The organism is Serratia sp. CoH_122_TC_1, from assembly GCF_058191755.1.
The window spans coordinates 113,724-171,394 of the sequence record NZ_JBXWLA010000011.1 but is presented as its reverse complement, the minus strand read 5'-3'; the positions used below and the strand labels follow the sequence as shown (position 1 = coordinate 171,394).

The window sequence follows — 57,671 nt, the reverse complement described above, 5'->3', positions numbered from 1 at the left end:
TCTTACACCCATATTATCCGTAATATCGTCAACGATCCGGCGATCGTGTTTGATGATATCGTCACCAACGAAGAGATCCTCAAGCGCGCGAAAGACATTTCCGGCTACTACGACGATCTGATCGAGATGACGGGTTACTACCACCTCTTGGGGGAAGGCACACACCAGGTCAACGGTAAAACCGTCACCGTCAGCCTGCGTGCGCTGAAAAAACAGCTTTATCTGTGCCTGATGAGCGTCAACGCCCTGGAAGCTATCCGCTTCTATGTCAGCTTCGCCTGTTCATTCGCCTTTGCGGAACGCGAACTGATGGAAGGCAACGCTAAAATCATCAAACTGATCGCCCGTGATGAAGCGTTACACCTGACTGGCACACAGCACATGCTGAACCTGATGCGTTCCGGTGCAGATGACCCGGAAATGGCAGAAATCGCCGTTGAGTGTCAACAGCAGTGCTACGACCTGTTCGTGCTGGCGGCAGAGCAGGAAAAAGAGTGGGCAGAGTACCTGTTCCGTGACGGTTCTATGATCGGCCTGAACAAGGACATCCTGTGTCAGTATGTGGAATACATCACCAATATCCGCATGCAGGCAGTGGGCCTCGGCCTGCCGTTCGCAACCCGCTCTAACCCGATCCCGTGGATCAACGCCTGGTTAGTCTCCGACAACGTCCAGGTTGCGCCGCAGGAAGTGGAAGTCAGTTCCTATTTGGTAGGCCAGATCGACTCGGAAGTGCATGCCGACGACCTGAGCGACTTCGAACTCTAAGCGATGTCATCATCCAATGTGACGCTGCGTACCACAGGTACGCAGCTATCCTGCCCCAAGAATGAACGCAGTCTGCTAGATGTCCTGGAATTGCACAACGTCGAAGTGGAATACCAGTGCCGCTCAGGCTATTGCGGCGCCTGCCGCCTGAAATTGGTAAAAGGCGAAGTGACCTATCACCAACAGCCACTGGCGTTTATCAATGACGGCGAGATCCTGCCCTGCTGCTGCATGCCGCTGACGGACATCGAGCTGGAAATTTGATTTTCAAAAATAACCTTCAATCACCTAAATTATCCGCCTTGCCACACCATGCCCAAGACGAACAGTCTCAAACATGCCTCAATCCCTATATCCTTGTAAAACCCCAGCCCTTACTCGCATTGAGGCCTTTTAGGGGCGTCCCGTAAAATAGCGTGCGGGCGGCTCGCCAAAAGCACGGCGAAACATGGCAATAAAATTACTCGGCGACGCGTAGCCCAGCGCCTCCGCGATCTGCGTGACGGCCTCACCGTTAGCCAACCGGGCCAAGGCATAGGATAATCGGGCCTGTTGCCGCCACTGTGCAAAACTTAACCCGGTTTCTGCCATCATTAACCGCCGTAGGCTGCGCGACGAGATCGCCCCCCATTTTGCCCACTCCTCTAATGAACGGTCACTGCCAGGTTCTTCCAGTAATGCATGCAGAATGCGAGTAAGGCGAGGATGCCGCGGCATCGGTAAATGGAGGGGTTCATCCGGTGCACGGCGTATTTCGTCAAACATCACGGATACCATCCGTTCTTGTTCGGGTTGCAACACGTCGTGTTTTTCCCACGTCACCGCCCGTTTGACCAAGGCCCTGAGAAGTTCGCTGGTGCCAATGACACAGGGCTCTGATGGCAAATCAGTACAAACGTCTGGCGTGATCAGCAGGCTCCAACCGGTCAGAGCACCGCAAACTTGCACTTTATGCACTGTCCCTGGCGGGATCCATCCTGCCCGCTGCGGCGGCAGTACCCAGGAACCTTGTACAGTCTGAACGTGAATCAGCCCCGTCTCGACACAAAACACCTGCCCGCGAGCATGCTGATGCCAGTCGTACTCACGCGTGCCGAGCCGGAACTCCGTGTCTGGCACATCATCGCCGCCAAGAGCAATCAACGATGGCCCCGCCAACCACTCGCTGAAGTCATGTTGATACTGCACGTTTTCATCCCTCACATTGGCCATTAATCACTATTTATAGTCCATATGCCGTTATATCGGCTTTTGCCATGACTCGCATAATGAAATCTTTCCAGAGCGTCACGGCAGTACGCTCACGACCTCAATAGAAAAGAACACATATGGAGAGATGTCATGACAACATTCAGCATTGGAATTGTAGGGGCCGGGCTAGGCGGTTTGTGTCTTGCGCAAGGGTTGCGCAAAACCGGTATCGACGTCGTGATTATTGAGCGCGATGCCACACCGCAGATCCGCAATCAAGGTTATCGGCTACGCGTCGATCCCACAGGCCAACAGGCACTTGCCCGATGCCTGTCGGCTGAACAATACCGACTTTTCTGCGCGACTTGCGCACAAAATCTGGGTGAAAGCCGCTTGCTGGATCCTTTCCTCAACCAACTGCATCATCGCCGCCCTGAACATTGGCTCCCCTCGAGTAAAGTGAAAATGGCAGTGCCCAACGGCGATCTGGCGGTTAATCGGCAAACGCTAAGGGAGATTCTTCTTGATGGCCTGCAAGATCATGTGCGTTTCGGCCAAGCGTTAAGCGCGTTTGAGGAAACGTCTCAGGGCATTGAACTCCAATTGGCAGAAGGGCAAAAGATGCGAGTTGATCTGCTGATTGCGGCCGATGGCATAAATTCAGTGGTGCGCAAACAGTGTTTGCCTCAGGCAGAGCCAGTGGATAGCGATACCATCACGCTCTATGGCAAAACGCCAATAACCGTAGAAACGCAAGCCCAACTCGCGTCGGCCTGGCTGCAAAAGGTTTCCGTGGTTTTCGCCGAGGGTTTTACCCTGGTGATTGAGCCGATGATATTTCAGGCTTCAATGCCACAATTAGCGGCAGAATACGCGCCTCGTTGCCGACTCAGCCCGATAGATAATTATCTTTATTGGGCCTTCATTGGCACGTCATCACGCCTTGGTGGCGCGTTAGCCGATAACGGCATCGAGCTAAAAGAACGGATACTCGCGCTCACCCATGGCTGGGACACGCAGTTACGGGCATTACTGGCACTAAGCGACCCTCTTTCGCTAAGCGCCCGCCCCGTTTATATCGCACAGGATATCCCGCAATGGCCCAATGAACGGGTCAGTTTTTTGGGTGACGCCATACATACCATGAGCCCTGCGGGTGGATTGGGGGCAAATACCGCTCTGGCTGATGCCGCCAACCTGGCTGATTGCCTGAGCAGCACCAGGACCGTACAGCAAGGCATCGCGGCATTGAGGGGCTATGAGCAGGAAATGAGGGACCGTGCGCAACGCGCTATGCAGTTATCGCGTCAGGCATCGGCGCGGCTATCATTGGGCACTGTACCCGCAGCCTAAAAAACGAATGGGGGAAAATCCCCCATTCGGCGCATCACTCAATACTCTCGACGATTTCCAGCCAAGCGTTCTTGCCACACACGGGCCCACCGTTCAGCCAACGTCGTAACATGTCCAACGCCAGCATTGCGACCGACTCCTGCCGCAGCCGTAAATGGTGACGTGCAGCCCGATAACGCACCGTCTGCCCCATACCGCCTTTCGGCGTATGTAGCACCACGCTGACCTGATCACCGCGCATGGCACTGACGGCCAACGCCAGTTGCGCCCCGGTCAGCTCAGCCAGCGAACGCGCACGCGCCAGCGTGGTTTCCAGCGTTTCTACACAGTGCGACGGCAATAACTCGCCACCGGCCAGGGGTGCGCCTTCACTCTGCAACTGCAGGTTGATCAACCCGGCGCTAAACTGCTCGCTCAACGCCAGCTTCAACCCCTGCTGGGTCAGCTTCTGCGTCAGCACCGCAGGCAAACCCAGTGTGCCTTCAAACAAGGTGTTGTCAGCGGCGACCTGGCGAACCTTTTCCCACGCCTGTTCCATCGCCGCACGTTGGGTCACCGGGCCAGTGAGCTTCAGTTCAATAATCGGGCTGGAAGAACGGTAACCGAGTACCACATCAGGTGGCAACGGCATGCCGTCCAGCTCCGCAGCCAGATCGCTTTCAGACGTGCCAAAGGTGGTTAAGCGCAGGCACAGCGGCGGTTCAGGCAGCGTAAATCGCTCACGTAAACGCGGCACAATCTGCTGCTCGACCATGACTTTAAATTCAGATGGCACCCCCGGCGTGAAAAACATCATGCATCGGTTCAGTTTCAAGGCAAAACCGCAGGCCGTCCCCACCGGATTGTCGAGCATCTCTGCGTTAGCCGGGATCTGCGCCTGTTTACGATTGGAGGCGGCCATTGGCCGACCACGCTCGGCAAAATAGGCCTCAATGCGGGCCATCCATTCCGCTTGCTCAACCAGCTCAACGCCACAGGCCATCGCCGCCGCCAGGGCGCTGAGATCGTCACTGGTCGGCCCCAATCCCCCGTTAACGATCAGAACATCGGCGATATGGCTGCGCTCCTGCAATGTCTCGATCAAAGAGGAGAGGTTGTCCCCCACGGTTTCACGGCCGCTCATCGGCATGCCCTGCTGGAACAAATAGTCAGCCAACCAGGCAGCGTTGGTATCTACAATTTGCCCGTGTAACACCTCATCACCGGTGCTGAGCATCTCCACCCTTAACATTGATCTCTCCCACATTTTCTGATCTTTCCACTATAGAAGCCCGTAAATAAGTTTTCACTAAGCATCGCCGGATAATTTCTGTCGGAGGCATTTTTTTACGGCATCACGCGGCCCTTAACGGTGTAAATATATCTGAACACCATCCGTAACGCCTGTTTGACACAAAATAATGCATCAACTATCCTGCCGCACTTAGAATAGGTTACCTATAATTTTCCAAAATCTTTTGCTGATAGAGAAAAACGTGAAAAATCGCACGCTTGGCAGTGTTTTTATCGTGGCAGGAACCACCATTGGCGCCGGGATGTTGGCAATGCCGTTGGCGGCAGCAGGTGTAGGCTTCGGCGTCACGCTGGGTCTGCTGGTCGGACTGTGGCTCTTGATGTGCTATACCGCCCTGCTGCTGGTCGAAGTCTATCAGCACGAGCAAGCAGATACCGGCCTGGGGACCCTGGCAAAGCGCTACCTTGGTGGTGGGGGCCAATGGCTAACCAGTTTCAGCATGATGTTTCTGATGTACGCGCTGACCGCCGCCTACATTAGCGGGGCCGGCGAATTGCTGGCGGCCAGTATCAGCCAATGGACCTCACAAGATTTCCCCACCACGTTAGGGGTGTTGCTGTTTACTCTGGTTGCTGGTGGCGTCGTTTGCATCGGCACCCACTCGGTCGATCTGTTTAACCGCATCCTGTTCAGTGCCAAAGTGGTGTTCTTGATCGTCATGCTGGGTTTGATGCTGCCAAATATTCACCAAACCAACCTGATGACGTTACCCCTGGAACAAGGGCTGGCACTGTCTGCCATCCCGGTGATCTTCACTTCATTTGGTTTCCACGGCAGCGTACCTAGCATCGTAAACTACATGGGCGGCAACATCCGCAAACTGCGCTGGGTGTTCATTATCGGCAGCGCCATTCCGTTGATAGCCTATATCTTCTGGCAATTGGCTACCCTCGGTAGCATCAGCTCAACCACCTTCGTCGGTATTTTGGCGCAACAGGCGGGTCTGAACGGTTTATTGCAGGCAGTGCGTGACGTCGTCGCATCGCCACACGTAGAGCTGGCCGTGCATCTGTTTGCCGATCTTGCGTTGGCGACCTCGTTCCTTGGCGTCGCTCTCGGGTTGTTTGATTTCCTCGCCGATTTGTTCAAACGCCAGGATAACGTCCGCGGTCGTCTGCAAACCGGTGCCATCACTTTCCTGCCGCCGTTGGCTTTCGCCCTGTTCTACCCACGTGGCTTTGTACTGGCTCTGGGTTTTGCCGCCATTGCGCTGGCGATATTGGCGTTGCTGCTGCCGTCGCTGTTGGTATGGAAAACACGCCAGCAGCATCAAGCAAAATACCGTGTTTGGGGTGGGACGCCTGCATTGGCGTTGGTGTTTGTCTGCGGGATTACGGTGATTGCCATTCAGTTGGGCATCGCCAGCGGCATATTGCCTGCGGTGGGGTGATCGATTGTCAGTAAAACAAGGGGCCCACTGGGCCCCTTGTCGTTTGGATCAGAAGCTCAGACCAACACCGACATACGGGCCATCGGCCAAGGTGTTGTCACGACGCCCATCCTTTCCTTCCATCTTCATGTAGCGGTAACCCACATCCACACTCAGCGGACGGAAGATATTCCAGCGCAGGCCGCCGCTGGCTTCGTTGTAGGCCTTCACGCCGCTGGTCAGCGAGTCTGGTGCAAAATAGCCTTCGCCATGCAGGCTGAAGTAACGGTTGATGGCCCAATCCAGACCACCACCCAATGCTACTGCACCACCGCTTTTACCGTCTTTCGGGCTCAGATACAGTGCCTTACCGCCTACCGTCGCGGTCAACGGCCCCAGTGGCAGGCCGAAATTCAACCCCAGGCTACCAACGTTGCCGTCATGGTCACTGCGCGCCCAGTTGCCTGTTAATCCCAACCCGGAAGTGCCGGTATCCTGGCCAAAGCCAAGATTGGTGTAATGCTGCCCGGCCTCGCCCGACAGGCTAAGCGCACTCGCTGCACCCGTCACAAACAGCATGCTTGCTGCGCAGGCGACCAACGTCTTTTTCATCATCTATCCCTCTTGCTACTTCATCCATTACGGACGATATGAGTTAACCCGTAATAATACCGTCACGAGTCTATACCAAAGCACAACCAGTCTTTAAGGGATAAAGGCGAAAAAATCCTTAATTAATCAAATGAATGTAAAGTTGTGCAAACAAAGGCATCACCCTTGATGGCAATGACAACGATAACTCAGACCTATTTGCCGCGAGCGTTCAATAGGTCTACAACTAGTAGTGGCATTAACCGAGGTCAGGGTAAGCCCCCTTGCAGGATTATATGATGAATGCTTAAGCCACCCGAGTTTTACTCGATTGCAATACGATAAGGAGCAAGTAATGAGCAAGAAAGGACTGACTACTGCAGCCGGCGCACCGGTTGTCGATAATAATAACGTGATTACCGCAGGTAAACGCGGTCCGATGCTGCTACAGGACGTGTGGTTCCTGGAAAAGCTGGCCCATTTCGACCGTGAAGTTATCCCTGAACGCCGCATGCACGCCAAGGGATCCGGTGCCTACGGCACGTTCACCGTCACTCACGATATTACCCAGTACACCCGCGCAAAAATCTTCTCTGAAATCGGCAAGCAAACCGACATGTTTATCCGCTTCTCTACCGTTGCCGGTGAGCGCGGTGCCGCGGATGCCGAACGCGACATTCGTGGTTTCGCCATGAAGTTTTATACCGAGGAAGGCAATTGGGATCTGGTGGGTAACGACACGCCGGTCTTCTATCTGCGCGACCCACTGAAATTCCCCGATCTCAACCACGTGGTCAAACGCGATCCCCGCACTAATCTGCGCAATCCAACCTACAAGTGGGATTTCTTCTCGCTGTCACCGGAAAGTTTGCACCAGTTGACCATAGATTTCAGCGACCGCGGCATCCCGAAATCCTATCGTCATATGCACGGCTTCGGCAGCCATACTTTCAGTTTTATCAATGCCAACAACGAGCGTTTTTGGGTGAAATTCCATTTCCGCTGCGAACAAGGCATTGAAAACCTGATGGATGATGAAGCGGAAGCCATCATCGCCAAAGACCGTGAAAGTTCGCAACGGGATCTCTATGAGGCCATCGAACGGGGTGATTACCCACGCTGGAAACTGCAAATCCAGATTATGCCGGAACACGAAGCCTCACAGACCCCGTATAACCCGTTCGATCTGACCAAAGTCTGGCCGCACGGCGACTACCCGTTAATCGACGTCGGTTTCTTCGAACTGCACCGCAACCCGGAAAACTACTTCTCAGAAGTGGAACAGGTGGCTGTAAATCCGGCCAACGTGGTGCCAGGCATCAGCTTCTCGCCGGACAAAATGCTACAGGGGCGTCTGTTCTCTTACGGGGATGCGCACCGTTATCGTCTGGGCGTGAACCATCACCAGATCCCGGTCAACAGCCCGAAATGCCCGTTCCACAATTATCATCGTGACGGTGCCATGCGGGTGGATGGCAATAGCGGCAACGGCGCAACCTATGAGCCAAACAGCTTCGGTTTGTTCCAGGAGCAACCGGACTTTAGCGAACCGCCATTGAGCATTGAAGGGGCAGCCGACCACTGGAACCATCGTGAAGACGATGATTACTACAGCCAACCGCGCGCACTCTTCAACCTGCTGAGCGCCGAAGAGCATGAGCGCATGTTTACCCGCATCGCCGGGGAGCTGTCGCAAGTGCCGGAACAGATCCAACGTCGTCAGGTTGACTTGTTTACTAAAGTGCATCCGAACTACGGTGCAGGTGTAGCCAAAGCACTTGGCCTGAAATAGCCCCCTCCGTGATCATTTAGGCCGCCTTTCGGCGGCCTTTCTTAGCGACCTGCTATCTGTTGCGCCACCCATTGTTGCAACTGCCGGCGCGATACTTTAATACTACTGCTTTTCAATTCGGTTGGCATCGCCAACAGCGCCATCGGCCGCTGGAAATTCACTAATCGCTCCTGCGACCAGGCCAGCAGCGCTTCCAACGACAGGGGCTCTTCGCTGTCGATCACCGCCACCGGTCGTTGACCAAACTCAGCGTCATTCACAGGCACCACCACCACCATGGAAATCTGCGGGTGAGCCGACAACACGCGCTCAATATCCTCTGGCTGAACGCCTTCTCCACCACTGAAAAACAGATTGTCCAATCGCCCGAGGATCCGTAACTCACCCTGTTCCATCACGCCGCGATCGCGCGTATGGAACCAGCCTTGATCATCGGCAAGGGGCTGTAAGGTGCCGTTCTGCCAATATCCCCGCGCCAGGCTCTGCGCACGGATCCAGACCTCTTCATTGACCAGCTTAATTTCCCGTCCTGCCAGCGGCACCCCAACGCCAGGCCGTGCATCAGCGCGTTTGGCACAGACGGTGGATGCAAGCTCGGTCAGACCATAGCCACACCAGCAGCGAATGCCCAGCGCTTCCGCCTGTTCGGTCAGTTCTACCGGGATCATCGCGCCACCAAGCAGCACTTTTTTCAACGTCAGTGACGCTAAGGGTTGCGTCAGCAGGCGCCAAAGCTGAGTCGGCACCAGGGATGCATGTGTACATCCCGCTAACGCGTCAGCCAGCAGATGCATGTCGCGGACGACCAATCCACCACCGGCCGTCAACCAACGCCAGACAATGCCCTGACCGGAGACGTGAAACAACGGCAATGACAACAGCCAACGATCCTGAGCTTGGAAATCCATCAGCTGCAACACACCTTCGGCACTGGCAATATGCGCGGCATAGCTGTGCGCAGCCGCTTTTGGCGTGCCGCTGGAGCCGGAAGTCAACGTCAATGTCGCCAACCGCTGGGCATCCCAGCGCGGCGAATTCAGCCAACGGTGCTCAGTCGAGGGTGGGTTTAAACGGATGACCTTTGCCGGTAATGTCGGCAAAAGATCTGGGCTGAAGGCAAAATCCATATCCAGCTCGAGCAGCAGCGTTGTCAGCAGAGCATCTGGTAACGCCGGGTTGAGCGGCAACAGCCGTGCACCACACTGTAACAGCGCCAGATAGGCTAACAGCAGTGGATAGCTGTTCTTGCCACATAGCGCAACGCCACAGCCAGGCTCAACGCCCTGATGTTGAAAGTCTGCCGCCAGTTTGTCCACCTGACGCCGCAATGCCAACCAACTAAGCGGCTGATGACCGACTATCACCGCCGTGGCCTGCGGGCGTCGCTGCGCCCAATGCCGCCACGGCCAGTCGTTTAACTGTGCCATACACACTCCAACGCCTGCCGGTCCAGCAGTGGCAGCGTGCTGTCTGGCCAGCGCCGCAACAGTTGAGCCTGCATCAAATCAAGCGTGTCGAGACCGGGGACCGTGGCCGGTGTCAGCCAGTGCGCAATGCGTGCCAACTGCGTTAGCCCCAGACTCGATTCAATACTGGAGCTGATCACTGCCGTTAACCCTGCCGCATGCGCCTGGTCCACCAGCGCACGACAGCGTGCCAGACTGCCGACCAACGTCGGTTTAATCACGATCGCCGCTACGCCCGGCTCGGCCTCCACCACGAAGTCAGGCTCACGCACACTTTCATCCCAGGCGATGGCAATGCCGGTTGCCCGAGCGAAATCCCGTGATTCATCACGGGTTTTGCAAGGTTCCTCAAGGAAGGCAATGCGTTCGCGCAGAGCCGGAGCCACATATTTAGCGAACCCATCCGCCTTGACCCGCGTCCAACTGCGGTTGGCGTCCAGCCGCAGTCTGAGATCCGGCAGCGCCTCCAACAGCACGTTAACGATCATACCGTCACGTACTGCCTCATACAGCCCGACCTTCACCTTCGCCACCTTCTCGCCCGGTAAAGCCGTCAGCACCGCAAACAATTCATCGGGATCGCCCGAACACAACGGCGCTTTGCGGTAGTCAGCCTGCAGCGGCAGCCGCTGTTCCAGCTCCGCCAGCGCACAGCTTGTGCCAAATGCCACCGAGGGTAACAGGCTGTCTGGCGGCAATACTCCGGCCTGCCAACACTGTACCCAGTTCAGCGTGTCTTGCTCGGCTTGCGCCAGCGTTTCCTGGCTAAATTCCGGTAAGGGCGCGATCTCCCCCCAGCCTTCCTGCTCACCTTGTTGCAGATGGATCAGTAAACCGTCACGGGTTTTCAACCGCTGGTTGCGCAGCACCACGCCAGCGTCCATCGGCAGGCTGTAACGGTAAACAGCGGCGTTACGGATAGGGGAAATCATTACGGATTGCGCTTGAATTTGCTGAAGTCCGGCTGACGCTTTTCGTTAAATGCGTTGCGCCCTTCCTGGCCTTCATCAGTCATGTAGAACAGCATGGTGGCATTCCCCGCCAGCTCTTGCAGACCAGCCTGTCCATCACAGTCGGCATTCAAGGCCGCTTTCAGACAACGCAGCGCCATCGGGCTGTTTTGCAGCATTTCACGACACCAGCGTACGGTTTCTTTTTCCAGGTCTGCCAACGGCACTACGGTATTGACCAGGCCCATATCCAGGGCGGCTGCGGCATCATACTGGCGGCACAAGAACCAAATCTCACGCGCCTTCTTCTGGCCAACAATGCGCGCCATATAAGACGCACCCCATCCGCCGTCGAACGAGCCCACTTTCGGGCCGGTCTGGCCGAAAATAGCATTGTCTGCGGCAATGGTCAGATCGCACATCATATGCAGTACATGACCGCCCCCGATCGAATAACCGGCCACCATTGCCACAACCGGTTTCGGGCAAGTGCGGATCTGGCGCTGGAAATCGAGCACGTTCAGGTGATGCACACCACTTTCATCTTGGTAGCCGCCGTAGTCACCGCGCACTTTCTGGTCACCACCGGAGCAGAAGGCTTTGTCGCCCGCACCGGTCAGGATAATGGTACCGATGCCGTCGTCATAACGCGCGTTGGATAGCGCCTCAATCATCTCTTTTACCGTGTGCGGTCGGAACGCATTACGCACCTGTGGACGGTTGATGGTGATTTTAGCAATGCCGTCGCTGGACTTGTGATACAGGATGTCTTCGAAATCACCGGAGCAATCCTGCCAGTCGATGGCGGCATACAGTTGTTCTTCATTCGGATAGAGCATGTTCTGTTCCTTTAACCAGGGTTAACGAGAAAGTCGTGCAGCTCAGCGGCGAAATCCTGCGGATTGGCCAGATGCGAGTTATGCCCGGCCTGTGGCACGATGCGTAACGGCAACTCAGCGTCGCGCGCCAGCTGTTGAAATTTGTGATCATCCGCGCCACACAGCACCACCAGCGGGACCGTCAGTTGCTGCAATTGCGGTACCAGGTAAGGCTGCTTGCCCAGCGATGTGGCCTCCAGCATGTCCGCGACCGCTGGGCCGGAATTATCAGACCGGGCGTCTATCAGCGCAGTACGGTGCACCGCACTGAGATTGGCGAAAACGGGCTGTTGATACCAGTCAGCCAGAACCTGTGCGATAGGTTCGCGACGAAAACGCTCGGCCCAGGCAGCATCATGTGCCAAGCGTTGAGCTCGCAGCGCAGTGTCAGCCAGCCCTGGGTTGCCGCCTTCAATAACCACGCCCTGAAGGCCGGTAGTTTCCCCGTAGCACGCGTGATACATGGCAATGCGCCCGCCGAGTGAATAGCCCACCAGCCAATAGCGCTCGATACCATGCATCTGCAAGGTAGCGCTGATCTGCGCACTGATATCGTCAAAGCTGTTACAGGCCACCGCGACGGAGTCTCCGTGGCCGGGTAAGTCGATCGCCAGTGATGGCCACTCAGGGCAGCGAGAGGCAATCACCCGCCATTCATTATTGTTGCCCAACATGCCGTGCAGCCAGATCAACCATGGGCGATCGGCCTCGCCCTGTTGCAATACCTTTGTTGCCAGCATTATTGCTCCGCCATCAATTGCACCAGATGCTGAAGTGTTTGCGCACCATCGCTCGGTGGCACCTGCAGTTCAATCAGCGTAGCGCCGCTGTGGCGCCAGCCCTGCTCCACCGCTTGCAGCAACTGCCCCCAGTTTTCCGGACAGGCGTAAGCGAGGTGGAACATTGCCGCCGCATGGCTGAACTCGACATCCTGCGGCATACAGTAAAACCGCTCTCGATCTTCTTGCGGCGTGGGCAGCAGTGAGAAAATTTGGCCGCCATTGTTGTTGACCACAATCAACACCGTCGGCGCAGAACATTGACGCAGCAGCGCCAACGCATTCAGGTCGTACAGCGCGGACAGATCACCGACCACGGCCAGCGTTGGTTTGGCGGTCGCCCGTTGTACCCCTGCGGCGGTAGAAATCAGCCCGTCAATGCCACTGGCACCGCGATTGCTAAATACCGAGTAACCGGCCGGCAAGCGGGTCAGCGCATCAATCAGCCGGACAATCAGGCTATTGCCGAGAAACAGTTGGCCATTTTCCGGTAACAACTCCGGTAAACGGTGCGCCAACTGCGCTTCACCAAAGCGGTTGACCAAATGACCGGAAACGGCATCCAATGCCCTGTCTGCCAGCGCCGCCAGCTCGTCAGCCCACGGGGAACGCGGCTGCGCCGGATGCAGCTCAAGCCACTGCGCCACGCTGGAACGGATCCTGCGGCCCCGGTGATGTGCCGGATCGAGCCGTCCCGGTAAATCGTCGATCAGCCAATACTCCGCCGGTCGGCATTGTTCCTGCCACTGCAATAGACGTTTGCCGGTCAGGCTACTACCGAACTGCACCACCAGTTGCGCTTCGGCCAACACTTTCTGCGCTTGCGGCTGAGCCAGCCACAAATCGGCGCAGGGCAGTGGTTGTCCGGTTTGGGACAGCACGTCACCGATCAGCGGCCAACCGAGCATGTCTGCCCATTGTGCCAGCTGCTCGCCTTCTTCCGCGCTCATACGCCCAGCCACCACCACGCCACGTTTTTGCCGCCAGAAGAACCAGTCCGGCTGCTTGAGCACCACGTGTGGATCCACTTCTCTCAGCCAGGGTTGGCTGTCTTGCCACCAGTCACCGAGCGCCGCGGACCAATCCGCATACTGTTGCTCATCACCGCCATACAGGGGTTCGGCAAACGGGCAATTAATGTGCAATGCACCGTGCTGCAAACGTGCCATTGCGCTGTCGACAGTAGACACTAACCAACGGGCGGGAATGTCAGGCGTCGGGCGGGGCAAATCGATATTCAGCGACGGGTGGCTGGCATACAGGCCGTTTTGGCGGATCGCCTGATTGGCGCCGCAGTTGATCAACTCAGGGGGGCGGTCAGCGGTAAGAAACACCAGCCGCTCGCCAGTCAGGCCGGCTTCGATCAGGGAAGGATAAAGGTTGGCGGCTGCGGTACCGGAGGTCACAATCACCGCGACCGGTTCCCGTGACGCCTTGGCCAGACCAAGCGCCAAATGGCCCAGCCCGCGCTCATCAAAATGGGTATGGCAGATAAAAGACTTGTTAGCCGCCGCAGCCAGCGTCAACGGTGTCGAGCGCGATCCCGGAGCGATACAGACATGCCGCACCCCATGGCGAGCTAGCGCTTCCAACAGCAACGCCGCCCACCGGCGATTAAAAACACTTGTCGACATAATTCGCTCACAAGTCGGTTAACAGAATCTGCCTTTGGCGCGTGCCGATTGGCAGCATGCCAAAAATGATGTTCTGCATTATATGAGTAGTTATCTTTACGACTTTTGCGCCAGCGCAAAAACGCCGTATATCCCGGTGACTTTATGGTAGACAATCAATTGATTTAGAACAAAAAATAAACACAAAAATCACAAGCAGTTTACACTCCCGGCAGCATCCACTCAATAAATCCGGATCATAAGCAGGGAAATTCAGCTCAACGCATCGGGTTGCAATAGCGTCAGCAGTCCGGCGGCCTTGTTTTCGATTTCTTGCCATTCTTCTGCCGGATCGGAACCTGCCACAATGCCGGCACCGGCATACAGACGTAAGGCTTTCTCATCGACTTGTGCACAGCGCAACGCCACGCAAAATTCACTGCGGGGAAAGGACAGGTAGCCGGCAGAACCGGCATACCAAGCACGGGAAAAAGGTTCATGTTGCAGGATAAACTCACGTGCAGCCTGGCGTGGTAAGCCAGCCACCGCGGCCGTTGGCTGCAAGCGTTGCAGGCAATCGGCGTCGCTACTGTGGTTGAGACGGCCTTCAATACGCCGCCGCAGGTGTTGCACCTTACGTAAACGCACTACTTCAGGCGGCAAGACATCCACCGCGTCGGCACCGCCTTGCAAGCGCTGGCAGATATCATCTACCACCAGTAAATTTTCATGCTGATTCTTACCGTCTTGCAGCAACCACTGCGCTAATGCCTGCGCCTGTTGCCGATCGGGGTGATTGGCCACCGTACCTGCCAGCGCCTCAGTCAGCAAAAGGCGCCCTTCGCGCCGATACAGTCTTTCCGGGCTAGAGCCAAGGAATGCGCGGCATGCATCAAACCGCAACATATAATGGTAGCAACGGTGATTCACCTGCCGGCTGGCATCCATCATTGCCGGAGCAGACAGCGGGCTATCCAGCGTTAATAGCGTACTGCGTGCTAACACCACCTTTTCCATCTGCTGACTGTCGATGGCCTGTAACGCTTCATGCAACATCGCTTCCCAGCCGGCGCGTTCCGGCTGATGCCGAACCTGATCCACCTGCACTTTTAAGGGTGTGATGGGCACGGCTGCTAGCAGTTGATCCAGCCACTGGCTGGCCAACGCCGCATCGTCACGCAGCGCGTTCTCAGAAAACAGATTGAGCGTTAAGTGCGCATCCTCGCCACCATTCCATATTTCCAGCCGAGGCAAAAATAAATACGCAGCGCCATCAAAAGCGTTCAGCCCCCATACGCGTGCGTTCTGATGGGTTCTGAGAAAACTTTGCGCCTGCTGAGGCTGGGTGAATTGAAGCACTGCACCGCACACCGCGGCTTCTTCATGCCCATCGCGATGGCGCCAATAAAACTGCGGGAATGCCGGCTGTGCCGCCAGCCACTCCAGCAAGTGGTTGGCCAACGGCGCCGGAACAGGAAGTGAACGTTGCTGGAAACCGCCATCAGCAGGTACATCGTGTTCAAGCTGCTGGCGTAAGCGCCCTAACAATGCAGAGAGTTGTTCCACAGCGACCTCAATAACCAAACCTAATGTAGGGAATTATACGGTAAATCAGCGCAGAGCGGCGGAAAAATCGTGTCGCTGGATCCTCGGTAACAACACCTTATTGTTTATTAAAATTAAACAATTAGCTCAAAAAACGCCCAGTGAGATATTAACCGACTATACTAAGTGAGCATATCCCTGCCTGTTTCGAACCCTCGCCAAATCTAAAAATCGGCTTTAATGGGATGTTCAAAATCTCCAAGCGATTTTTTCCGGCTGCCTTTTTGGTCAGATGTAAGGAGCTTTTTTGTGAAAGAAATACTAATCAATTGGTTGAAAAAACAACGCAGAATAACCAAAGTCAAACCTTTGCCCCTACGCCGCAGTAAAGGGGAGCCTGAACCGACCGGTGGAACGATCAAGGCCGAACTGTTTTCTGTCGATCAAATGGAGCGCTACGGCCAGCGTCTGGCACGCTCGCACAAGCTGGCAACGCGTAAAACACCTTACTATTTGCTGAAGCGTCTGGACGATAACGAGCGAATTCTGGCAGAAAGCTGCCACCAACTCAGCAACGGCAAAAAAGCCAGCATGACACCCGCGGGTGAATGGTTGCTGGATAACTACTATCTGATCGAAGAACAAATCCGTGTCGTGCGTCATCATTTGCCAAAAACCTTTGGCCGTGGCCTGCCACAGCTGGGCCCACCGCATAATTGCCCGCGTATTTATGACGTCGCTGCCGAGGCGATTACGCACGGTGACGGCCGGTGGGATGCGGAGAGCCTCACCCGTTATATTGCCGCTTACCAAAAAGAAGTTAACCTGACGTTGGGCGAACTCTGGGCACTGCCCGGTATGTTGCGCTTGGCGTTAATCGAAAACCTGCGACGCGTCAGCGTGGAAGTTGCACAGGCACAACGCGAACGCAATTTAGCCGACGCCTGGGTCACGAAAATGCTGGAATCGGCAGAGAACGACCCGGCCAACCTGATCATCGTGATCGCCGACATGGCACGCTCCAATCCCCCTCGTACCAGCGCCTTTGTTGCCGAGCTGGTACGTCGCCTGCAAGGCCATGGCACCATGCTGGCATTGCCGCTTACCTGGGTAGAACAGCGTCTGGCGGAAGTCGGTCTGACCTCTGATGAACTCATCCATCGCTTTAACCAGCAGTTGGCGGTTAGCCAACTGTCGGTCAGCAACAGTATTTCCGGCCTGCGTCAGCTCAGCGAAATGGACTGGGCAGAGTTTGTCGAAACCATGAGTCAGGTCGAGCAAACCCTGCGTGAAGATCCCTCCGGGGTTTACCCCTTAATGCACTTCAACACGCGCGATAACTACCGCCACGTGATTGAAATGCTGGCGCGCCACTGTCCGCACAATGAGGTACAGGTTGCCCAGCACGTGCTCAACATGGCGCGCGTCGCGGCCGAAGATCCCTCCGGCGATCCGCGCCGTAACCACATCGGCTACTACCTGATTGATGATGGCCGCCCAGAGCTGGAACAACAGCTTGATGTACACATCGGGCGCATTACCCAACTGCGCCATACGTTGAATCAGGCCCCGCTGCTTTCCTGGCTCGGTAGCCTGAGCCTAATCACCACCGCGTGCTGTGCGGAACTGCTGCGCCATGCCTATAGCACCGGCATCAGTTGGGGGTTGGTCCTGCTGTTTTTCCCGATGGCCATCGTTGTCAGCCAATTTGTACTCAATCTGCTCAGTGAGGTCACGACCCGTAGTCGTACACCACAGCCACTACCGAGACTCGACTTCTCCTGTGGCATTCCCGCCGAGTTCCGAACCCTGGTGGTAATACCGACGCTGATCGGCAGTAAAAACGACGTTGATAAGCTGATCAATACGCTTGAGGTCTGTTATCTGGGCAACGCGATGAAGCATCTGCACTTTGCCCTGCTCACCGACTTCAACGATGCCCCCCACCAGCACCATACTGAGGATGCGGCCTTACTGGATTATGCCTGCCAACAGATGAAAGCGCTGAACGGACGCTACCCTTGTGAAGGCCCAAGCCACTTTTTCCTGTTCCACCGCGATCGCCAATGGAATGAAAAACAAGGCGTCTGGATGGGGCTTGAACGTAAGCGCGGCAAACTGAATGCCCTGAATAACTGGCTGCGTAACCGGGAAAACGCCTTCAGCACCCTGGTGGGTGACGGCCGTGAGGTTCTGAAAAACGTCAAATACGTCATTACGCTGGACAGCGATACCGTTCTGCCACGCGAAAGCGCCCACCAATTAATCGCCGCCATGGCACACCCGCTCAATCAGCCCCAGTATGATATGAACCAGCAACGGGTGGTGGAAGGTTACGCCATCTTGCAACCTCGTATGGCCGAGGAAATCCCGAGCTACGGCCAGGGACGCTATGCCGCACTGTGCAGCAGCACGCCGGGCAATGATCCTTATACGCTGATGGCGTCGGATATCTATCAGGATCTGTTTGGCGAAGGTTCATTTATCGGCAAAGGCATCTATGACGTCGATGTGTTCTCGCACAGCATGAAAGGGACCTGTCCAGCGAATTTGGTGCTCAGCCACGATCTGCTGGAAGGGTGCTATGCCCGTTCCGGCCTGTTGAGCGACGTGCTGCTGTATGAACAATACCCCAGTAATTATCTGGTGGACGTTGCACGTCGTACGCGCTGGATCCGCGGTGACTGGCAATTACTCAACTGGTTACTGCCACGGGTGAAAACAGAAGACGGCACGCGCACCGCCAACCCTCTGAGTACCCTGTCACGCTGGAAACTGTTTGATAACCTGCGCCGCAGCCTGACGGCCCCCAGCCTGCTATTACTGCTGTTTTGCGGCTTCGTTTGGTTGCCCAACACCCCTTACTGGTTGGCGGTATTCGCCATTATTCTGCTGCTGCCGACCCTGCTGGGACTGGTGCAAGATATCGTACGTAAGCCCCCCCGCAGGCCGCTGCTAAAGCATATACTGCTGGTACTGAACGGCTCACTCCACCGTCTGTCGCAGATCGGTCTACGATTGGCAACGCTGCCGCATGAAACGCTGTACAGCCTCAACGCCATCGCCATTACCTTGTGGCGGTTGCTGATCACTAAACGCAACCTGCAGGAATGGACCAGCTACGACCAGTCCAAAGCCCGTCAGCAGGTCACGTTGGAAAACTTCTACCGCGCCATGTGGATCAACCCGTTAGCCGGGCTGGCGCTGCTGATTTTTACCCTCATGCATAACCCAATGGCGCTGTTTATTACACTGCCCATCACCAGCTTGTGGATCCTGGCGCCATTCCTGCTGTATTACCTCAGCCAAGAGCCTCAACGCAGTAAAACCGCCATTAACGATGAACAACGGCGGTTCCTGCGCCACACCAGTCGACAGACCTGGGACTTCTTCAATACCTTCGTCAATCAGCAGGAAAACTGGCTGCCGCCGGATAACTATCAGGAGATACCGGAACCGGTGGTGGCGCACCGCACCTCACCGACCAATATCGGGCTATCGTTGCTGGCCAATATCACCGCCTACGACTTTGGCTATCTGACACTCAGTGAAGCGCTGCGGCGTATTGAACTCACGCTCAATACGCTGGACCGCATGGAACACTACCGCGGACACCTCTACAACTGGTATGACACCCGCACATTGGAGCCGCTAAACCCGCGCTATATCTCCAGCGTCGATAGCGGCAACCTGGCAGGCCATCTGTTAACGCTCAGCGCCGGCCTGCCCGCACTGGCCCACCAACCCTTGATTGAACCGCAACGGGTTCTGGACGGGCTCGGCGACAGCCTGCAACTGCTGGAACAGCACTGGGGCGACGCCGCACCAAAGAACCTGTCAAAACTGCGTAACCACTGGGAACAGGCTCATCACAGCCACCCTGCCGCCCTGTTAGCCGAACTGAATGCAATGCGCAATTACAGTAACGGCCTGCAAGAGCCGGCGCTAAACCATGGCGATGAAACCCGACGTTGGGCCGGCGCACTGCACCAGCAACTTAATGAGCTCTGCGCCGAGTGGGCGCAATGGTTCGGCTGGCTGAGCGACAACGTATCAGAACTGGAAACAGTCCCCAGCCTGCATTGGCTGGCGAATCCCCCCTCGTCATTGACGCTGTCGGTAGAGCAACGGAGTCAACTTGATGCGGTCAGCATCCAGGCACAAGAAAAGCTGACGCAATTGGATAGCCTGCAACAGCGGCTGGAAAAAATGGCGCAGATGGACTTCCACTTCCTGTATGACGAATCGACCCATTTGCTGACCGTCGGCTTTAACTGCGATCAAAACCGGATGGACAGCAGTAAATACGATCTGCTGGCATCGGAAATCCGGCTGACCAATTACGTCGCCATCGCTACCAACCAAGTCCCTCAACGCAGTTGGTTTGCACTTGGCCGTCTGTTTACCCTGATCGAAAATGAACCGGCGCTGATGTCATGGAGCGGTTCAATGTTTGAATACTTGATGCCGCAATTGGTGATGCCCGCGTACCCCGATTCGCTCTTGGTACAAATGTGCCGTGCTGCGGTAGACAGACAAATTGCCTGGGGCAAAGAACGCGGCGTCCCTTGGGGTATTTCCGAGTCCGGCTACTTTGGTTTCGATGCCGATCAAAATTACCAATACCATGCTTTTGGCGTACCCGGTTTGGGCCTGAGACGCGGTCTGGGTGACGACATGGTGGTCGCCCCTTATGCGACGGTGATGGCATTGATTGTCGACCCGGATGCGGCCTGCAATAACCTGGTCACGCTGGAAAAAAATGGTGCCAAAGGCCGCTACGGTTTTTACGAAGCGCTGGATTACACCACCGCACGCCTCAGCCGCGGTCAACTGTACGTAATTATCCGTTCCTATATGGCGCACCATCAGGGCATGAGTTTCCTGGCCCTGTCGCACCTGTTGCTGGATGCGCCGATGGTGGCGCGTTTCGCCGACTACCCGGCCTTCCAATCAGCACGTTTGTTACTGCAAGAACGGGTGCCGGATGCCGTCGAGTTGTACAGCACGCGTCGCCACTTTGAGACCCATGAGGGCACCATTACCCCAGCCAGCTTCGTAGCGCGTGAATTTAACCGGGTGGACTCACCAATCCCGGAAGTGCAGCTGCTGTCCAACGCCAACTACCACCTGATGCTCACCCAGGCTGGTGGCAGTTACAGCCGCTGGCAGAACCTCGCGCTCACCCGTTGGCGCGAAGATGCTACCTGCGATAACTGGGGCGCCTTCTGCTACCTACGCGATCCGCAAACCGGTGAAGTCTGGAGCAATACCTGGCAACCCATCGGTGGCGCCGCCAAGGGGTACAGCGCCGTATTCAACGATGCCGGGGCCGAGTTCCAGCGCCAACAGGGTGCGCTGACGGTAAAAACCCAGGTGGTGGTATCACCGGAAGATGATATTGAACTGCGGCGCGTGACGCTGATAAATCGCGGCAAACAACCACGCACCATCGAAATCACCAGCTATGCGGAAGTGGTGCTGGCACCGGCAAGCAACGATCTGGCTCATCCGGCATTCAGTAACCTGTTCGTGCAGACCGAATTGCTGCCGGAGCAGGATGCTATTTTGTGCCATCGTCGCCCGCGTGAACCCAAAGAGAAATGCCCGTGGTTGCTGCATATGATGACGGTACAGGGCCGTTCCAGCCAAACATCCTTTGAAACCGACCGTGCCAAATTTATCGGCCGCGGGCGCACGCCCACCAATCCGCAGGCGTTGTATCAAAATGCGCCGCTCAGTAACAGTGCCGGGCCGGTCATTGACCCGATCATCGCTATCCGTCAGCGCGTGGTGCTGGAACCGAACGTACCTCTCACGCTGGATATCTTTTATGGCGTCAGTGAAGACCGCGCCAGTGGAATGGTCATGCTGGAAAAATACCGCGATCGCCATCTGGCAGATCGTGTATTTGAACTGGCGTGGTCGCATAGCCAGGTGGTCCTGCGCCAGTTGAACGCCAATGAAGAGGACGCCAATCTGTTTAATCGCTTGGCGGGCGCAGTGGTCTTCCCGGCGCAAGAAATGCGGGCCGCCGGCAGTGAAATCATTAACAACCGCCGCGGCCAATCGGGGCTGTGGGGCCACTCTATCTCCGGCGATCTGCCGATAGTCCTGCTTACGGTGACCGACAGCGAGAACATCGAACTGGTACGGCAACTGATCCAAGCCCACAACTATTGGCGCTTGAAAGGGCTACAGGTCGATCTGGTGATCCTCAATGAAGACGTCGGCGGCTACCGCCAGGATCTGCAAAACCAGATCATGGGCCTGATCGCCGCCGGTATGGAATCCACCCAAACAGATAAGCCCGGTGGCATCTTCGTGCGCACCAGCGAGCATATGGCACCGGAAGACCACCGGTTGTTGCTCAGCGTTGCGCGGATTTATCTCGACGATCGTCGCGGTGGATTAACGGAGCAACTCAACCAGCGTCTGCAAATGCCGCAGGTTCTGCAGCAACCTCTGTCGCCGGTCACCGCGTCGTCGAAACTGGCCACGGTGGACAATCTGCCGCGTAACCTGCATTCGCCACAGCTGCCCGCCATTGACGCGTTGCAGTTTTACAATGGTCTCGGCGGCTTCTCCGAGAATGGCCGCGAATATGTGATCGCAATGAACGAAAGTAAGATCACGCCCGCCCCTTGGTCGAACGTGATCGCTAATCCGATGTTCGGCACCGTTGTCTCGGAAAGTGGTCAGGCCTACACCTGGTACGAAAACGCCCATGAATACCGCCTGACCCCCTGGGATAACGACCCTATCTGCGACCGCAGCGGGGAGGCCTTCTATCTGCGTGATGAAGAGAACGGGCACTTCTGGTCCCCCACACCACTGCCTGCCCGGGGCCGTGGGCACTACCTGACCCGCCACGGTTTCGGCTACAGCGTCTTTGACCACCGCGAAAACGGTATCGACAGTCAGTTCACCGTGCTGGTGGCCAAAGATGCACCGGTCAAACTGTTCCTGCTAACCCTGACCAATACCTCGGGGCGCACGCGCAAGTTGTCGGCAACCGGCTACGTGGAATTTATTCTGGGTGATTTGCGGCAAAAATCGGCCATGCACATTGTCACACAGGCCGCATCGCCTGAAAGCGGCTGTGGCATCCTGGCCACCAACCATTACGGCAGCAGCGGTTCAGATCGCACCGCTTTCTTTGGTGTCACCGGCGTGCATTGTTCCATCAGTGGCGATCGGCGTGAATTTATCGGACGCAACGGTTCGCTGGCCAACCCGGTGGTGCTGAAACTGCGGCGACTGTCGGGCAAAGTGGGCGCAGCTATGGATCCCTGTGGGGCCGTTCAGTCGGCGCTCAGCCTGATCGATGGCGATCAACGCAGTCTGGTGTTTGCCCTTGGGTTGGGGCAAAACGCCGATGAGGCTGAGGCCCTGTTGCAAAAATACCTGCGGGAAGACAAACTGCAAGATGAACTGCAACGCGTTACGGCACATTGGGACAGCATTCTCAACAAGGTGCAAATCGGGACGCCGCATCCCGCCGTCGACCTGCTGGCCAATGGTTGGTTACTGTACCAAACCCTCTCCTGCCGTATTCAGGCACGCAGCGGTTACTATCAGTCCGGCGGGGCCTTCGGTTTCCGCGACCAATTGCAAGACACGTTGGCATTGACCCATGCGGCCCCAGAACGTCTGCGCGAACAGATCCTGCTGTGCGCTTCGCGCCAGTTTATCGAAGGCGACGTCCAACACTGGTGGCACCCGCCACAGGGCAACGGGGTGCGTACGCGCTGTTCGGATGACTACCTGTGGCTGCCGCTGGCCATTTGTCATTACCTGGATGCCACCGACGATCGGTCCATTCTCGATGAGTCCGTCGGCTATCTGGAGGCGCGCAAACTGGCGCCGGGTGAGGAATCCTCGTATGAGCAACCCGCATCAAGCGCAATACAGGAAACCCTGTATCAGCACGGCGTACGGGCGTTAAAACACGGATTAACCTTTGGTGAGCACGGCCTGCCGCTGATGGGGGCGGGTGACTGGAACGATGGCATGAATATGGTGGGCCTGGAGGGGCGAGGTGAAAGCGTCTGGCTCGGTTTCTTCCTGTTCCATATCCTGCAGCGTTACGGCAACGTCGCTGCTGCGCGCAACGACAACGAACTGGCGGCACTCTGTCGACAACAGGCCGATACCTTGCGCGATAACCTGCGTGACCATGCCTGGGATGGCGAATGGTATCGTCGGGGCTACTTTGACAGTGGAGAGCCGCTAGGTTCTCAACAATCAACTGAGTGCCGCATCGACGCCATCGCCCAGAGCTGGTCTGTGTTGTCCGGTGCGGCGGATAAAACACGCAGCCTGCAGGCGATGCAATCGCTGGATAAACACCTGGTAGACAACCAAGCTGGTCTGATAAAACTGCTGACACCGCCATTCGATGGCAACGGCCCTAATCCGGGTTATATCCGCGGTTATCTGCCTGGCGTGCGGGAAAATGGCGGTCAGTATACCCACGGCGCGGTATGGGCGGTCATGGCCTTCGCCGAAATGGGCAATATCGAACGCGCCTGGGAACTGATGGCGCTCATCAACCCGATCAACCACAGCCTGGACAGCACCGCCGCCGAGCGCTACAAGGTTGAGCCTTACGTGGCGACCGCCGATATATACGCGGTCGCGCCGCACGTCGGTCGTGGCGGCTGGAGTTGGTATACCGGCTCTGCCGGTTGGATGTACCGGCTGATTGTCGAGTCACTGCTGGGATTGAAACGCCGTGGCAATCAGTTGTCCATCAACACCCGTCTGCCTGCGGACTGGCCACAGGTGACACTGAATTACCGGGAGGGTGGCAGCGAGTACCAGTTGATTATCCGGCAGGGAACGGGAACGACGCAGATCACCGTTGATGGTGAAGAACAGCCGGAGGCCGTAATAACGCTGGTAGACGACGGGAAAATCCATCACGTGGACGTCATGCTGGGGCAGTAAAACCAAGGGCGCGGTGAATGACCGCGCCCAATACCTTTACGTCGTTATTTACGCGCCAACAACAGACCCAGCACCAATCCGACCGTCGCCCCAATGCCGACACTGTGCCATGGTTTTTCACGCACATAGCCGTCAGTGCGGCAAACCGCGTCCTTGGCACGCGCATAGTAGGATTCGGTAGAGTCAGTCAGCCGTGACTTGACCTCACTCAACGCCTCTTCGGCATGGGCTTTAATGTCGATGTAGGCCTGATCGGCGCGATCGCCGGAGTACTTCAACACTTCTTCCAGCGTGTCGCTCAGCATTCTCAGATCGTCGTCGAGCGTGGTTTGATCTGCATCCGTATTTCTCGCCATGTTAAGTTCTCCGTATTTAAAAAATGAAGCGGCCCTTAACTATAGACAAGGATAGCCGCTCCCCGCCATCAGACTATTGGCTAAAATTAGAACACCAGCTGGACCTTGGCGGCCAGGCGCTTATCGCCGGCGAATGCCAGAGCTTGTTCCAGTTGCTGATTGTTAAACTCAGCGGAGAGCAGCGGCAACGGATTGATCGTCCCGTCGGACAACCAGGCAACCGCGATATCAAACTCTTCAACAAAACGGAATGAGCCCAGTAAATTCAACTCTTTGGCGATCAGCAGCATCAGTGGAAAATCAGGGAAACTGCCGCCCATACCCACTTGCACGACCGTCCCCTTGGCACGGGTGACCTCCAGACAGCGCAACAGGGATAACGGATGGCCGGAAACTTCAAACGCGATGTCAAAATAGCCTTTCTCCTGTTGGTAACGGCTAAAATCGTCATTGCTTGCATGCATGCAGATAGACGCCCCCATCTCACGGGCGATATCCAGGCAACGTGGGCTAAGATCGGCACAAACAATTTCGCTGGCGCCCAGTGCCTTCAATGCAGCCACCAGTAAGCACCCGATCGGCCCAACACCGGAAACAAACACCCTTTTGCCGTTTACCTCCCCTGGCTGTTTTGCAGCATGAATCGCGACGGCCAAAGGTTCAGCAAACACCATCACCTTCTCATCGCGATCGGCGTCAAAGGCAATGCACTGCGCACTATCAACCACTTTGTATTGGGTGAAGGCACCATCCACATGGGGAAAATACATGGCGCTGCCGAAGAAACGCATGTGAGTACACTGGTTTTGCTGGTTCGCCAGGCAATATTTGCACAGCCCGCAGGGTTTGCTGGGGTTCAACGCCACCTTTTGGCCAACAGCCAGTCGCGCAGTATCACTGGCCACCACCTCACCAATCACCTCATGGCCAAGCACCATCGGCTGGCGCACTTGAAAGCTGCCAACCTTGCCTTCTTGGTAGTAATGCAGGTCTGAACCACAGATACCACCACGCGTGATTTTCACCAGCGTGCCCGTCCCTTGGTATTCCACCTCCTGCTCCACCACTGCGACGTCATATTTGCCTTTAACCACGCAGGATTGGGTTTGAATTTTCATCATTATTTTCCATTAAGCAGGCGGTTATACCGCAGCGGACATGCCGCCATCGACAAACAGCAGGTGGCCATTAACAAAATCGGATGCCTTTGATGACAAGAATACGGCAGCACCAATCAACTCCTGCGGATCACCCCAACGGGCAGCCGGAGTGCGTTTGGTCAGCCACGCGGTAAACTCCGCATTGTCCGCCAGCGCCTGGGTCATTTCCGTTTTGAAGTAGCCCGGAGCAATGCCATTTACCTGAATGTTATAGCGCGCCAGCTCTACACACATGCCGCGCGTCAACATTTTTACCGCCCCCTTTGACGCGGCATAGGGTGTAATGGTGTCACGGCCCAGTTCGCTCTGCATTGAGCCAATATTGATGATTTTTCCGCTTTGGCGCTGCACCATATGGCGCGCCACGGCTTGCGAGACCATAAAGACCGCTTTTTGATTGACGGCAATAATCTCGTCCCACTCTTTTTCCGGGAACTCGGTAAACGGATGACGGCGCTGAATGCCCGCATTGTTGATCAGCACATCGATTCCACCGCCCTCTGCCTCGATTTGCTCAATAGCAGCATGAATGGCCTGAGAGTCGGTCACGTCAAAGGCCGCGGCGTCGGCGCGGAAACCTTCGCGTCGCAACGCTTCAACCGCACGCTGCGCATTTTCCTGAGTGGTCGCATTGACCAGAATATGGGCACCATACTGCGCCAGCCCACGAGCCAGCAGAAAGCCAATGCCCCGAGAAGCGCCGGTAATCAGTATTTTTTTATTATCCAGTGAAAACAAGTTGTTCATAACGCACCCCGGCCATGTCATTCAGAAAGAACAGGCGTCTATCTCAGCGGATCGCTGCCAGCAAAAATGCGATCTAGATCACTTAAAACAGTGTTACTAAAACCTGTTACCTTTAACGTGAAGCTACGCATTCCGTCGAGAAAACATATCAACATAGTTTATTGAAAAATATAGTTTTTATACTTTATGAGGCGGATTGTTATCGCCAGATCGATTTGTTAACATGACATCATGCGGGCCCTTTCCGCCCCCCCAGCTAAGGCATCAGAATGAAGAACCAACGCGTCACGCTGCAGGATATTGCGCTGCTCGCCGGTGTGACAAAAATGACCGTCAGCCGCTATCTGCGCACGCCAGAAAAGGTGGCTGCAGAAACCGCCGCGAAAATTGCCCAAGTGATGAAAGAGGTTAATTTCACCGACAGCGATGAAGCGCGCTCAACGCAAAAACCGCGTATAGGCGTCCTGATCCCTTCGTTCAACAATCAGATTTTTGCCGACCTGTTAGCCGGTATCGAATCCATTACGCTGGAACACGGTTATCAGACCCTGGTGGTGAACTATGATTACAGCCGCCAACGAGAGGAAGAGCACATCGTCCAACTGCTGGCCTACCCCATCGCGGGGCTGATTCTGACAGATTCTGAGCACACATTACGGGCAGAGAAATACTTGGCGGCAGCAAAAATCCCGGTAGCGCAGGTGATGGATCTTGAAGCCCCGGAGGGGCGGATTGCCGTGGGGTTCGATAACTATCAGGCCGGTTATGACATGACAGAAGCGCTGCTTGCCAGCGGAAAACGTCAGGTGGTTTATTTTGGTGCCATGTCTGATGCCCGCGATAACAAGCGCTTTCAAGGCTATTGCCAGGCGATGGAAAACCAAGGGTTAGCGCCGCGTCAAATCACACCGCATCGGGTGTCGTCTGTCAGTGTGGGTTCCGATATGCTGGCGATGGCCCGTCAACTCTATCCTGATTTGGACGGTATCTTATGCACCAATGACGATCTGGCCGTTGGCGTGTTGCAGGCGTGTCTCCGGCTCGGGTTACAAGTTCCACAGGACGTCGCCCTATCAGGTTTTCACGGTTTGGATATCGGCAAAGCCACCACACCGGGCATCGCCAGCGTGATCACACCAAGGTTTGATATGGGTAAAGTCGCTACGGAGATCTTGCTCAAACGCATAAAAGGGCTACCCTGCATTGAGCGCGTGGACCTGCACTACCGCATTTCCCTCGGCGGTACCATTTGAATCAGCGGTTAACATTCTCGGTAACAACAGCGGTCGCTTTGGTTTTCTCATTGCGTGCCGCCAACCACAAGCCGCTGTTTTTCATCGCGTAACCGAACACCAGCCCAACCAGTAAAGACAGGGTCACCAACGGCCAGTCACCGCCACCAGCAAAGGTCGCGCAAGCGCCAATGAAGGTACCAGGCACGAACCCCAGCCACTGTTGCTTTGCCTGAATGCACATCAAAAAAGCCACCACGCCGGTCAGCAGATAACCGAGCATACTCCAGCCTGGAGCGAGCTCACTGCCGTGAATGATCGCCATAGCCCAAAAGACGCCGCTGCAACTGGTCAAGGTGCTGATTAACAACCCTTTTAATCCCCCCTGCGGGCAGGCGAAATAGGCTGTGCAGCCGAGAAAACCGGCCCAGCTGATTAACCCCAGGCTCACCGCAACCCATCCCCAAACGCCAGAGAGGATCCCGGTAGTCAAAGCAATGGCAAAAATAACGTTCATAAACCGACCCGCTGAAAAGGAAGCGCGCAGTTTACGCGAAAATCGGCAAAAATATATGATGGGAATCACATAAAATATGTAATGAGAAACATGGTAATTACAGAACTGAGGAATTTGTCACAAAAAAAAACCAGCGTGGCAAGCACGCTGGAAATGACACACAACAACACCAGGGAAATCGTTTACCAGATTCACTCACGCCCAAATGAGATCGGGCGCTGAAATCTCAGCGTGGGAAGCCCGCGCGGGTCACCATGAGGCTTAACATTAAGCACACCACGGCACTGACCAGGAATAACAGGTTGACCGCCAGATGCAAGCTGGCATGGTCGATCACTACCCCCAACAGGATAGGGATCCAGTTGGCGATATAAGCAATAACGTAAAACAGCGAAATCAGTCTTGCATGGCTTGCCTTCGGTGAAATCAGATTCACCAATGTGGCACTGCCGACAAAGATAGCCCCGTAGGCATAACCCGCAATCACCATACCGGCACTGGCCAGACCCAACGAATGAATCTGTATGGCTTCGGCGAACACCACGACTGACAGCGCTTGCGCCAGGCAGCCAAACATCAGCGAGTGACGAGCATTAACGCGGCGGCTCAGGATCTGGCTAATACCGGCAATCACCAGATAAACCGCGATCACATACCCATAAACACCACGGCTATGCATACCCAACAGCTTTTCCGACACGCTTGGGCCAATCGCCAGAATGCTGGCAGCCACAGCCCAACAGATAAACAGCGCACCGGCACACAGGAAGAACTTGCCCCCTGTCGCTCGCAAGCCATCTCCCAGAGAACTCTTTTCCGTTTCGGCCCCTGTTTCTACGGCTCCATTCAGGGGGACAACCGGAGCAATAGCGGGCCATTTGAGCATCACACCTAACGCAGCGATTGCCGCCACCGCCATAATGATAATGAACGGCAATGAGGTGGTATGGAACCCAGTTTGCAACGCAACGCCGCTGAAAATCGGCCCTAATGCCAGACCGGTGGTAAAAGACAATGTCGCAATCAGTGCCGCATTTTTACCGCCGTCTTTCGGCCCAAAACGCACCAGCGCAATATTCGCGGCCCCGGTCAGGGCGCCGGTACCAATACCGGCCAGCAAACGCGCCATAAACATCATCAGGAACGAATCGGCCATCGAGAATAACAAGGCCCCCGCCAGTACCACCAGCAGCGCAGGAACAATCATGCTGCGCAGGTCCTTCACTTTGCCGGCCATATTGCCCACGCCGAACAATGAGATCAGCACACCCGCAGCATAGGCACCATAAATGACTGTCAGGCTGACCGAGCTTAATGCCAACTCATGTTGATAAAGCGGATAAAGCGGCGTCGGCGCACTGCTGTTGAGCAATGCAGACATTAATGCCAAGGCTAAAAACAATAAGATGGCAAAATGTGACTCGCCCAAATTCGCTTGAGCTGATTTATCAACAGCCACCCCTTCAGACATTTTTCTCTCCCGAAACAATCTGGATAAACACTAAGCCCTGAAAACCAAACTCATCAGGAAACGCGTTTATCATACCGTTCGGGTATAACCGTAAAAATAGCCAAGAATGCATCATAGTGATTCATTAATGCATTCGCGCTGGCAATACTCGCTGGTCTTTATGAAAGAAACGGGCAGAAAGTGGTTACACCGCCTCCGCTTTTTGGACCTTCGCGGGAGCACGTTTCAAAATAGCCAGCGCACCAGAAAGAATAATCAATGCCATGCCCCCGGCGGCAATGTAAGACAGTTTTTCGCCGAACAGCACATAGCCGAGCAAGGTGGAAAAGATGATGGTGCTATAGGAAAGAATGCTAACAATGACCGCATTACCGCTGCCATAGGCGCGAGTCATGGTAATTTGCCCCAGGCTGCCGAATACGCCGATGGCACAGACACACAGTATCATCGCGCTATCCAACGCCGTGAACCCCACCACTGACGTCATTACGCCACCGACCAGCGTGCCCACCAGCGAGAAGTAAAATACCACTCGCAGTTCGGGTTCCCCGCTACGTACCAATTTGCCGACGTTAAAATAGGCCAATGCCGTGAGCAAGCCAGAAAACAGGCCGATCAGGGTCGCCGCATACTCGCCGTTCGGCGCGTCAGGGCGCAATAACACCAAAATGCCGATGAATCCCAGCAGTACCGAGAACAACAGTTTTCCGGTTAACTGACCTTTGGAAGTAACAAAGGCAATCGCCGATTGAAAAATCGGGTTGGTGTAACCCAGCGTAGTGGCGGTGGCGATCGGCAGATGGATCAATGAATAGAAACCGCAGTACATCGCCGCATTACCTATAGCCGCACGTTTCATATGCAGGCCCAGATGCTGGGTACGAAAACCCAGGTTTTTAATATGAATCAGCGCGGCAACGATCAGGACGTTAATGACGGAACGGTAAAAAATGATGTCGAAAAAGCCAACTTTGGCCGAAGCCAATTTGATGCTGGCCCCCATCAGCGCAAAGAACCCGCTGGCGACAACCATCCATAAAGCAACCATGATTTCCTCAGAATGCAGCCCAAACAGGCTGCAAAAAATAATCTATACCCGTAGATTCCAAGCTGCAGCCAGGTAAAGCGGCAACTTGAAAGACGACACCGGCATTATTCGGCGGCTTTTACCGTCAGCGGTTTATTGTCTGCGCAGGCAAAGAACACCAGCATTTCAGCACCTTTATCACCCGATACCCCCTGATGAACAATATCTACCGTGTCGGTAAAAGAGTCACCCTGTTTAAAGGTGTGCTTCACGCCGGTTTTCTTTACCGTCAGCGAAACGCTCCCCCCTGTCATATACACTGCGCTGATGCACGGGTGAGTATGCCAGGCCAGCACCTTGTTCGGCTCAACGGTGACCTTCAACATGGTGATCTGCGGAGCGCCGGCAGGATAATGCTGATAGGGCGACCCCTCCCACGACTTCTCTGTTTTCAGAAGCGTTTCTTTGGTAATGCCTTCACCATGATCGTCAGCGGCCTGTGCATGGCCTTGAAATGCCATCATTAATACTGCCAGAAGTGTCAATTTATACATTGTTATCGCTCCATGACTACTGTGAGTAAAATAGAATGGCGTGATGCAAAGGACAATAATAATGACGGCTCCCGGATTAACAGGGCAACGCTCTTACACGCCTTTGATACGCTGCTCGTATTCTACGATGCTCTCGGCATAGTATCGATTAGGCGCCACATGATTTCCTACCAACACTTCTATCAGGAACGGGCCGTCGTGTTCGGCCGCGGCAACCAGCGCGTCATCGAGCTCTTCCAACGTTGCCGCTTTGGCCGAAGAGACGCCCAGACTGTTGGCGAAGGCTTTCCAGTCATGATTAGGCAGCGCAGTATAATCTGCCGATACCCCCCGGTTCTGCAACGTGTCGATATGCATTGCACCGTGAGCACAGTTGTTCATCACCACGAAGGTCATCTTGACCTGATAACGGGCAGCCGTCTGAATTTCCATGCCGTGCATCAGCATACAGCCATCACCGGTGACCACCACGCAGTTACGATGCGGTGCCGCCAGCTTGATGCCAATACCCGCGCAAATCGCCCAGCCCATCGGGGCCAACGAACTTGATGTATGGTAATCACCACGCCCACTGGCTAGCCAGTGATGTGCCATAAAGATACGGTGCGCGCCAGAGTCGACCACGACGTTAGTATCCTGGTCCATATGGCGACGAATGCGTTTAATGGCATCGCCGGGGTACATGTTTGCCTCTGCCACGGCCAGACGTGCCTGCAAGTCAGGGCGCGGTTGTTCCAAGGGTAACTGATTTACCTGCTCAATCCAGCCATCGCGCAGCACGTTGATATCGGCCAGATGCGCATCTTCGTCACTGACCGCATCTAACAGGTGTTGTAGCGCCCCGGTCAGGCTGGAGAAAATCTGCATATCCGGCTGGTAGTGCGAACTGACCTTGTCAAAATCCTCATCGATCACCACCAGCGTTTTCGTACCGTGCAACCGTGCGTTCCAATTGAGGCTATCGCGCTGGCTGAGATCGCAGCCCAACACCAGCAGGACATCAACGTCATCACCATTGATGGTCTCCACAGCCCGGGTATGGCCGGCAAAGCCATACAGACCCAATGCCAGCTCATGCCCTTCCGGGAAGGCGCCCTTGCCGGATAGCGTCGTGGCGACGGGCAAACGGTATTTCTCCGCCAGACGCAGCAGCAATGCCGCATCTTGCGGGTTATTCATCCGGTTACCGGCCAGACAGGCCACCTTCAACCCGCGTAACAGATAGTCGTCCAGCACCTGATCCAGCCCCTGCTGATCGATGGCAACGTCGCGGCACTGCGGCGTTGTGCGCGGCGGGCTGGCATCATGATTGCCGGCAACCACGTTCTTTTGCATATCGACCGGTACGCTCAAGTAAGCGCGGCCTTTACGTTGGGTGTTCAGACACGACAAACTGCGTCGCAGCTCGTGTTGCAACGTCAGGTTATTTTTCACTTCTATCGCGGCGGAAAGCAATGGCTTGACGATGGTCAGCTCATCGATGCCGCTATTGCTGCCATCCTGGAAAGCACCCTGTGCTTCATGATAAGTGGCGATACCGCCAGCCAGATACAGCACCGGGATTTTATCAGCCTGTGCAGCGGCCATCGCGGGCAAAAAATTCATTGTGCCGGGGCCGGAGATCCCCAGGCAAACGCCAAATTTGCGGTTAGCACGGGCATAACCGTCCGCCATAAAACCACAGGCGGTCTCGTGGGCACCGACGATACCGGTGATGCCTGAATGTTCAATGGATTTAATCAGTGGGTACACCAGTTTACCGGGTACCAGGAAGATGTGCTGAATGCCGCGAGCTTCAATACCCTGGATGATCACATCAGCATTACTTTGCGTTGCCGCTTTCGCGCCGGGTGCTGCAATTACCCTAACGCCATCCGCCGTTGCCAGCGCAACGGGGGTGTATAACTTCTCTGCGTGAGACTCCATTTTTAATGTCCAGTCGTGGTGGGTCAACCTGATATAGAGTCGATCCCACCAGGCGATTAGCCACAGAGACAGGCTCTCATGCGTATCTGCTTACGCGTTTAAGGTAACATTGGCACAAAATGTGCGCCAGATCACAGCATAAACGTTGATAAGCATAAAGATTGTCGGGTAAAAATAAAGATGCAAAAGTGCTTCACGTTGATGCATTTATTCATATCCTGAAACATAATAAATAATTATGATACGTGGGCCTCATTTGCAGCCTAAACCAGAGCCAGTACGGTTGCGCAAGAATGAACACTGACAAGACCGATAAGCCTGTACAAAGGAAATGGCATGATGAATTGGGATGATGCACGCTTCTTCCTGGCGGTCGCGCGCTGCGGCACTTTACGAAAAGCCGCCAATGAACTACACGTCGATCAGGCCACCGTCGGGCGGCGCATTACTGCATTTGAAGAGAGCCTGGGCTCCAAGCTGTTTATCCGCACGCCAAAATCCTTTTCCCTCAGTCCATTGGGTGAAGAGATGCTGGCCGACGTGATGAATATGGAAAACGCCGTACAAGCGATTGGCCGCAAAGCCACCAGCGGTGACGACAGCCTGTGCGGTAATGTACGCATCGCCACGACAGATACCATGGCTGAAGCCTTTGTCATCCCGGCGCTGAAGGTGCTGCGGGAGCAACACCCGCTAATTACGGTCACGATGCTGACGGCGGTTAATATCTCTGATATCTCTTATCGCGGTGCCGATTTAGCGATCAGGGGGGCACGGCCAGAGTCCGACGAACTCATTATCAAGCGCATGGCCACCATTGAGATGGGGTTGTATGCAACGCAGGACTACCTCGACAAGCACGGGATGCCGACCAAAGGCGACCATCTGCGCGGTCACGATCTGTTGATGTTCCCACGCGAACTGGTACCCCGCCACTGGAACGACTTCTGTGGAGAAGCGCTGATCGACCCTAACGTGGTGCTTCAATGCAATTCGCAGCTGCTTCTGCGTTCGGCGACACGCAACGGATTGGGAATTGGCCTGCTGTCTTCCTTCCTGGCGGATAAAGACCCAGACCTGGTACGCATCTTCCCGGAGAATAAAGACTGGGTCGATATTTGGTTGGTGCTGCACCCTGACCTGCAACGTGCGGCGCGCGTGCGTGCTGTCGTACAGGTTCTGGAAGAATCGTTTAAAAATAATCCCGGCTGATCATTGGCCCCGACTTCCCCACTCACCATAAAAAAAAGGTCGCCGAAGCGACCTTTCTTACTGCCGTGATGCCTATCAGAACATCGGCTGTGCCATCTGCACCAGCGTAATCAGCGGCTGCGGATAAACACCCAACAGCAACACCAACGCGGCAGAAATCAGCACTACGACACCGCCGGCGGTCAACGCCCAGTTATTCGGGGTATCACGCTGCAATGCTTCCGGTGCGCTGAGGAACAGGCTGACGGTGACACGCAGGTAGTAGTACAAACCAATGGCACTGCCCAGCACCACTGCGCCGGTCAACCACCACAGGTGAGCACTGACACCCATCGCGATAACAAAGAACTTACCGATAAAGCCCAGCGTCATCGGAATACCGGCCAGTGATAACATCATCACCGTCATCACCGCAGACAGGATTGGCTTATGCCAGAACAGACCACGGTAAGAGAACAGTGAATCAGCATCTGGACCACGGTACGGACTGGACATCAAGCTGACCACACCGAACGCACCCAGGCTGCTGAACAGGTAACCTGCCAGATAAACACCGGCGGTTTCCAGCGACAGTTGATGGGTTTGCACCGCAATCAACGCCACCAGCAGATAACCCAGATGGGCAATCGACGAGTAACCCAACAGACGCTTGATGTTGGTCTGGCTGATGGCCATCAGGTTGCCGAACAGAATCGAACAAACCGCAATGATTGCCAGTACCATACGCAACGCTTCGCTATCGGCGGCCGGGGCATACAGGAACAGACGCATCACTACCGCGAAGATTGCAATCTTGCTGGCGGTGGCCAGGAAGGTTGAAACCGGCGCAGGCGCCCCTTGATACACATCAGGTGTCCACAGTTGGAACGGCACCAGAGACAGTTTGAAGCCCAAACCGACAATCATCATGCCCATACCCGCCAGGATCAGCGGCTGGTGCATCATGTTTTCCTGCAGGCTCTTGCCCAGGCCAGCCAGTGACAGGTCACCAGACTCTGCATACAGGAGCGCCATACCGAACAGCAGGAATGATGATGCCGCAGCGGACAACAGCATGTACTTGATGGCCGCTTCCAATGGGCGCTTTTGGCGGTAGGCATAACCCACCAGGCCAAACAGCGGCAGCGAGATCAGTTCAATACCGAGGAACAGCGACGCCAGATGGTTGGCGCTCGCCAGCAGAATGCCACCCAGGGTAGCAATCAGCACCAGCAGGTAGAACTCTTCGCGGTTGTCCGGGTAACCGACCAGCCAAGGATAGGCAAAGGTACAGGTCGCCAGACTCGCCAGTATCACCAGCCCGGTATAGAACATCGAGTAGCCGTCAACCCGCAGCAGCGGGGTGACGTCCATTGGGCCAGCCTGGCCGACAAAGTACAGCGAAAGCAGCGCCAGGTTGAGACCGATCACGGTGAGAGTGGCGTTGATAAAGTGGTCGCGTCGCCACGCAATGCCAAGCATCACAACCACCACCGTCAATCCGACGATCAACAGTGGTAGCAATGCGATCAGTTGTTGAGGAGTTATTGTCATGGCGAATTACGGCCTTGTTGTTGAAATTGCTGAAACTGATGAACCAAACCAGTGTTGCACGTTGCTCATCGCCGCATGAGAAGTGTCCAGAATCGGCTGCGGGTAAACCCCGAGCAGAACCAGCAACACCACCAGTAGCAGAATGATGAACAGCTCACGCGCGGTCATGCCCGGCAACGGTTGGTCAGACTTGGCTTTGCCGTAGTAGGCGCGCTGCATCATGATCAACGAGTAAACCGAAGCAAACACCAGACCGAAGGTAGAAATCACGGTGATCACCGGTACAACCTGGTAGCTGCCGAACAGGATCATGAATTCACCGACGAAGTTACCGGTACCCGGCATCCCCAACGTCGCCACTGCAAAGAACAGCGACAGCGCAGGAATGTATTTAATACGTCCCCACAAGCCACCCATCTCACGCATGTCACGGGTATGCAGACGTTCATACAATTGCCCGCAGATGATGAACATACCGGCCGCTGACAGCCCGTGCGCAATCATCTGGATCACCGCGCCCTGGTAAGCCAGTTGGCTGCCCGTGTAGATGGCAATCAGTACGAAGCCCATATGGGAAACGGAGGTATAAGCAATCAGACGCTTGATATCGGTCTGTGCAAACGCCATCCAGGCACCGTAGAAGATACCGACCACGCCCAACCACATCGCAATTGGCGCAAACTCATGTGAAGCTTCCGGGAACAATGGCAAGCTGAAACGCAACAGACCGTAGGCCGCGGTTTTCAGCAAGATCCCCGCCAGGTCCACAGAACCCGCGGTTGGTGCCTGGCTATGCGCATCCGGCAACCAGCCGTGCAATGGCACTACCGGCATTTTCACCGCAAAGGCGATGAAGAAGCCCAGCATCAGCAGGTATTGCACGTTATGTGACATTGGCGTTTGCAGCAGGTCTTCGTAATCAAAGGTCCACACGCCGGTCGCGTTGTAGTGCACGAACACCAGGCCCAAAATGGCAATCAGCATCACCAGACCGCTGGCCTGGGTGTAGATGAAGAACTTGGTGGCCGCAGTGATGCGGGTTTTCCCGTCCGACGCCTTGTGACCCCAGAGTGCAATCAGGAAGTACATCGGCACCAACATCATTTCCCAGAAGAAGAAGAACAGGAACATGTCGATGGCGAGGAACACGCCGATTACCCCACCCAGGATCCACAGCAGGTTCAGGTGGAAGAAGCCCTGGTATTTCTGGATTTCACGCCAGGAACAGAGGATAGCCAACACGCCCAGCAGGCCGGTCAGCACCACCATCAGCAGTGAAAGGCCATCCAGCGCCAGGTGGATAGAAATACCAAAACGCGGGATCCACGGCAGCAGGAATTCAGACTGCCACTGCGGAATGCCTTTCGGCGTAGTCAACGTGTAGCCACCCTGCATCCACAGATGCAGAGAAAGCGCCAATGTCAGCCCCATTGCGATCAACGCAATCCAGCGCGGCACCTTAGTACCGAAGCGCTCAAACTGCCAGCACAGCAGACCGCCAATAAAGGGGATAAGAATTAGCCAAGGTAATAGCATGGCGTTTTGTGTCCCTATTCTACCGTTGTCTTTCACGCTGTGGCGTTGTTGGCTACGTCTGTTCACCCCGGTCACATACTTCAGTAAGCCCCTGGGGATTTGCACACTTGCCGCCTAGCCACAACGCGAAATTCATACGGTATAAAACATTCCGCATAGCGCCGTGTTAACGGACGCTACGCCCGATAATTGTGTCTACTCTCTGTTAAACCAAAATCAACAGAGCTAGCACCACCACTGCACCCACACCCATAGACGCTATATACCAACGCACCTGACCGTTCTCGCTGACTGTCAGACCTCGGTTCCCCCAGCGGGAGAAGATGGCCGGCAGGTTCATCATCGAGTTCAGCGGATCGCGTTGCAGCAACTTCGCAATACCCAGGTACGGCTTGACGAACACTTTGTCGTACAGCCAGTCGAAGCCCCAGGCATGGAACCACCAGGTCGAGAAGAAACGCCCTGGTGCGCTTTTGGCGATACGGGTAACCAGGCTACGTTTGCCCAGCCACAGCGCCGCCGCCAGCAGAATGCCGACGATAGCCACTACGCCGGAGGTGATCTCCAGCTGCAGCACGCTACCGTGCGCCAACTCGGTGGTATCTGGCAGTACACCCTGCAACGGCGGCACAATCATCGCGCCGACGAAGGTGGACAGCACCAGCAGAACCAACAGTGGCAGGTGGTGAGTGATGCCTTTACCGGCATGCGCTTTGATTTTCTCCTCGCCATGGAACACGATGAAAATCATACGGAAGGTATACAGTGAGGTCATGAATGCACCGACCAAACCGGCAATCATCAGGTTAATGTGTCCGTTGGCCATCGCGCCGGCCAGGATCTCATCCTTACTGAAGAAGCCCGCGGTGATCAGCGGCAATGCCGACAGCGCAGCGCCCCCCACCAGGAAGCAGACGTAGACCAGCGGAATGCTCTTGCGCAGGCCACCCATCTTGAAGATGTTCTGCTCGTGATGGCAGGCCAAAATCACCGAACCGGAGGACAGGAACAACAGCGCCTTGAAGAAGGCATGGGTCATCAGGTGGAAGATAGCCGCATCCCACGCCTGTACGCCCAACGCCAGGAACATGTAACCAATCTGGCTCATGGTGGAGTAGGCAAGTACGCGCTTGATATCCGTTTGGACCAGTGCGGCAAAGCCCGCCAGTACCAGGGTCACTGCCCCGATAATACCCACCAGATGCAGGACTTCCGGTGCCATCAGGAACAGGCCGTGAGTACGTGCAATCAGGTAGACACCCGCGGTTACCATGGTTGCAGCGTGGATCAATGCTGAAACCGGGGTTGGACCCGCCATTGCGTCCGCCAACCAGGTCTGCAACGGCAGCTGCGCCGACTTACCGACCGCGCCGCCCAGCAACATCAAGGTAGCCCAGGTGATCGCCGTATCGCCGACCGCCAGTTTTTGCGGTGCCAGGATCATCAGTTCACGGATGTTCAGCGTGCCCAGTTCGTTGTAGAGAATGAACAACGCAAACGCCAGGAACACGTCACCAACGCGGGTCACGATGAAGGCTTTCATCGCCGCCGCACCGTTGGCCGGATCTTTATAGTAGAAACCGATCAACAGGTAGCTGCACAGGCCCACGCCTTCCCAACCCAGGTACAGCAGCAACAGGTTGTCTGCCAGAACCAATACCACCATGCTGGCGATAAACAGGTTGGTGTAAGCGAAGAAGCGTGAGTAGCCTTCTTCACCGCGCATGTACCAGGACGCGAACATGTGGATGAAGAAACCCACACCGGTGACCACTGACAGCATGGTCAACGACAGCCCGTCCAACGTCAGCGTCACGCCGATGTTGAAGTTGCCGACGGTCATCCAGTTCCACAGGCTTTGCTCAAACAGCTGTACGCCGGTGGCTTTCTGGGCGAAAAAGTCCATCGCCACATGCACAGTAACCAACGCAGCAAGGCCGATAGAGCCTACGCCAACGGTCGCCGAAACGTTTTCAGACCAGCGGCCACGGGAAAAGGCCAACAGCAGGAACCCGATCAGCGGTAGCAGAATAGTTAAATATAATAGGTTCATCCGCGCATCTCACTGACAGTATCAATATTCAGGGTATGACGACGACGGTAGAGCTGCAGCAGCAACGCCAGACCAATACTGGCCTCGGCTGCCGCCAAACTGATCGCCAGGATGTACATCACCTGCCCATCCGGTTGGCCCCAGTAGCTACCCGCGACGATAAACGCCAATGCCGCAGCATTGATCATCACTTCCAGACTGATCAGCATAAACAGCAGATTGCGACGAACCAGTAACCCGGTCAGACCAAGGACGAACAGGATCGCCGCCAGGATCAAACCATGTTGAAGAGGGATCATGCTTGCTCCTCCGATTTTCTTCTCGCCATTTCGCTACTGGCCGGGGCGTTACTCAACACTTCACCCGGTTTGTGCTCACGGCCAATGTGGAAGGCAACAACCAGACCTGCCAACAACAGCATTGAAGCCAGCTCGACCGCCAGAACGTAAGGACCAAACAGGCTGATCCCTACCGCTTTCGCGTCGACCATGTCACCGCTGATGCCCTGATCAGACACGCTACGGATAGCGACAATCAGTACCGCTAATAGCGCCAGCGACAACAGGCCCGGGCCAATCCACACAGACGGCTTCAGCCAATCACGCTCTTGCTGCTGCACCGCGTTGCCAAGGTTCAGCATCATCACCACGAACACGAACAACACCATGATGGCGCCCGCGTAAACGATGATTTCCAGCGCTGCGGCGAAGTACGCGCCGAGTGAGAAAAAGACTGCAGAGATCGCCAATAGCGAGACGATCAGATACAGCAACGCATGCACAGGGTTGGTATGCGAGATCACGCGAATTGTCGCGACCACCGCAATCAAACCTGCCAGATAAAAGGCAATTTCCATGCTTGCTGGCTCCTTAAGGCAACAGACCTTTGACGTCGATCGGTTTGGCTTCGTTTTCGGCTTCGCCCTTGGCTTTGCCGTCAATCGCCATACCGGCCATCCGGTAGAAGTTATATTCCGGATATTTACCCGGCCCCGAGATCAACAGATCTTCTTTTTCGTACACCAGATCCTGGCGCTTGAACTCACCCATTTCGAAATCCGGCGTCAGCTGGATCGCGGTAGTCGGGCAAGCCTCTTCGCACAGGCCGCAGAAAATGCAGCGCGAGAAGTTGATGCGGAAGAATTCCGGGTACCAGCGGCCGTCTTTCTGTTCTGCTTTTTGCAGCGAGATACAGCCCACCGGGCAGGCAACCGCACACAGGTTACATGCCACACAGCGTTCTTCACCGTCCGGATCGCGCGTCAGCACAATACGGCCACGGTAGCGCGGTGGCAGGTAAACCGGTTCTTCCGGATACATCTGGGTTTCGCGCTTGGCGAAGGCGTGCAAGCCTATCATCCAAATGCTGCGCACCTGGGTGCCGAAACCAACCAATAACTCTTTCAATGTCATGGTTTATTCACCCCTTATTGAGCGTTGTACAAAATGACTGCGGCGGTCGCCAGCAGGTTCAGCAGCGTCAGCGGCAGGCACACTTTCCAGCCGAAGGCCATCACCTGGTCATAGCGCGGACGCGGCAGAGCAGCACGAATCAGAATAAACATCATCATGAAGAAAGCCGTTTTCAGCGCGAACCAGATGAATGGCGGCAGGAATGGACCCTGCCAGCCACCGAAGAACAACGTCACAATCAGGGCAGAAACGGTGACGATACCGATGTACTCACCCACAAAGAACAGACCGAACTTCATGCCGGAATATTCAATGTGGTAACCGTCAGCCAGTTCCTGCTCAGCTTCCGGTTGGTCAAACGGATGGCGGTGGCACACCGCAACGCCGGCAATCGCAAAGGTCACGAAGCCGAAGAATTGCGGGATGACGTTCCACAGATGCGCCTGAGATTCAACGATGGTTTGCATGTTGAAGGAGTCCGCCTGCGCGACCACGCCCATCAGCGACAGGCCGATGAACACTTCATAGCTCAGGGTTTGTGCGGAAGCACGCATCGCCCCCAACAGCGAGTATTTGTTGTTGCTCGACCAACCCGCGAACAGCACGGCATATACCGCCAGGCCAGCCATCATCAGGAAGAACAAAATACCGATATTGAGGTCGGACACTGCCCAGGTCGGGCTGACCGGAACAATGGCAAATGCCAGCAACAGGGAAGTAAAGGCGATCATCGGCGCCAGGGTAAAGATCACCCGGTCGGAGAATTTCGGTACCCAGTCTTCCTTGAAGAACATTTTGATCATGTCGGCGACCAGCTGCAGCGAGCCGCCCCAGCCGACACGGTTTGGTCCATAACGGTTCTGGAACAAACCGAGCAAACGACGTTCGCCGAAGCTCATGAATGCCCCACAGCTCACTACGACCAGCAGGATCACTACCGCTTTAAGAATGGCAATCAGAATGTCGATCACCTCAGGGGTAAACCAGCTCATCGTGTCGCCTCCCGCAGATTTTCAACCGTCGCACCCACCAGTACTGGCGGGATCCCAGGTAAGCCAAGCGGTAACCCCACCTGTCCCTGGGTCAGGGCTTCACTCAGGCGTACTGGCAGACGCAATGTCTGGCCCGCACAGCTGAACTCCACCAGCGCACCGGCATTGACGCCAAGCGCAGCCGCATCCGCCGGGTTCACCATGACATAAGCCTCTGGCATACGTTGCTGAATTACACCAGAACGCTGTGACATTTCGTCACTGCCGAACAAATGGTAATACGGCGCAACACGCCAGCCTTGCTCATGACCAAAGGCGGCAGGCACGTTGGTAAAGTAACCCAGCTTGCCCTCCCCTGCTTCGATCAGGCGTACACCCGGATCGCCATGACGCAACTTGCCACCCACTTCGGCCTGGAACTTGTTCCATGCCTGCGGTGAGTTCCAACCTGGCGCCCAGGCGAATGGGATCTGCTGACGATCGGCCAGCGGGCTGTTGTTCCCTTCCATTGAGAAGGCAAACATGGTGTCTTTATCCTGCGGTTGACGCGGTTCATGCACGCTAATATTGGCGCGCATGGCCGTACGGCCGCTGGAACGAATTGGAGAACGCGCCAGTTTCTGACCACGAATACGGAAGCTCGCGTCCGGTGCTGCATCGACGATACCCTGCAGTTGCGGCAGTGCATTAACACAGGCGGCGATCACGTCGTCGAGCTGCGTCCAATCCACGTGGCGACTGGTGTAGGTAGAGTGCAGCGAGTGCATCCAGCGCCAGCTTTCCAGCATCACGGTAAACTGATTCTTTTTGGCATCGTCGTAGTAGGCAGGATCGTAGACCTGGAAGAAGCGCTGTGCGCGGCCTTCCTGGTTGACCAACGTACCGTCACTCTCGGCAAAACTTGCCGCCGACAGGATCAGGTTAGCCTTTTCCATCACAGCAGTGCGTTGATGGTCCGCGACAATCAGGTTGCTGACCTTGGCCAGCGCCGCGTCCACTTTCGCCGCCGACGCATGCCGGTAGAGATCGTTTTCCATGACGATAGCGGTGTCGGCTTCGCCGTTTTCCAACTGCGTCAAAGCCTGATCAAGTGAACCGCCGCCGATCATCGACAAACCGATGCTGTTGGCAGCGCTGGCTACGAAGGTGATACCCACGTCAGAACCGCGATCCTTCAGCGCTTTGGCGATGTTGGCCGCCGCTTCGATGATAGCTTCGCTACCGGCGTTGCTGCCGGTGATGATCAACGGTTTGCGCGCGTCGGTCAGCGCCTGCACGATGATGTCGACTTTCTTGTTCAGACCGCCAGCCAGATCGCTAACCGCAGGTGCCGCATTGTCCAGCGCATGGGCAATAGCGAAGCCGAAGCGCGCCTGCTCATCCACCGGTGCACGGTAGTTCCATGCCGCAATGTCATCCAGACGCGTGTCGTCCACGTTGGTCACGAACAGCGGGTATTTGGCATGCTGACCAATGTTTTGGATCGCAGCGATCTGCCAGTCGGCAACACGCTGGGCCGCCGCCATGGCACGGGCCTTGCCTTTCACCGCCTGACGTACTGACAGCGCGATACGCGCACCGGTCTGGGTGAGATCTTCACCCAACACCAATACCGCGTCGTAGCCTTCGATTTCACGCAGTGCCGGCGTGTAAACGCCGCTGTTTTGCAGCACGTTCAGCATCAGGTTCAAACGACCCTGTTCGGCCTGCGAGATACCGGTGTAGAAGTTCTCGGCACCCACCAATTCGCGCAGTGCGAAGTTGCTTTCCAGGCTGGCGCGTGGTGAACCAATACCGATGGTTTTCTTTGCCTGACGCAGAATGTCCGCCGCGCCCTGCATGGCTTGTTCGGCATTCAGGGTGATCCAGTCGTCACCGCGCAGCTGTTGTGGCTGGCGCGGACGATCTTTCTGGTTCACGTAGCCATAACCAAAGCGGCCACGGTCACACAGGAAATAGTGGTTCACGCTGCCGTTATAACGGTTTTCGATGCGACGCAGTTCGCCATAGCGCTCACCCGGGCTGGTGTTACAGCCGATGCTGCACTGCTGGCAGATGCTTGGCGCAAACTGCATGTCCCATTTACGGTTATAACGCTCGGAGTGCGTTTTGTCGGTGAACACGCCGGTCGGGCACACTTCTACCAGGTTACCGGAGAACTCGCTTTCCAGCGTACCGCTCTCGACGCGGCCAAAGTAGACGTTGTCGTGAGCACCGTACACACCGAAATCGGTACCGTCCGCATAATCCTTGTAGTAGCGCACACAACGGTAGCAGGCGATGCAGCGGTTCATCTCATGCGAGATAAACGGCCCCAGTTCCTGGTTGTTATGGGTACGCTTACTGAAGCGGTATTTACGGAAGCTGTGGCCGGTCATTACTGTCATATCCTGCAGGTGACAGTTACCGCCTTCTTCACATACCGGACAGTCGTGCGGGTGGTTGGTCATCAACCACTCAACCACGCTTTCACGGAACTGTTTGGCTTCGCCATCGTCGATGGAAATAAAGGTTCCATCGGATGCCGGTGTCATACAAGACATCACCAAACGGCCACGCGTATCTTCCGCGTTTTGGTATTGCTTTACCGCACATTGGCGGCAAGCGCCGACGCTTCCCAGCGCCGGATGCCAGCAAAAGTAAGGAATATCGAGGCCGAGAGAGAGACAAGCCTGCAACAGGTTGTCAGCTCCATCTACATCGTATTCTTTGCCGTCTACATGAATCGTAGCCATAGTCAGCATGCTTCCAAGTGGCCTGCCTTACGGCAGGCGTTAATCAAAAATTCTGGCCGTGTTCGGGCGAGTTCGGCTTACCAGCGCTGCTTCAGCAGGTTGTTCGGCTGAATGCCGCCAATCGCATGCGCGTTACTGAAATGCTTCACGGCGATACCCGCTTCGAACTCTTCACGGAAATATTTAATTGCGCTTTGCAGTGGCTCTACGGCACCTGGCGCATGGGCGCAGAAGGTTTTGCCCGGGCCGAGGGAACGGCACAGCTGCTCGAGGGTTTCGATATCCCCCGGCTGCCCTTGGCCATTTTCCAACGCACGCAGGATCTTCACGCTCCACGGCAAGCCGTCGCGACATGGCGTACACCAACCGCAGGACTCGCGAGCGAAGAACTCTTCCAGGTTGCGCACCAACGGAACCATGCCGATTTCGTGGTCCACCGCCATCGCCAGCGCAGTGCCAAGACGGCTGCCGGCTTTACCGATGTTCTCGAAGTCCATCGGCAGATCAAGGTGATCGGCAGTCAGGAAGTCTGTCCCTGCGCCGCCGGGCTGCCAGGCTTTAAAACGCAATCCGTCACGCATGCCGCCGGCGTAATCTTCCAGAATTTCACGCGCGGTGGTGCCAAACGGCAGTTCCCAAACGCCTGGGTTTTTCACCCGGCCGGAGAAGCCCATCAGTTTGGTCCCGGCGTCGTTACTCTTACCGGCGGAGATCCCCTTGTACCAGTCAATACCGTTCGCCAGGATCGCCGGAACGTTACACAGGGTTTCTACGTTATTCACGCAAGTCGGTTTGCCCCAAACACCGGAAGAAGCCGGGAAAGGTGGCTTGGAACGCGGGTTGGCACGGCGGCCTTCCAGCGAGTTGATCAATGCGGTTTCTTCGCCACAGATATAACGACCCGCACCGGTATGAACAATCAGCTCAAAGTCAAAGCCGCTGCCCATAATATTCTTGCCCAAATAACCGGCTTCGGTGGCTTCAGCGATCGCACGGCGCAGATGCACCGCCGCTTCGATGTACTCACCACGCAAGAAGATATAGCCACGGTAAGCCTTCAACGCGAACGCAGAGATCAACATGCCTTCAACCAACAGGTGCGGCAGTTGCTCCATCAGCAGGCGGTCTTTATAGGTGCCCGGCTCCATTTCATCGGCGTTACACAGCAGGTAACGGATGTTCATGGATTCGTCTTTCGGCATCAGGCTCCACTTCAGACCGGTGGAGAAACCGGCGCCACCGCGACCTTTCAACCCGGCGTCTTTTACCAGGGTGACGATCTCGTCCGGGGCCAGGCCCTTAATGGCTTTTTCAGCGCCTGCGTAACCGTTCTTGCTGCGGTATTCATCCAGCCAAACAGGCTGTTTGTCGTCGCGCAGCCGCCAGGTCAGCGGGTGCATTTCGGGAGTGCGTACAATGTCTTTAATCATTGATACTGCTCCAGTAGCGTCTCGATATCTTCAGGCTTCAGCTGACTGTGAGTGTCCTCATCAATCATCATGGTTGGCCCTTTATCGCAGTTGCCCAGGCAGCAGGTTGGCAGCAGAGTGAAGCGACCATCAAAGGTCGTTTGACCTGGTTTGATGCTCAGCTTCTTCTCAATGGCAGCCTGAATGCCCTGATAACCGGTGATATGACAAACAACGCTGTCACAATAGCGGATCACGTGACGTCCTACTGGCTGACGGAAAATCTGGCTGTAGAACGTGGCCACGCCTTCTACGTCGCTGGCAGGAATGCCCAGCACTTCCGCGATGGCATAAATCGCACCGTCCGGAACCCAGCCACGCTGCTTCTGCACAATTTTCAGTGCTTCGATGGAGGCAGCGCGTGGGTCCTCGTAATGGTGCTTTTCGTGCTCGATCGCATCACGTTCTTCCGCGCTCAGCTCAAATGCATTAACGCCGCTCTGTGGAGCGGCCGCATTGATGGGTTCAAGCGCTTCGTTATTCGCGTGATTGTCTTTTTGATCATGCATAGTTAGCGGTCCACATCTGACATTACAAAATCGATACTACCCAGATAGACGATCAGGTCGGAGACCAGGCTGCCACGGATTACCGCTGGGATTTGCTGCAAGTGCGCAAAGCTTGGCGTACGTACCCGGGTGCGGTAGCTCATGGTGCTGCCGTCGCTGGTCAGGTAGTAGCTGTTGATCCCTTTAGTGGCTTCAATCATCTGGAATGATTCGTTGGCTGGCATCACCGGGCCCCAGGAAACCTGCAGGAAGTGGGTGATCAGCGTTTCAATGTGCTGCAGCGTACGCTCTTTCGGCGGCGGCGTGGTCAGCGGGTGATCGGCCTTGAACGGACCTTCCGGCATGTTGTTCAGGCACTGTTCAAGGATGCGCAGACTCTGGCGCAGCTCTTCCACCTTTAACATCACGCGGGTATAGCAGTCGCTGTTGCCGTCGCCGACAGGAATTTCGAAATCGAAGTTCTCGTAGCCAGAATAAGGACGCCATTTACGCACGTCGAACTCGATACCGGTGGCGCGCAGACCGGCGCCAGTGACGCCCCACTCCAATGCTTCTTTAGCGTTGTAGGAGGCTACCCCAACGGAACGGCCTTTCAGGATACTGTTCTTCAGCGCAGCCTTGACGTAAGAGTCCAGACGTTTTGGCATCCACTCAAGGAACTCACGCAGCAGACGATCCCAACCGCGTGGCAGGTCGTGTGCAACACCGCCAATACGGAACCAGGCCGGGTGCATACGGAAACCGGTAATCGCTTCAACCAAATCGTAGATTTTCTGACGGTCGGTAAAGGCGAAGAACACCGGGGTCATTGCACCGACGTCCTGAATAAAGGTACTGATGTACAGCAAGTGACTGTTGATGCGGAACAGCTCTGACAGCATCACGCGAATCGTGTCTACGCGATCCGGCACTTTGATCCCGGCCAGTTTCTCAACGGCCAGCACATAAGGCATTTCGTTCACACAACCGCCGAGGTACTCGATACGGTCGGTGTACGGGATGTAGCTGTGCCAGGACTGGCGCTCGCCCATTTTCTCGGCACCGCGGTGGTGGTAACCGATATCCGGCACGCAGTCGACGATCTCTTCACCATCCAACTGCAAAATAATGCGGAATGCGCCGTGCGCAGAGGGGTGGTTCGGACCGAGGTTAAGGAACATGAAGTCCTCGTTCTCTGTACCACGCTTCATGCCCCAATCTTCTGGCTTGAAGGTCAGCGCTTCCATTTCCAGATCTTCTTTCTGTTTGGTCAACACGAAAGGATCGAATTCGGTGGCACGCGCCGGGTAGTCTTTACGCAGCGGGTGGCCTTCCCAGGTTTGCGGCATCATGATGCGCGTCAGGTGCGGGTGGCCGTCGAAGGTAATACCGAACATTTCCCAGGTTTCACGCTCATACCAGTTGGCATTCGGGAATACCTTCGTCGCTGTGGGCACGTGCAAGTCTTTTTCAGACAGTGCCACTTTCAGCATGATATCGCGGTTACGTTCGATAGAAATCAGATGATAGAAAACAGAGAAATCCGCAGCAGGCAGGCCGTCGCGGTGGGTACGCAGACGCTCGTCTACGCCATGCAGATCGAACAGCATGACATAAGGCTTCGGCTGTTTTCTCAAAAACGTCATTACTTCCAGTAACTGGTCAGGCTTGACCCATACCACGGGCATTCCGGTACGGGAGGGCTGAACAGTAAAGGCTTCCGGCCCAAAACGGTTGCGCAGTTCGCCAATAACCGGATCGTCAAGGTGATCCCGGGTTTGCCAAGAAGGCAAGGCGTCGTGCGTCGTTGAATCTGTCATAATTTTTTTTCACCACACTAAAGGGTTATTTCGCCGCAAGTTCACTTTTCGCTGTGTTAACCAATAGCGCACTAAGATGGACGTTAAATGAACGTCTTAAATCTCGTCAGGCGTCCGAAGGTTGGTCACCGCGATACGCTCGCCGTGTTTACGCTCTCTTTCAGACTGCATATTGGCGCGATAAACGCCCTGATCGCCGACAACCCAAGACAGTGGGCGGCGTTCTTTACCAATGGATTCCTGCAGCAGCATCAGTGCTTGCATGTACGCTTCTGGGCGCGGTGGGCAGCCAGGGATATACACGTCGACCGGAAGGAACTTGTCCACGCCCTGCACAACGGAGTAGATGTCGTACATGCCGCCGGAGTTGGCGCAGGCGCCCATGGAGATCACCCATTTAGGCTCCAGCATCTGTTCGTACAGGCGCTGAATGACCGGGGCCATTTTGGTGAAGCAAGTACCGGCCACAACCATCAAGTCAGCCTGACGCGGTGAAGCACGCAATACTTCAGCACCAAAACGGGCCACGTCGTGAACGGCGGTAAACGACGTCACCATCTCCACATAACAGCACGAAAGGCCGAAGTTATATGGCCATATAGAGTTTTTACGCCCCCAGTTCACCATGTCATGCAATGCATGCTCGAGTTTACCCATGTAAACCGTGCGGTGAACCTGTTGGTCCAGAGGATCAGCGACGATCTCCTGTTTTTGCAGGGGGTAACGGTCGTTCTCACCGTTCGGGTCTATGCGGGTGAGCGTATAGTCCATCTTAATGCCTCGTTTTTAACCGACTACTGCGGATGACTGTTGGTGGCGTTCTTGATTGTGCCCGGTTTGCTCTGACGCTTGGAACGCGCCGGAGTCCAGTCCAATGCGCCAATGCGCACCAGGTAAACCAGACCAGCCAATAGCACCAAAATGAAAATGGCGGCTTCGATAAAGCCAACCCAACCGCTCTCACGAATGGAGACCGACCAGGCGTACAGGTATAAGGCTTCAACATCGAAAATAACGAAGAACATGGCGACCAGGTAGAACTTGGCGGACAGACGCATACGCGCCGTGCCGACGGAGTCGATGCCTGATTCAAATGGGGTGTGTTTGGCGCGCGCGCGGGCTCTCCCGCCCAAGAAGAACGCACCCAGCAGCATTAAGCCGCAAAGCCCGATAGCCACGACAAGAAATACGGCGAACGCCCAGTGATGAGCGATAACTTCAGTGGTTGTTGACATACTCTATGCTTACTCATCAAAAGTGGCGTCGATCGCTCTGCTCTTGTATCTGGCAGTTAGTGCACCACATCGATTTAAGGGAAGGATAAATTAACCACACAAACAAACTGCTTTTACAGCGAGTTAGGCAGCGTTTTACTGTGGGCTTTTTACTCCTTTCTATAACCTTTTGTCAACTTTGACAAAAGTATCTACACACTAGTTTACATACATATCATTTAATTAACATTTCATGCGCCTGGCTTAGGCTAAATCGTGTCAGTTAATTGCTGTGTAGAAACAGATAGATATAAACCAACATGCTCATTTCAGTTTTACTATACCATTGTCTCAGGAATCTCCTGTTCTTCCACTCACTACCTAGGGGTATTTTTTTGATCCAGGACACGTTTCCAGCATAAATCCTCAAAAAAAGTGTGGCCCTTTAATAAATTTTGTCAATTTCGGCGGTCAAACACGTCCGTGACAAACTACCAAAATAACCATATTGATTCCAGGCCTTTAGCTGGCGCAATTAATCGTTCAAAAAATCATCGAAAGCGTTTTATTTCGACTGATAAAGGTTCTCACCCATAAATAAAAACAGAAGAAATAACCTTTTCAGATAACAAATCATGTTAACTGCTTATAAATAGAACTCTCTGTGATTTTAGGCCAAAAAAAACCTCCACCGAGGTGGAGGTTTTTCATCCGGTTTAACGCGTTTTGGCGTTATTCCTCATCATCAACCAGACAAGCATCATCTTGCAGCGAAGCACCTGGCCCACTGAAGCTGTAGTTGCTCGTACCGTTCTGCATGGCGCTGAAAATTGCCATTGCCAGCTCGTTGGCGCACTTTGGATCCTTGCACAAGGCATATTGGGTATCCGGCAACGGTGGCAAACCTTCTACCGCGCCTAACACCCGCAAGTCCGGGCTCATCATTTCGATTGGCCGAACGGTGATCCCCAGCCCTGCCTTGCATGCAGCACGAACGGCAGAGAGTGTCGAGGCAACATAGGCGATTCGCCATGGGATCCCGGCGTCATCCAGGTGCTTGATCGCCATGGCGCGGAACGGACTCGGTTCGTCCATCACCACCAACGGGATAGGTTCCCCCGCCTGGAAATGGTAATCTGCCGAGCAATACCACAGGGTTGGCGAAGTCCGCAGCACAATATGCGGGCGGTCTTCGGTCGCCGTTGTGGTAATCGCCAGATCGACTTCACCGTTTTCCAGCATGTCGTTCATAAACGAGCTAGGTTTCACCCGAACATCAATTGCCAGCTTTGGATACACTGACGTGACGCGGTTGAGCAGGAAAGGCAAGATGGTATCGGCGGTATCGTCAGAAGCACCGATAGTCAGAACACCTTTTATATTGTTGTACATCAGTGAAGTACAGGCTTCGTCGTTGAAGCGCAGGATTTTCCTGGCGTAGCCGAGAAGCTGAATACCGTGTTCGGTCAGTAATTTATTGCGCCCATGACGGGCAAACAACTCTTTGCCAACCAGTTGCTCTAACCGCTGCATTTGTTGACTGACGGCTGATTGGGTACGACAAACGGCAACTGCCGCCGCCGCAAAAGTATTCAAATCAGCAACAGCAACAAAGGTTCTAAGCAGATCGAGGTCGAGATTAAGTATCGGACGATTTGCAGTTGTCATAGTGTTTTCTTCACTTTTTGAATTCTAATTTACAAACTACCCTGGTGTGTTTCTAAGACATCGTTTAAAAGGGACGATGCCAGACATGACAGTACCCCACTCATTAGTGGAGGGCAAAAAAATTACTTTTAATTCGTTACCTCTATCGCCTTTTAAAATGTGATCTATCGCAGATGCTTATAGAACACCGTACTTTATTCGTGGTTAAAGTGTTTAATTTTTACCAGCGTAAATATTTTACTCATTCACCGCGCCTGATTTCCACTCCAATTGTGCTGCACAACTTCCGCACCCAGACTGGCCTCGGCGTCCATCGATACGGTAAAACGTAAATTTTTTTTCCCGTATCTTTCGGTTCATTTTTTAACGAATTTAATAAATTCAACCAGTAACATTTATTCTTTAAATAATCCCGGAATAACTACTTAAATTCGGCTTAAGTTAAAAACTGTAATATTGCTAATGTAATTTGGCCTTAACATTGAGTTTGGATCGCCGATTGACAACTCGCCATCAGACAACTCTGGCATTATCATTTCTTTACATTTTATCTGTTTTAATCCTCGGTCCAGCTTAACAATCGTTGACACCTCAGCGCTGATACGCCGATGGCCTTGAGCAATTATACCTGTACGCACCCGCCATGACAGAGCAAAAAACCAGAAAAAAAACAAAAACCAGAGTTAAAACCCATCAAATTACTTTAGCGTTGTTTATACCCCCTGAAATTGCCCTCAGCCCCCTTCGTTTGCACCAAAGGCGTGCACAACCCTTCAAAAGCGCTAACGCCAGGAGTACATTGTGCAGGTTGCGGTGTTCCACGGTAGGAACGCCCCCATCCCAGCAAAAGGCTCAACTTTTTATGTCCCCCATTGAGAAATCCAACAAACTGGACAACGTCTGCTATGACATTCGCGGCCCGGTGCTCAAAGAAGCTAAACGTCTTGAAGAAGAAGGCAATAAAGTCCTGAAACTGAACATCGGCAACCCTGCCCCGTTTGGTTTCGACGCCCCTGACGAAATCCTGGTCGACGTGATCCGCAATCTGCCCACGGCGCAAGGCTATTCTGACTCCAAAGGGCTCTTCTCGGCACGTAAAGCGATCATGCAGCACTACCAGGCGCGTAACATACGTGACATGACCGTTGAGGATATCTACATCGGCAATGGGGTTTCCGAGCTCATCGTGCAATCGATGCAGGCGTTGCTGAACAGCGGCGACGAAATGCTGGTGCCGGCACCGGATTATCCGTTATGGACTGCTGCCGTCTCGCTGTCCGGTGGTAAAGCCGTGCATTATCTGTGTGATGAAGAAGCCGGCTGGTTCCCAGATCTGGATGATATCATCAGCAAGATCACCCCCCGCACCCGCGGTATCGTGATCATCAACCCGAATAACCCGACCGGCGCGGTATACAGCAAAGCACTGCTGGAGCAGATTGTTGAGATCGCCCGTCAACACAACCTGATTATCTTCTCCGATGAGATTTACGACAAAATCCTGTATGACGAAGCCGAGCACCACTCTATCGCCGCGCTGGCGCCGGATTTGCTGACAGTCACCTTCAACGGGCTGTCTAAAACCTATCGCGTGGCCGGTTTCCGTCAGGGTTGGATGGTACTGAACGGGCCGAAGAAACACGCCAAGGGCTACATCGAAGGGTTGGAAATGCTGGCGTCAATGCGCCTGTGCGCCAACGTTCCAATGCAGCATGCGATCCAAACGGCACTGGGTGGCTATCAGAGCATCAGCGAATTCATTCAGCCCGGCGGACGCCTGTATGAACAGCGCAACCGCACCTGGGAACTGTTGAACGAGATCCCCGGCGTTTCCTGCGTGAAGCCTCAGGGTGCGCTGTATATGTTCCCTCGCATCGACGCCAAGCGGTTTAATATTCGCGACGACCAGAAATTGGTCCTGGATCTGCTGCTGCAGGAAAAAGTGCTGCTGGTACAAGGCAGCGCCTTCAACTGGCCATACCCGGATCATGTACGAATCGTTACCTTGCCGCGTGTCGACGAGTTGGAAATGGCAGTGGGTAAACTGGGCCGCTTCCTCGAAGGCTACCGCCAGTAAAAATTAACGGCACTCTCGTAATAGCCGAAATGCTTCGCGTTGTATCAAGGCGGCAACTGAGCACATGTCCGGGAGCATAGAGAGCTATGTGACCGGAGTGGGCGAAGGCAGCCAACAAAGAGGCAACGTGAAGCATGAAGGATATTTGCATAAGCCGCCGTCACTGCTCACAATGGAATCCTCACTTGCCGTTGTAAAAGAGAGCACCATGAGCCAGAGCCACTTTTTTGCCCATCTGTCCCGCTTGAAACTGATTAATCGCTGGCCGCTGATGCGCAATGTCCGTACCGAGAATGTTTCCGAACACAGTCTGCAGGTGGCGTTTGTCGCCCATGCGTTGGCCGTGATTAAAAATAGAAAGTTCAATGGCAACCTGAGCGCCGATCGCGTCGCCCTGCTGGCGATGTATCATGATGCCAGCGAAGTGATCACGGGTGACATGCCGACGCCTATCAAGTATTACAATCCGCAGATCGCCCACGAATATAAGAAGATAGAAAAAATCGCTCAGCAGAAGTTGCTGGATATGATTCCTGCCGAATTACGCAACGATTTCCGCTCTATTCTTGACGAGCACTATTATACCGAAGACGAAAAATTGGTGGTCAAGCAGGCAGATGCGCTCTGTGCCTACCTGAAATGTCTGGAGGAATTGTCTGCCGGTAATAACGAATTCAAGCTGGCGAAAGCCCGATTGGAAAAGACCCTGCAGCAGCGCAGCAGCCCGGAGATGGATTATTTTATGAACGTGTTTATTCCCAGCTTCAGCCTATCCCTGGATGAAATCAGCCTGGACTCCTCTCTGTAATCTTCATGGCGCAGCACGCTGCGCCGTTAATTAAAAGGCATACAGCCACGGCACAATGATCACGCTGACCAACATCACCAGCAGTGTGAATGGCACGCCCATGCGGACAAAATCACCAAACTTATAGTTCCCTGGCCCCAGCACCAACGTATTTACCGGCGAAGAAACTGGCGTCATAAACGCAGCCGACGCGGCAATGGCGATAATCATGGCGAACGGATACGGCGAAACACCCATTTCGCGCGCAGCCGCGATGGCTATCGGCGCCATCAGTACCGCAGTCGCCGTGTTGGAGATAAACAGCCCGATAGTGGCGCACAGTGCAAACAGGCACAGCAGCATCACCCGCGGCCCCGCACCACCGGCAACGTCCATCAATCCGCGGACGATCAAATCCACCCCACCGGTTTTCTGGAGTGCCTGAGCAAAGGGCATCATGCCGACAATCAAGATAATGCTCGGCCAGTGGATCGACTTATAGGCACTTTCCATGTCGATGCAGCGGAACTTGCCCATCAGTAAACAGGCAATCAATGCGGCGATCGGGTTTGGGATCTCGTCAGTCAGCATCATTGCCACCATCAACGCCAAACAGAATAATGCGTGTGGAGCCTGGGTGATCGCCGGTGCGACCTCGTCGACCTCGGCCGGTAGATTGAGCACGATAAAATCGTGGGTTTTCGCCTGCAGTTGACGAATCGCTTTCCAGTCGCCGATCACCAACAAAATGTCGCCCAATGCCAAGGGCTCATCCACCAGTTTGCCAGACAGGGTTACACCATTGCGACGGATCCCGACCACGTTCAGATCGTAACGGCTTCGAAAGGCAGATTCGCGCAAACTTTTGCCCAATAGCGTTGAATCGGGGATTAACGACACTTCCGCCATACCCACGTTGCGCGATTGTTCGGAGAAATAATCGCCGCGTAGTACCATCGGCTCCAGTTGCTGCTCGCTGCAAAACTCGCGGAGATCCACCTGGCTGTCCGACATGTCGAGCAAAAGCACATCCCCTTCGCGCAGTTCAGTGCTGCCGGATGCGCTTACCATCACACGCCGGAAGCGCTTCCAGCGTTCAATCCCCACCACGTTTGCACCGTAACGGGCTCGCAGGTGCACTTCGTCGAGCGAACGCCCCACCAGCGGAGACCCGTTACGGATAGCCAGCCGGCGCGCCCTGCCCGTCAGCTTGTAGTCACGGATCAGATCGCGAAAAGTACGCCGGTGCCAGGTTTCCCGGGTTTTATCACCGTCGTCATTGCTCAGCCAGCGGCGGGCCACCAGCATGTAACCCACGCCCAGCACCAATACCGCCAAGCCGACGGGCGTCACGCCGAAAAAGCCAAAGCCGCTAATGCCTTCACGCACCAATTCGCTGTTCACCACCATGTTAGGCGGCGTCGCCACCAGCGTCATCATACCGCTAATCAGACCGGCAAAACTCAGCGGCATCATCAACCTGCCCGGGGCAATTTTCATCCGTGCCGCGACGCTCAGCACCACCGGAATAAAGATTGCCACCACGCCTGTCGAGCTCATGAACGCACCCAGGCCCGCCACGGTGACCATCAGCAACATCAACATCTTGGTTTCACTGCTACCGGCAACTTTCACCAACCAGTCGCCCACCTGATAAGCCACACCGGTGCGTACCAACCCCTCCCCGATCACAAACAGCGCAGCGATCAGAATCACGTTGGGGTCGCTAAACCCCACCGTCGCCTCAGACAAGGACAGTGTGCCGCTCAGCACAAAGGCGATGATGACCAACAACGCCACAACGTCCATACGCAGCTTATTGGTGGTAAACAGCACAATGGCAATCAACAGTAAACTCAGCACCCACAGTAATTCGCTGTTCAAAACGGCCTCATCCGGCAGAGATATCCAAGGGCTTAAAAAGTAGCATAAAAAAACCCCGCCGATGCGGGGTCTAATCAATTAGGGTGAAGATAGGGAACGTCGCGTTAGGCTACCTGACGAATCTCTGCACCCTGTTCCGTTTTGTCTACGGCAATCTGCTCAAGCGAAGTCAGCAACAGATCGACCTGGTCCCGCTTTGGCGCATCGGCAGGTGCATTGACTGCAATCACCTGGCAGCCCGCGGCCAAGCCAGAAAGAATACCGGCGGCGGCGTCTTCAACCACGACGCAATCCTGCGGCGCCAACCCGAGACGTTCGGCACCCAGCAGATACGCATCCGGCTGCGGTTTGCCATGTTTTACCTGTTCGGCAGTAATGAAAACGTCAGGTTCCGGCAAACCACCCGCGCGGCGGCGAGCGGTCGCCACCGGGATCGAGCCGGAGGTAACGATCGCCCACGGGATATCGAGTTGATCCAACCGCGCCAGCAACGCCGCGGCCCCTGGCAAGGCAGTCACACCATCGGTGTCCTGCGCTTCTACTTGTTCCAACAGCAGGAACTCTTGCTGAATGGCAGCCTCACTTTCACCCGGCATAAAGTGACGCAACGAGGTAATGGCCTGTTTACCGTGAATAAAATCCAGTACGTCCTGCGGATTAATGCCACGGCGTGTGGCCCAATTGATCCAGGCGCGCTCTACCGCCGGCAGCGAATCCACCAACGTCCCATCAAGATCGAACAGAAAACCCTTACACTCCACAGGAAACCTCTTTATTCAGGCATTAATAATTTGCGCTATCTCAACGGCGCTCAAATGATACTGACGTGGGCATGACAGCCAGATCGCCAGCATACGCTGGTACTTTTCCCACATTTTGGTTTGGGCGTTAAAGCCGTGGCTGCCGGAATCGAAATGAGTATAACGTCCTTCGGTATTAACAAGGAAACGCACGTAGCTCAAATGACGAGCCTCGGTGGCAGCGTCAAAACCGAGAAACGCCAGCCGACGTGCTTCAATCCCCTGCTTTTCCTTCAGGTTATCCCAGGAAACCTGCAATGCATGGTGCATTTCCATCACATTAATAATGGTGCGGCACACGTCTTCGCTCATCTCACCAAAATCGCGGTCCAGCTCGCGCATCTGCAGACCGAACCCCCGTTCAATGATGGTCTGCAGGCGACGGTAACGTTCGGCGTTATCCGGATCGAGCAGAGTCATCATCTTGTATTGGTTGGACAGGATTAGCCGTTGGGCGTGG

General features: G+C 55.0%; 44 protein-coding genes (2 of these 44 cut by a window edge). 10 read left to right on the top strand and 34 right to left on the bottom strand.

Annotation, left to right across the window (positions count from 1 at the left end; genetic code table 11):
• Positions 1 to 768: the 3' portion of a class Ia ribonucleoside-diphosphate reductase subunit beta gene (gene nrdB / locus AC2FC2_RS15835; RefSeq protein WP_265555726.1), read on the top strand. 363 nt of this gene lie to the left of the window's left edge; 768 of the gene's 1,131 nt are visible here — the last part of the coding sequence; its start codon lies beyond the left edge, outside the window; it ends in the stop codon at positions 766 to 768.
• Positions 769 to 771: 3 nt separating this feature from the next.
• Positions 772 to 1,032: a class I ribonucleotide reductase maintenance protein YfaE gene (yfaE, locus tag AC2FC2_RS15830; RefSeq protein WP_209638975.1), complete on the top strand. Its 261-nt coding sequence runs from the start codon at positions 772 to 774 to the stop codon at positions 1,030 to 1,032.
• A gap of 129 nt (positions 1,033 to 1,161) precedes the next feature.
• Here the strand turns inward: yfaE and AC2FC2_RS15825 are convergent, their stop codons facing one another.
• Positions 1,162 to 1,956, bottom strand: a complete 795-nt coding sequence (locus tag AC2FC2_RS15825; RefSeq protein WP_490659502.1) for an AraC family transcriptional regulator — start codon at positions 1,954 to 1,956, stop codon at positions 1,162 to 1,164.
• Positions 1,957 to 2,109: 153 nt separating this feature from the next.
• Between AC2FC2_RS15825 and AC2FC2_RS15820 the strand changes: the two genes are divergently transcribed.
• Complete coding sequence (locus AC2FC2_RS15820; protein ID WP_490659501.1) at positions 2,110 to 3,312, top strand: FAD-dependent oxidoreductase; 1,203 nt, start codon at positions 2,110 to 2,112, stop codon at positions 3,310 to 3,312.
• A 34-nt stretch (positions 3,313 to 3,346) separates the two neighbouring features.
• Here the strand turns inward: AC2FC2_RS15820 and AC2FC2_RS15815 are convergent, their stop codons facing one another.
• Positions 3,347 to 4,543 carry a nicotinamide mononucleotide deamidase-related protein YfaY gene (locus AC2FC2_RS15815; protein ID WP_265555719.1) on the bottom strand — a complete coding sequence of 399 codons (1,197 nt, stop codon included), beginning with the start codon at positions 4,541 to 4,543 and terminating at the stop codon, positions 3,347 to 3,349.
• Positions 4,544 to 4,787: 244 nt separating this feature from the next.
• On the opposite strand from AC2FC2_RS15815, the gene tyrP reads away from it, so the two are divergent.
• Positions 4,788 to 5,996 carry a tyrosine transporter TyrP gene (tyrP, locus tag AC2FC2_RS15810; RefSeq protein WP_209638967.1) on the top strand — a complete coding sequence of 403 codons (1,209 nt, stop codon included), beginning with the start codon at positions 4,788 to 4,790 and terminating at the stop codon, positions 5,994 to 5,996.
• A 48-nt stretch (positions 5,997 to 6,044) separates the two neighbouring features.
• Here tyrP and AC2FC2_RS15805 read toward each other — a convergent pair whose 3' ends face one another.
• Positions 6,045 to 6,587 (bottom strand): YfaZ family outer membrane protein, encoded by a 543-nt coding sequence (locus AC2FC2_RS15805; RefSeq protein ID WP_209639052.1) that lies wholly within the window; start codon positions 6,585 to 6,587, stop codon positions 6,045 to 6,047.
• 334 nt (positions 6,588 to 6,921) lie between these two features.
• Between AC2FC2_RS15805 and katA the strand changes: the two genes are divergently transcribed.
• A complete protein-coding gene (katA, locus tag AC2FC2_RS15800) occupies positions 6,922 to 8,358 on the top strand; it encodes a catalase KatA (protein WP_209638965.1) in 1,437 nt (478 codons plus the stop codon).
• 41 nt (positions 8,359 to 8,399) lie between these two features.
• Here the strand turns inward: katA and menE are convergent, their stop codons facing one another.
• From menE to menF, 6 genes are all read right to left on the bottom strand, one after another.
• Positions 8,400 to 9,785 (bottom strand): o-succinylbenzoate--CoA ligase, encoded by a 1,386-nt coding sequence (gene menE, locus AC2FC2_RS15795; RefSeq protein WP_490659500.1) that lies wholly within the window; start codon positions 9,783 to 9,785, stop codon positions 8,400 to 8,402.
• Positions 9,773 to 10,744 (bottom strand): o-succinylbenzoate synthase, encoded by a 972-nt coding sequence (gene menC / locus AC2FC2_RS15790; RefSeq protein WP_490659526.1) that lies wholly within the window; start codon positions 10,742 to 10,744, stop codon positions 9,773 to 9,775. Before menC ends, menE begins: the two co-directional genes overlap by 13 nt.
• Positions 10,745 to 10,755: 11 nt before the next feature.
• Entirely contained in the window at positions 10,756 to 11,613 is an 858-nt protein-coding gene (gene menB / locus AC2FC2_RS15785; protein WP_209638961.1) for a 1,4-dihydroxy-2-naphthoyl-CoA synthase, read from the bottom strand.
• 11 nt (positions 11,614 to 11,624) lie between these two features.
• Positions 11,625 to 12,392 carry a 2-succinyl-6-hydroxy-2,4-cyclohexadiene-1-carboxylate synthase gene (gene menH, locus AC2FC2_RS15780; protein WP_209638959.1) on the bottom strand — a complete coding sequence of 256 codons (768 nt, stop codon included), beginning with the start codon at positions 12,390 to 12,392 and terminating at the stop codon, positions 11,625 to 11,627.
• The gene (gene menD, locus AC2FC2_RS15775) at positions 12,392 to 14,065 is read right to left on the bottom strand and encodes a 2-succinyl-5-enolpyruvyl-6-hydroxy-3-cyclohexene-1-carboxylic-acid synthase (RefSeq protein ID WP_490659499.1); all 1,674 of its coding nucleotides are present in this window, start codon (positions 14,063 to 14,065) and stop codon (positions 12,392 to 12,394) included. The genes menH and menD overlap by 1 nt, the downstream gene beginning before the upstream one ends.
• Positions 14,066 to 14,317: 252 nt before the next feature.
• A complete protein-coding gene (gene menF, locus AC2FC2_RS15770; RefSeq protein ID WP_490659498.1) occupies positions 14,318 to 15,610 on the bottom strand; it encodes an isochorismate synthase MenF in 1,293 nt (430 codons plus the stop codon).
• A gap of 288 nt (positions 15,611 to 15,898) precedes the next feature.
• Here menF and AC2FC2_RS15765 point away from each other — a divergent pair, with 288 nt between their 5' ends.
• Positions 15,899 to 24,541, top strand: coding sequence for a glycoside hydrolase family 94 protein (locus AC2FC2_RS15765; protein WP_490659497.1), 8,643 nt, complete (start codon positions 15,899 to 15,901; stop codon positions 24,539 to 24,541).
• 44 nt (positions 24,542 to 24,585) lie between these two features.
• Here AC2FC2_RS15765 and elaB read toward each other — a convergent pair whose 3' ends face one another.
• The 3 genes from elaB to idnO form a co-directional block, all read right to left on the bottom strand.
• The gene (gene elaB, locus AC2FC2_RS15760) at positions 24,586 to 24,897 is read right to left on the bottom strand and encodes a stress response protein ElaB (protein WP_209638951.1); all 312 of its coding nucleotides are present in this window, start codon (positions 24,895 to 24,897) and stop codon (positions 24,586 to 24,588) included.
• A gap of 86 nt (positions 24,898 to 24,983) precedes the next feature.
• On the bottom strand, positions 24,984 to 26,015 hold the full coding sequence (idnD, locus tag AC2FC2_RS15755) for an L-idonate 5-dehydrogenase (RefSeq protein WP_209639049.1): 1,032 nt from the start codon (positions 26,013 to 26,015) through the stop codon (positions 24,984 to 24,986).
• A 24-nt stretch (positions 26,016 to 26,039) separates the two neighbouring features.
• On the bottom strand, positions 26,040 to 26,804 hold the full coding sequence (gene idnO, locus AC2FC2_RS15750; RefSeq protein WP_490308472.1) for a gluconate 5-dehydrogenase: 765 nt from the start codon (positions 26,802 to 26,804) through the stop codon (positions 26,040 to 26,042).
• 269 nt (positions 26,805 to 27,073) lie between these two features.
• On the opposite strand from idnO, the gene AC2FC2_RS15745 reads away from it, so the two are divergent.
• Complete coding sequence (locus tag AC2FC2_RS15745) at positions 27,074 to 28,057, top strand: substrate-binding domain-containing protein (protein ID WP_209638947.1); 984 nt, start codon at positions 27,074 to 27,076, stop codon at positions 28,055 to 28,057.
• 1 nt (position 28,058) lies between these two features.
• On the opposite strand, the gene AC2FC2_RS15740 is transcribed toward AC2FC2_RS15745, so the two are convergent.
• The 5 genes from AC2FC2_RS15740 to AC2FC2_RS15720 form a co-directional block, all read right to left on the bottom strand.
• Entirely contained in the window at positions 28,059 to 28,553 is a 495-nt protein-coding gene (locus AC2FC2_RS15740; RefSeq protein ID WP_209638945.1) for a DUF1097 domain-containing protein, read from the bottom strand.
• Between the two features lie 226 nt (positions 28,554 to 28,779).
• Positions 28,780 to 30,024, bottom strand: coding sequence for an MFS transporter (locus AC2FC2_RS15735; protein WP_490659496.1), 1,245 nt, complete (start codon positions 30,022 to 30,024; stop codon positions 28,780 to 28,782).
• 184 nt (positions 30,025 to 30,208) lie between these two features.
• The gene (locus AC2FC2_RS15730; RefSeq protein WP_209638941.1) at positions 30,209 to 31,072 is read right to left on the bottom strand and encodes a DMT family transporter; all 864 of its coding nucleotides are present in this window, start codon (positions 31,070 to 31,072) and stop codon (positions 30,209 to 30,211) included.
• 104 nt (positions 31,073 to 31,176) lie between these two features.
• On the bottom strand, positions 31,177 to 31,605 hold the full coding sequence (locus AC2FC2_RS15725; protein WP_490659495.1) for a cupin domain-containing protein: 429 nt from the start codon (positions 31,603 to 31,605) through the stop codon (positions 31,177 to 31,179).
• A 93-nt stretch (positions 31,606 to 31,698) separates the two neighbouring features.
• Entirely contained in the window at positions 31,699 to 33,531 is a 1,833-nt protein-coding gene (locus AC2FC2_RS15720) for a thiamine pyrophosphate-binding protein (protein ID WP_490659494.1), read from the bottom strand.
• A gap of 336 nt (positions 33,532 to 33,867) precedes the next feature.
• On the opposite strand from AC2FC2_RS15720, the gene AC2FC2_RS15715 reads away from it, so the two are divergent.
• Positions 33,868 to 34,743 carry a LysR family transcriptional regulator gene (locus AC2FC2_RS15715; protein ID WP_209638935.1) on the top strand — a complete coding sequence of 292 codons (876 nt, stop codon included), beginning with the start codon at positions 33,868 to 33,870 and terminating at the stop codon, positions 34,741 to 34,743.
• Positions 34,744 to 34,818: 75 nt separating this feature from the next.
• On the opposite strand, the gene nuoN is transcribed toward AC2FC2_RS15715, so the two are convergent.
• The 14 genes from nuoN to lrhA form a co-directional block, all read right to left on the bottom strand.
• Entirely contained in the window at positions 34,819 to 36,276 is a 1,458-nt protein-coding gene (gene nuoN, locus AC2FC2_RS15710; protein WP_209638933.1) for an NADH-quinone oxidoreductase subunit NuoN, read from the bottom strand.
• A gap of 6 nt (positions 36,277 to 36,282) precedes the next feature.
• Entirely contained in the window at positions 36,283 to 37,812 is a 1,530-nt protein-coding gene (gene nuoM / locus AC2FC2_RS15705) for an NADH-quinone oxidoreductase subunit M (protein ID WP_209639047.1), read from the bottom strand.
• Positions 37,813 to 38,017: 205 nt separating this feature from the next.
• The gene (nuoL, locus tag AC2FC2_RS15700) at positions 38,018 to 39,865 is read right to left on the bottom strand and encodes an NADH-quinone oxidoreductase subunit L (protein ID WP_209638931.1); all 1,848 of its coding nucleotides are present in this window, start codon (positions 39,863 to 39,865) and stop codon (positions 38,018 to 38,020) included.
• Positions 39,862 to 40,164: an NADH-quinone oxidoreductase subunit NuoK gene (gene nuoK, locus AC2FC2_RS15695; protein ID WP_012146014.1), complete on the bottom strand. Its 303-nt coding sequence runs from the start codon at positions 40,162 to 40,164 to the stop codon at positions 39,862 to 39,864. The genes nuoL and nuoK overlap by 4 nt, the downstream gene beginning before the upstream one ends.
• The gene (gene nuoJ / locus AC2FC2_RS15690; RefSeq protein ID WP_037420982.1) at positions 40,161 to 40,721 is read right to left on the bottom strand and encodes an NADH-quinone oxidoreductase subunit J; all 561 of its coding nucleotides are present in this window, start codon (positions 40,719 to 40,721) and stop codon (positions 40,161 to 40,163) included. The genes nuoK and nuoJ overlap by 4 nt, the downstream gene beginning before the upstream one ends.
• 13 nt (positions 40,722 to 40,734) lie before the next feature.
• Positions 40,735 to 41,277, bottom strand: coding sequence for an NADH-quinone oxidoreductase subunit NuoI (gene nuoI, locus AC2FC2_RS15685; protein WP_004947256.1), 543 nt, complete (start codon positions 41,275 to 41,277; stop codon positions 40,735 to 40,737).
• Between the two features lie 14 nt (positions 41,278 to 41,291).
• Positions 41,292 to 42,269, bottom strand: a complete 978-nt coding sequence (gene nuoH / locus AC2FC2_RS15680; RefSeq protein ID WP_037420984.1) for an NADH-quinone oxidoreductase subunit NuoH — start codon at positions 42,267 to 42,269, stop codon at positions 41,292 to 41,294.
• Positions 42,266 to 45,004: an NADH-quinone oxidoreductase subunit NuoG gene (gene nuoG / locus AC2FC2_RS15675; protein ID WP_209638927.1), complete on the bottom strand. Its 2,739-nt coding sequence runs from the start codon at positions 45,002 to 45,004 to the stop codon at positions 42,266 to 42,268. Before nuoG ends, nuoH begins: the two co-directional genes overlap by 4 nt.
• Before the next feature lie 77 nt (positions 45,005 to 45,081).
• On the bottom strand, positions 45,082 to 46,434 hold the full coding sequence (gene nuoF / locus AC2FC2_RS15670; protein ID WP_209638925.1) for an NADH-quinone oxidoreductase subunit NuoF: 1,353 nt from the start codon (positions 46,432 to 46,434) through the stop codon (positions 45,082 to 45,084).
• Entirely contained in the window at positions 46,431 to 46,982 is a 552-nt protein-coding gene (gene nuoE / locus AC2FC2_RS15665) for an NADH-quinone oxidoreductase subunit NuoE (protein ID WP_142814764.1), read from the bottom strand. The genes nuoF and nuoE overlap by 4 nt, the downstream gene beginning before the upstream one ends.
• 2 nt (positions 46,983 to 46,984) lie before the next feature.
• Positions 46,985 to 48,781, bottom strand: coding sequence for an NADH-quinone oxidoreductase subunit C/D (gene nuoC / locus AC2FC2_RS15660; RefSeq protein ID WP_209638923.1), 1,797 nt, complete (start codon positions 48,779 to 48,781; stop codon positions 46,985 to 46,987).
• A gap of 96 nt (positions 48,782 to 48,877) precedes the next feature.
• Positions 48,878 to 49,552 (bottom strand): NuoB/complex I 20 kDa subunit family protein, encoded by a 675-nt coding sequence (locus AC2FC2_RS15655; RefSeq protein ID WP_004947278.1) that lies wholly within the window; start codon positions 49,550 to 49,552, stop codon positions 48,878 to 48,880.
• Positions 49,553 to 49,575: 23 nt separating this feature from the next.
• Positions 49,576 to 50,016, bottom strand: a complete 441-nt coding sequence (locus AC2FC2_RS15650) for an NADH-quinone oxidoreductase subunit A (protein ID WP_209638921.1) — start codon at positions 50,014 to 50,016, stop codon at positions 49,576 to 49,578.
• 711 nt (positions 50,017 to 50,727) lie between these two features.
• Positions 50,728 to 51,663, bottom strand: coding sequence for a transcriptional regulator LrhA (gene lrhA / locus AC2FC2_RS15645; RefSeq protein ID WP_209638919.1), 936 nt, complete (start codon positions 51,661 to 51,663; stop codon positions 50,728 to 50,730).
• An 862-nt stretch (positions 51,664 to 52,525) separates the two neighbouring features.
• Here lrhA and AC2FC2_RS15640 point away from each other — a divergent pair.
• Both AC2FC2_RS15640 and yfbR read left to right on the top strand, forming a co-directional pair.
• The gene (locus AC2FC2_RS15640; RefSeq protein WP_209638917.1) at positions 52,526 to 53,740 is read left to right on the top strand and encodes a pyridoxal phosphate-dependent aminotransferase; all 1,215 of its coding nucleotides are present in this window, start codon (positions 52,526 to 52,528) and stop codon (positions 53,738 to 53,740) included.
• 208 nt (positions 53,741 to 53,948) lie between these two features.
• Positions 53,949 to 54,548, top strand: a complete 600-nt coding sequence (gene yfbR / locus AC2FC2_RS15635) for a 5'-deoxynucleotidase (RefSeq protein WP_037421003.1) — start codon at positions 53,949 to 53,951, stop codon at positions 54,546 to 54,548.
• A gap of 30 nt (positions 54,549 to 54,578) precedes the next feature.
• Here yfbR and AC2FC2_RS15630 read toward each other — a convergent pair whose 3' ends face one another.
• The 3 genes from AC2FC2_RS15630 to AC2FC2_RS15620 form a co-directional block, all read right to left on the bottom strand.
• Positions 54,579 to 56,411: an SLC13 family permease gene (locus AC2FC2_RS15630; RefSeq protein ID WP_404759220.1), complete on the bottom strand. Its 1,833-nt coding sequence runs from the start codon at positions 56,409 to 56,411 to the stop codon at positions 54,579 to 54,581.
• Between the two features lie 104 nt (positions 56,412 to 56,515).
• Complete coding sequence (locus tag AC2FC2_RS15625; protein WP_265555668.1) at positions 56,516 to 57,172, bottom strand: sugar phosphatase; 657 nt, start codon at positions 57,170 to 57,172, stop codon at positions 56,516 to 56,518.
• 15 nt (positions 57,173 to 57,187) lie between these two features.
• A protein-coding gene (locus tag AC2FC2_RS15620; RefSeq protein WP_037421009.1) for a YfbU family protein crosses the window boundary here: on the bottom strand, positions 57,188 to 57,671 show its 3' portion. 11 nt of this gene lie beyond the right edge of the window; only the last 484 of its 495 coding nucleotides appear in the window; the start codon falls outside the window, past its right edge; the stop codon is at positions 57,188 to 57,190.

Bases quoted from the DNA above. Each gene is read 5' to 3' on its own strand.
- yfaE (WP_209638975.1), top strand. From the start codon at position 772: ATGTCATCATCCAATGTGACGCTGCGTACCACAGGTACGCAGCTATCC.
- AC2FC2_RS15820 (WP_490659501.1), top strand. From the start codon at position 2,110: ATGACAACATTCAGCATTGGAATTGTAGGGGCCGGGCTAGGCGGTTTG.
- AC2FC2_RS15815 (WP_265555719.1), bottom strand. From the start codon at position 4,543: ATGTTAAGGGTGGAGATGCTCAGCACCGGTGATGAGGTGTTACACGGG.
- AC2FC2_RS15805 (WP_209639052.1), bottom strand. From the start codon at position 6,587: ATGAAAAAGACGTTGGTCGCCTGCGCAGCAAGCATGCTGTTTGTGACG.
- katA (WP_209638965.1), top strand. From the start codon at position 6,922: ATGAGCAAGAAAGGACTGACTACTGCAGCCGGCGCACCGGTTGTCGAT.
- menE (WP_490659500.1), bottom strand. From the start codon at position 9,785: ATGGCACAGTTAAACGACTGGCCGTGGCGGCATTGGGCGCAGCGACGC.
- menB (WP_209638961.1), bottom strand. From the start codon at position 11,613: ATGCTCTATCCGAATGAAGAACAACTGTATGCCGCCATCGACTGGCAG.
- menH (WP_209638959.1), bottom strand. From the start codon at position 12,392: ATGCTGGCAACAAAGGTATTGCAACAGGGCGAGGCCGATCGCCCATGG.
- menD (WP_490659499.1), bottom strand. From the start codon at position 14,065: ATGTCGACAAGTGTTTTTAATCGCCGGTGGGCGGCGTTGCTGTTGGAA.
- elaB (WP_209638951.1), bottom strand. From the start codon at position 24,897: ATGGCGAGAAATACGGATGCAGATCAAACCACGCTCGACGACGATCTG.
- idnD (WP_209639049.1), bottom strand. From the start codon at position 26,015: ATGAAAATTCAAACCCAATCCTGCGTGGTTAAAGGCAAATATGACGTC.
- idnO (WP_490308472.1), bottom strand. From the start codon at position 26,804: ATGAACAACTTGTTTTCACTGGATAATAAAAAAATACTGATTACCGGC.
- AC2FC2_RS15745 (WP_209638947.1), top strand. From the start codon at position 27,074: ATGAAGAACCAACGCGTCACGCTGCAGGATATTGCGCTGCTCGCCGGT.
- AC2FC2_RS15740 (WP_209638945.1), bottom strand. From the start codon at position 28,553: ATGAACGTTATTTTTGCCATTGCTTTGACTACCGGGATCCTCTCTGGC.
- AC2FC2_RS15735 (WP_490659496.1), bottom strand. From the start codon at position 30,024: ATGTCTGAAGGGGTGGCTGTTGATAAATCAGCTCAAGCGAATTTGGGC.
- AC2FC2_RS15730 (WP_209638941.1), bottom strand. From the start codon at position 31,072: ATGGTTGCTTTATGGATGGTTGTCGCCAGCGGGTTCTTTGCGCTGATG.
- AC2FC2_RS15725 (WP_490659495.1), bottom strand. From the start codon at position 31,605: ATGTATAAATTGACACTTCTGGCAGTATTAATGATGGCATTTCAAGGC.
- AC2FC2_RS15720 (WP_490659494.1), bottom strand. From the start codon at position 33,531: ATGGAGTCTCACGCAGAGAAGTTATACACCCCCGTTGCGCTGGCAACG.
- AC2FC2_RS15715 (WP_209638935.1), top strand. From the start codon at position 33,868: ATGATGAATTGGGATGATGCACGCTTCTTCCTGGCGGTCGCGCGCTGC.
- nuoN (WP_209638933.1), bottom strand. From the start codon at position 36,276: ATGACAATAACTCCTCAACAACTGATCGCATTGCTACCACTGTTGATC.
- nuoM (WP_209639047.1), bottom strand. From the start codon at position 37,812: ATGCTATTACCTTGGCTAATTCTTATCCCCTTTATTGGCGGTCTGCTG.
- nuoL (WP_209638931.1), bottom strand. From the start codon at position 39,865: ATGAACCTATTATATTTAACTATTCTGCTACCGCTGATCGGGTTCCTG.
- nuoK (WP_012146014.1), bottom strand. From the start codon at position 40,164: ATGATCCCTCTTCAACATGGTTTGATCCTGGCGGCGATCCTGTTCGTC.
- nuoJ (WP_037420982.1), bottom strand. From the start codon at position 40,721: ATGGAAATTGCCTTTTATCTGGCAGGTTTGATTGCGGTGGTCGCGACA.
- nuoI (WP_004947256.1), bottom strand. From the start codon at position 41,277: ATGACATTGAAAGAGTTATTGGTTGGTTTCGGCACCCAGGTGCGCAGC.
- nuoH (WP_037420984.1), bottom strand. From the start codon at position 42,269: ATGAGCTGGTTTACCCCTGAGGTGATCGACATTCTGATTGCCATTCTT.
- nuoG (WP_209638927.1), bottom strand. From the start codon at position 45,004: ATGGCTACGATTCATGTAGACGGCAAAGAATACGATGTAGATGGAGCT.
- nuoF (WP_209638925.1), bottom strand. From the start codon at position 46,434: ATGATTAAAGACATTGTACGCACTCCCGAAATGCACCCGCTGACCTGG.
- nuoE (WP_142814764.1), bottom strand. From the start codon at position 46,982: ATGCATGATCAAAAAGACAATCACGCGAATAACGAAGCGCTTGAACCC.
- nuoC (WP_209638923.1), bottom strand. From the start codon at position 48,781: ATGACAGATTCAACGACGCACGACGCCTTGCCTTCTTGGCAAACCCGG.
- AC2FC2_RS15655 (WP_004947278.1), bottom strand. From the start codon at position 49,552: ATGGACTATACGCTCACCCGCATAGACCCGAACGGTGAGAACGACCGT.
- AC2FC2_RS15650 (WP_209638921.1), bottom strand. From the start codon at position 50,016: ATGTCAACAACCACTGAAGTTATCGCTCATCACTGGGCGTTCGCCGTA.
- lrhA (WP_209638919.1), bottom strand. From the start codon at position 51,663: ATGACAACTGCAAATCGTCCGATACTTAATCTCGACCTCGATCTGCTT.
- AC2FC2_RS15640 (WP_209638917.1), top strand. From the start codon at position 52,526: ATGTCCCCCATTGAGAAATCCAACAAACTGGACAACGTCTGCTATGAC.
- yfbR (WP_037421003.1), top strand. From the start codon at position 53,949: ATGAGCCAGAGCCACTTTTTTGCCCATCTGTCCCGCTTGAAACTGATT.